Annotated in this window: 56 protein-coding genes, 3 tRNA genes and 2 riboswitches (2 of these 61 only partly in view); of the genes, 28 read left to right on the top strand and 31 right to left on the bottom strand. The window is 57.5% G+C overall.

What is annotated here, in order from left to right; all coding sequences use genetic code 11:
* Positions 1-414, top strand: the 3' portion of a protein-coding gene (locus GOX75_RS14610; RefSeq protein ID WP_171124265.1) for a hypothetical protein. Its footprint begins 123 nt before the window's first position; the window shows 414 of its 537 coding nt (coding positions 124-537); its start codon lies off the left edge, out of view; it ends in the stop codon at positions 412-414.
* 530 nt (positions 415-944) lie between these two features.
* On the opposite strand, the gene GOX75_RS20605 is transcribed toward GOX75_RS14610, so the two are convergent.
* From GOX75_RS20605 to GOX75_RS14590, 4 genes are all read right to left on the bottom strand, one after another.
* Complete coding sequence (locus GOX75_RS20605; RefSeq protein ID WP_170355731.1) at positions 945-1,139, bottom strand: helix-turn-helix domain-containing protein; 195 nt, start codon at positions 1,137-1,139, stop codon at positions 945-947.
* A 124-nt stretch (positions 1,140-1,263) separates the two neighbouring features.
* Positions 1,264-1,776: a hypothetical protein gene (locus GOX75_RS14600; RefSeq protein ID WP_171124263.1), complete on the bottom strand. Its 513-nt coding sequence runs from the start codon at positions 1,774-1,776 to the stop codon at positions 1,264-1,266.
* Positions 1,773-3,131, bottom strand: coding sequence for a tyrosine-type recombinase/integrase (locus GOX75_RS14595; RefSeq protein WP_171124261.1), 1,359 nt, complete (start codon positions 3,129-3,131; stop codon positions 1,773-1,775). Before GOX75_RS14595 ends, GOX75_RS14600 begins: the two co-directional genes overlap by 4 nt.
* Before the next feature lie 213 nt (positions 3,132-3,344).
* A tRNA-Lys gene (locus tag GOX75_RS14590) sits at positions 3,345-3,420 on the bottom strand.
* 211 nt (positions 3,421-3,631) lie between these two features.
* Here GOX75_RS14590 and dapF point away from each other — a divergent pair.
* Positions 3,632-4,474, top strand: coding sequence for a diaminopimelate epimerase (dapF, locus tag GOX75_RS14585; protein ID WP_171124010.1), 843 nt, complete (start codon positions 3,632-3,634; stop codon positions 4,472-4,474).
* A complete protein-coding gene (gene mtaB, locus GOX75_RS14580; protein WP_171124258.1) occupies positions 4,471-5,727 on the top strand; it encodes a tRNA (N(6)-L-threonylcarbamoyladenosine(37)-C(2))-methylthiotransferase MtaB in 1,257 nt (418 codons plus the stop codon). The genes dapF and mtaB overlap by 4 nt, the downstream gene beginning before the upstream one ends.
* A 141-nt stretch (positions 5,728-5,868) precedes the next feature.
* Here the strand turns inward: mtaB and GOX75_RS14575 are convergent, their stop codons facing one another.
* From GOX75_RS14575 to petA, 3 genes are read right to left on the bottom strand one after another with little or no spacing between them, the layout of a single operon-like run.
* A complete protein-coding gene (locus GOX75_RS14575; RefSeq protein WP_171124256.1) occupies positions 5,869-6,654 on the bottom strand; it encodes a cytochrome c1 in 786 nt (261 codons plus the stop codon).
* Positions 6,655-6,671: 17 nt separating this feature from the next.
* Positions 6,672-8,003 carry a cytochrome b gene (petB, locus tag GOX75_RS14570; RefSeq protein WP_170387948.1) on the bottom strand — a complete coding sequence of 444 codons (1,332 nt, stop codon included), beginning with the start codon at positions 8,001-8,003 and terminating at the stop codon, positions 6,672-6,674.
* 11 nt (positions 8,004-8,014) lie between these two features.
* On the bottom strand, positions 8,015-8,599 hold the full coding sequence (gene petA, locus GOX75_RS14565; RefSeq protein WP_171124003.1) for a ubiquinol-cytochrome c reductase iron-sulfur subunit: 585 nt from the start codon (positions 8,597-8,599) through the stop codon (positions 8,015-8,017).
* Positions 8,600-9,084: 485 nt separating this feature from the next.
* Between petA and GOX75_RS14560 the strand changes: the two genes are divergently transcribed.
* The gene (locus tag GOX75_RS14560) at positions 9,085-9,528 is read left to right on the top strand and encodes a cytochrome c family protein (protein WP_171124254.1); all 444 of its coding nucleotides are present in this window, start codon (positions 9,085-9,087) and stop codon (positions 9,526-9,528) included.
* A gap of 12 nt (positions 9,529-9,540) precedes the next feature.
* Here the strand turns inward: GOX75_RS14560 and GOX75_RS14555 are convergent, their stop codons facing one another.
* Entirely contained in the window at positions 9,541-10,152 is a 612-nt protein-coding gene (locus GOX75_RS14555; protein WP_171123999.1) for an FMN-binding negative transcriptional regulator, read from the bottom strand.
* Positions 10,153-10,207: 55 nt separating this feature from the next.
* A riboswitch (FMN riboswitch) is annotated at positions 10,208-10,358 on the top strand.
* A gap of 68 nt (positions 10,359-10,426) precedes the next feature.
* Here GOX75_RS14555 and GOX75_RS14550 point away from each other — a divergent pair.
* The 5 genes from GOX75_RS14550 to cobO all read left to right on the top strand — a co-directional run bounded on the left by GOX75_RS14550 (position 10,427) and on the right by cobO (position 14,394).
* Complete coding sequence (locus tag GOX75_RS14550) at positions 10,427-10,867, top strand: 6,7-dimethyl-8-ribityllumazine synthase (protein ID WP_171124252.1); 441 nt, start codon at positions 10,427-10,429, stop codon at positions 10,865-10,867.
* 142 nt (positions 10,868-11,009) lie between these two features.
* Complete coding sequence (aroC, locus tag GOX75_RS14545; RefSeq protein ID WP_171124250.1) at positions 11,010-12,110, top strand: chorismate synthase; 1,101 nt, start codon at positions 11,010-11,012, stop codon at positions 12,108-12,110.
* Positions 12,094-12,768, top strand: coding sequence for an HD domain-containing protein (locus GOX75_RS14540; RefSeq protein WP_171124248.1), 675 nt, complete (start codon positions 12,094-12,096; stop codon positions 12,766-12,768). The genes aroC and GOX75_RS14540 overlap by 17 nt, the downstream gene beginning before the upstream one ends.
* 32 nt (positions 12,769-12,800) lie before the next feature.
* Complete coding sequence (locus tag GOX75_RS14535) at positions 12,801-13,736, top strand: DMT family transporter (protein WP_171124246.1); 936 nt, start codon at positions 12,801-12,803, stop codon at positions 13,734-13,736.
* 58 nt (positions 13,737-13,794) lie between these two features.
* The gene (gene cobO / locus GOX75_RS14530; protein ID WP_171124245.1) at positions 13,795-14,394 is read left to right on the top strand and encodes a cob(I)yrinic acid a,c-diamide adenosyltransferase; all 600 of its coding nucleotides are present in this window, start codon (positions 13,795-13,797) and stop codon (positions 14,392-14,394) included.
* 237 nt (positions 14,395-14,631) lie between these two features.
* On the opposite strand, the gene GOX75_RS14525 is transcribed toward cobO, so the two are convergent.
* The gene (locus GOX75_RS14525) at positions 14,632-15,498 is read right to left on the bottom strand and encodes a branched-chain amino acid aminotransferase (RefSeq protein WP_171124243.1); all 867 of its coding nucleotides are present in this window, start codon (positions 15,496-15,498) and stop codon (positions 14,632-14,634) included.
* Between the two features lie 160 nt (positions 15,499-15,658).
* On the opposite strand from GOX75_RS14525, the gene GOX75_RS14520 reads away from it, so the two are divergent.
* The 6 genes from GOX75_RS14520 (at position 15,659) to dxs (ending at position 20,916) form a co-directional block, all read left to right on the top strand.
* Positions 15,659-16,171 carry a MarR family winged helix-turn-helix transcriptional regulator gene (locus GOX75_RS14520; protein WP_171123984.1) on the top strand — a complete coding sequence of 171 codons (513 nt, stop codon included), beginning with the start codon at positions 15,659-15,661 and terminating at the stop codon, positions 16,169-16,171.
* On the top strand, positions 16,168-16,869 hold the full coding sequence (locus GOX75_RS14515) for a response regulator (protein WP_171123982.1): 702 nt from the start codon (positions 16,168-16,170) through the stop codon (positions 16,867-16,869). The genes GOX75_RS14520 and GOX75_RS14515 overlap by 4 nt, the downstream gene beginning before the upstream one ends.
* 69 nt (positions 16,870-16,938) lie before the next feature.
* A complete protein-coding gene (locus tag GOX75_RS14510; RefSeq protein WP_171124241.1) occupies positions 16,939-17,865 on the top strand; it encodes a histone deacetylase family protein in 927 nt (308 codons plus the stop codon).
* On the top strand, positions 17,862-18,104 hold the full coding sequence (locus GOX75_RS14505) for an exodeoxyribonuclease VII small subunit (protein ID WP_171123978.1): 243 nt from the start codon (positions 17,862-17,864) through the stop codon (positions 18,102-18,104). The genes GOX75_RS14510 and GOX75_RS14505 overlap by 4 nt, the downstream gene beginning before the upstream one ends.
* A complete protein-coding gene (locus tag GOX75_RS14500; RefSeq protein ID WP_171124238.1) occupies positions 18,105-18,971 on the top strand; it encodes a polyprenyl synthetase family protein in 867 nt (288 codons plus the stop codon).
* Between the two features lie 16 nt (positions 18,972-18,987).
* Positions 18,988-20,916 (top strand): 1-deoxy-D-xylulose-5-phosphate synthase, encoded by a 1,929-nt coding sequence (dxs, locus tag GOX75_RS14495; protein WP_171124236.1) that lies wholly within the window; start codon positions 18,988-18,990, stop codon positions 20,914-20,916.
* Positions 20,917-21,017: 101 nt separating this feature from the next.
* Here the strand turns inward: dxs and GOX75_RS14490 are convergent, their stop codons facing one another.
* From GOX75_RS14490 to GOX75_RS14475, 5 genes are all read right to left on the bottom strand, one after another.
* The gene (locus GOX75_RS14490) at positions 21,018-21,914 is read right to left on the bottom strand and encodes a metal ABC transporter solute-binding protein, Zn/Mn family (RefSeq protein ID WP_171124234.1); all 897 of its coding nucleotides are present in this window, start codon (positions 21,912-21,914) and stop codon (positions 21,018-21,020) included.
* Positions 21,911-22,813, bottom strand: coding sequence for a metal ABC transporter permease (locus tag GOX75_RS14485; RefSeq protein ID WP_217350996.1), 903 nt, complete (start codon positions 22,811-22,813; stop codon positions 21,911-21,913). The genes GOX75_RS14490 and GOX75_RS14485 overlap by 4 nt, the downstream gene beginning before the upstream one ends.
* Positions 22,806-23,564: a metal ABC transporter ATP-binding protein gene (locus GOX75_RS14480; RefSeq protein WP_171124232.1), complete on the bottom strand. Its 759-nt coding sequence runs from the start codon at positions 23,562-23,564 to the stop codon at positions 22,806-22,808. Before GOX75_RS14480 ends, GOX75_RS14485 begins: the two co-directional genes overlap by 8 nt.
* Entirely contained in the window at positions 23,564-23,695 is a 132-nt protein-coding gene (locus GOX75_RS20525; RefSeq protein WP_256367674.1) for a hypothetical protein, read from the bottom strand. Before GOX75_RS20525 ends, GOX75_RS14480 begins: the two co-directional genes overlap by 1 nt.
* 207 nt (positions 23,696-23,902) lie before the next feature.
* Positions 23,903-24,115, bottom strand: a riboswitch (cobalamin riboswitch).
* A gap of 467 nt (positions 24,116-24,582) precedes the next feature.
* Positions 24,583-24,658, bottom strand: a tRNA-Thr gene (locus tag GOX75_RS14475).
* A 164-nt stretch (positions 24,659-24,822) separates the two neighbouring features.
* On the opposite strand from GOX75_RS14475, the gene GOX75_RS14470 reads away from it, so the two are divergent.
* Genes GOX75_RS14470 through arsB form a run of 4 tightly spaced genes read left to right on the top strand, consistent with a single transcriptional unit; the run spans position 24,823 to position 28,941 of the window.
* Positions 24,823-25,656 (top strand): helix-turn-helix domain-containing protein, encoded by an 834-nt coding sequence (locus tag GOX75_RS14470; RefSeq protein ID WP_171123968.1) that lies wholly within the window; start codon positions 24,823-24,825, stop codon positions 25,654-25,656.
* The gene (locus GOX75_RS14465) at positions 25,653-26,651 is read left to right on the top strand and encodes an ArsJ-associated glyceraldehyde-3-phosphate dehydrogenase (RefSeq protein ID WP_171124229.1); all 999 of its coding nucleotides are present in this window, start codon (positions 25,653-25,655) and stop codon (positions 26,649-26,651) included. Before GOX75_RS14470 ends, GOX75_RS14465 begins: the two co-directional genes overlap by 4 nt.
* Positions 26,648-27,913, top strand: a complete 1,266-nt coding sequence (gene arsJ / locus GOX75_RS14460; RefSeq protein WP_171124227.1) for an organoarsenical effux MFS transporter ArsJ — start codon at positions 26,648-26,650, stop codon at positions 27,911-27,913. The genes GOX75_RS14465 and arsJ overlap by 4 nt, the downstream gene beginning before the upstream one ends.
* A gap of 41 nt (positions 27,914-27,954) precedes the next feature.
* Positions 27,955-28,941 carry an ACR3 family arsenite efflux transporter gene (gene arsB / locus GOX75_RS14455; RefSeq protein ID WP_254428814.1) on the top strand — a complete coding sequence of 329 codons (987 nt, stop codon included), beginning with the start codon at positions 27,955-27,957 and terminating at the stop codon, positions 28,939-28,941.
* 6 nt (positions 28,942-28,947) lie between these two features.
* On the opposite strand, the gene glf is transcribed toward arsB, so the two are convergent.
* Genes glf through GOX75_RS14440 form a run of 3 tightly spaced genes read right to left on the bottom strand, consistent with a single transcriptional unit; the run spans position 28,948 to position 31,792 of the window.
* Complete coding sequence (glf, locus tag GOX75_RS14450) at positions 28,948-30,105, bottom strand: UDP-galactopyranose mutase (protein WP_217354439.1); 1,158 nt, start codon at positions 30,103-30,105, stop codon at positions 28,948-28,950.
* Positions 30,102-30,995 (bottom strand): hypothetical protein, encoded by an 894-nt coding sequence (locus GOX75_RS14445; RefSeq protein WP_171124223.1) that lies wholly within the window; start codon positions 30,993-30,995, stop codon positions 30,102-30,104. The genes glf and GOX75_RS14445 overlap by 4 nt, the downstream gene beginning before the upstream one ends.
* On the bottom strand, positions 30,992-31,792 hold the full coding sequence (locus GOX75_RS14440; protein WP_171124221.1) for a glycosyltransferase family 25 protein: 801 nt from the start codon (positions 31,790-31,792) through the stop codon (positions 30,992-30,994). Before GOX75_RS14440 ends, GOX75_RS14445 begins: the two co-directional genes overlap by 4 nt.
* A gap of 543 nt (positions 31,793-32,335) precedes the next feature.
* Between GOX75_RS14440 and GOX75_RS14435 the strand changes: the two genes are divergently transcribed.
* The gene (locus GOX75_RS14435) at positions 32,336-34,120 is read left to right on the top strand and encodes an ABC transporter ATP-binding protein (protein ID WP_171124219.1); all 1,785 of its coding nucleotides are present in this window, start codon (positions 32,336-32,338) and stop codon (positions 34,118-34,120) included.
* A gap of 149 nt (positions 34,121-34,269) precedes the next feature.
* Here GOX75_RS14435 and GOX75_RS14430 read toward each other — a convergent pair whose 3' ends face one another.
* The 3 genes from GOX75_RS14430 to GOX75_RS14420 form a co-directional block, all read right to left on the bottom strand.
* The gene (locus GOX75_RS14430; protein WP_171124217.1) at positions 34,270-35,304 is read right to left on the bottom strand and encodes an NADP-dependent oxidoreductase; all 1,035 of its coding nucleotides are present in this window, start codon (positions 35,302-35,304) and stop codon (positions 34,270-34,272) included.
* 29 nt (positions 35,305-35,333) lie between these two features.
* A complete protein-coding gene (locus GOX75_RS14425) occupies positions 35,334-35,744 on the bottom strand; it encodes a DoxX family protein (RefSeq protein WP_171124215.1) in 411 nt (136 codons plus the stop codon).
* Between the two features lie 98 nt (positions 35,745-35,842).
* Positions 35,843-36,523: a type 1 glutamine amidotransferase domain-containing protein gene (locus tag GOX75_RS14420; protein WP_171124288.1), complete on the bottom strand. Its 681-nt coding sequence runs from the start codon at positions 36,521-36,523 to the stop codon at positions 35,843-35,845.
* Positions 36,524-36,810: 287 nt separating this feature from the next.
* On the opposite strand from GOX75_RS14420, the gene GOX75_RS14415 reads away from it, so the two are divergent.
* Positions 36,811-37,395 carry a TetR/AcrR family transcriptional regulator gene (locus GOX75_RS14415; RefSeq protein ID WP_171124213.1) on the top strand — a complete coding sequence of 195 codons (585 nt, stop codon included), beginning with the start codon at positions 36,811-36,813 and terminating at the stop codon, positions 37,393-37,395.
* Positions 37,396-37,516: 121 nt separating this feature from the next.
* Here the strand turns inward: GOX75_RS14415 and GOX75_RS14410 are convergent.
* Positions 37,517-37,593, bottom strand: a tRNA-Arg gene (locus GOX75_RS14410).
* Positions 37,594-37,707: 114 nt separating this feature from the next.
* Between GOX75_RS14410 and GOX75_RS14405 the strand changes: the two genes are divergently transcribed.
* Positions 37,708-38,733: a LacI family DNA-binding transcriptional regulator gene (locus GOX75_RS14405; protein WP_171124211.1), complete on the top strand. Its 1,026-nt coding sequence runs from the start codon at positions 37,708-37,710 to the stop codon at positions 38,731-38,733.
* Positions 38,734-38,737: 4 nt separating this feature from the next.
* Complete coding sequence (locus GOX75_RS14400; RefSeq protein WP_171124209.1) at positions 38,738-39,949, top strand: winged helix-turn-helix domain-containing protein; 1,212 nt, start codon at positions 38,738-38,740, stop codon at positions 39,947-39,949.
* 3 nt (positions 39,950-39,952) lie between these two features.
* Here the strand turns inward: GOX75_RS14400 and GOX75_RS14395 are convergent, their stop codons facing one another.
* Together GOX75_RS14395 and hpaR are read right to left on the bottom strand one after the other, a co-directional pair.
* On the bottom strand, positions 39,953-40,642 hold the full coding sequence (locus GOX75_RS14395; RefSeq protein WP_171124206.1) for a fumarylacetoacetate hydrolase family protein: 690 nt from the start codon (positions 40,640-40,642) through the stop codon (positions 39,953-39,955).
* Positions 40,643-40,755: 113 nt separating this feature from the next.
* Positions 40,756-41,184, bottom strand: coding sequence for a homoprotocatechuate degradation operon regulator HpaR (gene hpaR, locus GOX75_RS14390; protein ID WP_171123943.1), 429 nt, complete (start codon positions 41,182-41,184; stop codon positions 40,756-40,758).
* A gap of 237 nt (positions 41,185-41,421) precedes the next feature.
* Between hpaR and GOX75_RS14385 the strand changes: the two genes are divergently transcribed.
* Positions 41,422-42,192: an HpcH/HpaI aldolase/citrate lyase family protein gene (locus GOX75_RS14385; protein WP_171124203.1), complete on the top strand. Its 771-nt coding sequence runs from the start codon at positions 41,422-41,424 to the stop codon at positions 42,190-42,192.
* A 4-nt stretch (positions 42,193-42,196) separates the two neighbouring features.
* Here the strand turns inward: GOX75_RS14385 and GOX75_RS14380 are convergent, their stop codons facing one another.
* A complete protein-coding gene (locus GOX75_RS14380; RefSeq protein ID WP_171124202.1) occupies positions 42,197-43,339 on the bottom strand; it encodes a DUF3095 domain-containing protein in 1,143 nt (380 codons plus the stop codon).
* A 142-nt stretch (positions 43,340-43,481) separates the two neighbouring features.
* On the opposite strand from GOX75_RS14380, the gene GOX75_RS14375 reads away from it, so the two are divergent.
* The 4 genes from GOX75_RS14375 to GOX75_RS14360 all read left to right on the top strand — a co-directional run bounded on the left by GOX75_RS14375 (position 43,482) and on the right by GOX75_RS14360 (position 47,875).
* Complete coding sequence (locus tag GOX75_RS14375) at positions 43,482-44,654, top strand: MFS transporter (protein WP_171124200.1); 1,173 nt, start codon at positions 43,482-43,484, stop codon at positions 44,652-44,654.
* Positions 44,655-44,677: 23 nt separating this feature from the next.
* Positions 44,678-45,712: a glycosyltransferase family 4 protein gene (locus GOX75_RS14370; protein WP_171124198.1), complete on the top strand. Its 1,035-nt coding sequence runs from the start codon at positions 44,678-44,680 to the stop codon at positions 45,710-45,712.
* Between the two features lie 111 nt (positions 45,713-45,823).
* Positions 45,824-46,846 (top strand): aspartate-semialdehyde dehydrogenase, encoded by a 1,023-nt coding sequence (locus GOX75_RS14365; protein WP_171124196.1) that lies wholly within the window; start codon positions 45,824-45,826, stop codon positions 46,844-46,846.
* Positions 46,847-46,996: 150 nt separating this feature from the next.
* Positions 46,997-47,875 (top strand): endonuclease NucS domain-containing protein, encoded by an 879-nt coding sequence (locus GOX75_RS14360; RefSeq protein ID WP_171124194.1) that lies wholly within the window; start codon positions 46,997-46,999, stop codon positions 47,873-47,875.
* Between the two features lie 69 nt (positions 47,876-47,944).
* Here GOX75_RS14360 and GOX75_RS14355 read toward each other — a convergent pair whose 3' ends face one another.
* The 7 genes from GOX75_RS14355 to GOX75_RS14325 form a co-directional block, all read right to left on the bottom strand.
* Entirely contained in the window at positions 47,945-48,991 is a 1,047-nt protein-coding gene (locus tag GOX75_RS14355) for an ABC transporter ATP-binding protein (RefSeq protein ID WP_171124192.1), read from the bottom strand.
* A complete protein-coding gene (locus GOX75_RS14350) occupies positions 48,991-50,238 on the bottom strand; it encodes a hypothetical protein (protein ID WP_371808182.1) in 1,248 nt (415 codons plus the stop codon). The genes GOX75_RS14355 and GOX75_RS14350 overlap by 1 nt, the downstream gene beginning before the upstream one ends.
* Before the next feature lie 5 nt (positions 50,239-50,243).
* Complete coding sequence (locus GOX75_RS14345) at positions 50,244-51,452, bottom strand: carbohydrate ABC transporter permease (protein WP_171124188.1); 1,209 nt, start codon at positions 51,450-51,452, stop codon at positions 50,244-50,246.
* The gene (locus GOX75_RS14340) at positions 51,452-52,684 is read right to left on the bottom strand and encodes a sugar ABC transporter permease (protein WP_171123922.1); all 1,233 of its coding nucleotides are present in this window, start codon (positions 52,682-52,684) and stop codon (positions 51,452-51,454) included. Before GOX75_RS14340 ends, GOX75_RS14345 begins: the two co-directional genes overlap by 1 nt.
* Before the next feature lie 66 nt (positions 52,685-52,750).
* Positions 52,751-54,106: an ABC transporter substrate-binding protein gene (locus GOX75_RS14335; protein ID WP_171124186.1), complete on the bottom strand. Its 1,356-nt coding sequence runs from the start codon at positions 54,104-54,106 to the stop codon at positions 52,751-52,753.
* A complete protein-coding gene (locus tag GOX75_RS14330) occupies positions 54,103-55,257 on the bottom strand; it encodes a LacI family DNA-binding transcriptional regulator (protein ID WP_171123918.1) in 1,155 nt (384 codons plus the stop codon). The genes GOX75_RS14335 and GOX75_RS14330 overlap by 4 nt, the downstream gene beginning before the upstream one ends.
* 306 nt (positions 55,258-55,563) lie before the next feature.
* Positions 55,564-55,980, bottom strand: partial view of a carbonic anhydrase gene (locus GOX75_RS14325; RefSeq protein ID WP_171123916.1) — the 3' portion only. The gene runs 234 nt beyond the window's last position; only the last 417 of its 651 coding nucleotides appear in the window; its start codon lies beyond the right edge, outside the window; the stop codon is at positions 55,564-55,566.

Raw genomic sequence — 55,980 nt, 5'->3', positions numbered from 1 at the left:
GATGTTTCGCAACTTCCGCCCGGTTTGCAGGCGAAGGTTGATCTGGCGGCACGAGCCTGCGCTGAGTTCAACAACGGTCAGTTTGACATAGCCTGGGGCGCGGTTGAAAGGGTCGATCTCGACGGAAATCTACAACACGACTGGGTTCTGAATGAGTCTGGTTTCGCGTGTTCAAGCGCCGCATCTCTTTACTGCGGTACTGGCGGATGCATGTCGCACTTCTTGATTGAAGAGGAGGTTCACTCCTTGCTCAATCGAGGCTGGACGGTCGTTGACTTCGGGCGTAAACGCATTGTCCTTGCAGATGTCCACGGAACCAATTGTGACGGAATAAACCCGACGCCTTGCGCAATAGCCAGTGTTTGGGATGCGGAAGCTAAGACGTGGCGCTCGTCTGCTGGCGATTGGGAGTAGACTTGAATCGGTGTGAGCATTAGAGCTCGCGAACTTACCATTCCGCGCGATACACCGGACGCAGCTTTATCTTCAAACAAACTCCGCTGTTGGCAGAAATGGTATTCGCCACGGGGATCGCACTTCGCGGGCTCTTAGGGAGTAGCGAGCAATTTTCTTTACGTGGACGATCTTTGAAAAAAGCCCCAGATTACGCGGGCGCCTCGCGAGAAAATAAGTGACGGGCTGAAGGGGTGCCAGGGGGTGGGTCAAAACCGCTGCGTTTCATTTGACGCAAGGCCTGCAAGCGACAAACCGTTGCGGACACCGATCCGCGACATCAGCAGTCTCGATCGCCAGATCGCGGGGCTCAGTGTCGTAAGCCTCTGAAATTTTGAACCCATGCGCTTCCAATCGTGCGGCAAGCATGTTCGCGCCTGCACACGGCTCCGAGATTTGTTCCTTCGGATCCAAATACGGCACTAGCCTGTCGGTCACGGACTCGGGCGTATCAACTTTGTCAGCCTTAATCAGTGTGTGGCCACGTTTGCTCATGCTGCACCACGCGGTGGAACAACATGTCGCTCACGAAAGGCATCAAGGCTTTCACGCGTCACTCGGCGAGCTCGCGGGCCAACCTTGTAAGAAACCAGCTCACCGCGGCGGATAAGATCCCAAATTGTGCGATCCGAGACTGCGATCTCGGCCGCGGCGTCAGCGATTCTAAGGTCAGGCTCGCGTTCCATAGTTACTCCCCCAATGCGCACTTGCGCGTAGATGGGAGCGAAGATCACTGTACGTGCAGATACCTGCAATGTAGCGGTGCGTTCTGGTTACCACTTTCCCATTTGTGGCAACGGATGGTAACCGCTATCCGAAGCGCTGGTCTCTTTCACGTGCCTTTCTAGCTATTGTATCCGCCTTCCAAGCATAGCGATTCGCGGGGTCTTTTTCGGCCCATTCCGCAAGCAGTTTCTCACTTCGCGCTAGTGCCCACCTTCGTCTGACACCAGGAACAGCCATTTGTTCGTCAAAGATCCCCAGCGCCACCTCTTCTGTTAATCTGGACTTTGACTTTCTGACTTTTTGGGACCCATCGAGACCTTTCCTGCGTCCCTTCACAAGCGTGGACTCTTTCTTCAGCGACTTGTGCAATTGGATACTTTGCTCATTGCGTATTGAGAATTCATGCGTCAATCGCCGATGATCATCTTCAAGCAGAGTAGCTAGGCGGGGTGCCATTAACTGAACGATTGCCCTTAGTGCATCGTGGTTATCGAGATCGAGCGGAAGTGCCTGCGACCAGCCATCTTTTGCGAAGCGATACGAGCCATCATCGTTGCGCCGGAGGTAAATACCACCGATCTCGAATACCTGGCTCATGCTCGCACCCCTACAAGCGACTTGACGTTGTCAGCCTCCAAACCCGTAAGATGGTCGACCCAAGCTTGGGTGAACCTTCGTGCGGCCTCGTTGTGCTCCGCGGAAACATATATGTGGTCTGATCCGTCTGCCGGCGGTGTATGGTTAGATAAGCGGTCGCGAATGTCGCGGCCTCCACCATTCTCAGCAACCCACGTCAGCGCCGCTCTCCGCGTCGCGTGAGATGTGAACTCTTCTGATATGCCGATCACTTGCCGCTTCCGAGCAAGGGTCCGGATCACCAGATGTTTGTCAGTCGGCCGATTGGCGTCTTGAACTGATGGGAAGACCAGGTGTGAGGCGGTCTCGCCCTCGCGATCCCGAAGTCGCTCCACGGTCTGGCGCGCAAGCATCACGACATGAGCCTTTCCGTTCTTCGAGCGGGCAGCGGGCAGCGTCCACGTGCCAGCATCCAAATCGATCTCATCCCACTCCATGGACGTCACCTCCCCAATGCGTGCAAATGTCTCTAACTGAATGCGGAGGATCTCACCATGTTGCCCCAATTGATCGAGGCCGCGTACGTAGTTGCGGATTTCACGCGACCCGGGAGTGTGTTGGCGCGGCTTCCGCTTCGGGAGCGTTACTGCCCCTACCGGATTGGGATGATCTGGCGGAAGCCACGTACCGTCCAATGTCGAGATTTTTCGCGTACGCCCACTGGCCACATTGAACATCGTCGAAAGTACCGAACGGACTTTCTCAGCTTCACGTAAAGCACCCGCATTCACGATGTTGGACAAGACCGCCTTGGCTACCTCGTGGTCAAATTCCATTGCGGGCAGTTCATCATAATACGGCACAATGAATTTTCCCAGGAGGCGCTCGTCCTCCCTCGACGACGATTCGGCTTTAGTCACCCGCGCGTAGTCAGAGATGTATCGTTTAATCAAATTGCCCATGGTTAGGGCGCTGGGAGATGCAGATGTAGCTGGCATTGGCACATTGCCTTCGAGCCGTTGAGAGCGTAGTTCGCGCCATGTTTCACGAGCGTCCGCCGTCGACATCTTAGGGTAGCGCCCGAACTGGAGTTCCACTTGTTTCTTTTTGTCGGGGTGTTCGTATCGGTAGATCCAGACTTTACCCGTGCGTTTGCCGTGACGCATCACCAGGCCAGGTCGATCCTTATCAACCAACTTACCGCCGATGGCTAGTTGGCGGTACTCTAGATCAGAGACATCTGTCACGCGTTCACCTGCTGCCAATGCAGCCGCCTTCCTAAGGGCCTCGCGCAATTCGCCTCGGACGCCCGTGTCCAACGCCGCTTGGATGTGATTTGAAGCAAGCTCACGTGCTGATAGGCTATTTTCAGGCATTGCCGGAGTTCCTTCATAGTTTGGCGATGTCGGGCTCAGTCGTTCCAGCGGCTGGCCACACCACAAAACTAAAGGTTCTTCCAGGTTTTTTCCAGATTTGCCTGCATTATTGCTCCGAAACCTGCACAAACTCGCACTCTGCATGCCATAAAAGAAAGACCGTAGCGCCCCTAAATTTCAGGGGTTTTAGCCTTATTTTCTTTATGTTTAGAGTGGTGAGCCGTGCAGGATTCGAACCTGCGACCCACTGATTAAAAGTCAGTTGCTCTACCAACTGAGCTAACGGCCCACTCTTTTGTCTGGATCTTCTCGATCCGTGGCGCTCTCTAAGGCATTTTCCCAACTGGGTTCAAGGCCTTTTTTGCACCTCGTTTCGCCAACAATTTCTTGCGTTTCGGCGTCCCGATAGGCGGCCTACTTAGGCAGGTGGCGCTGGGGGGTCAACCCCTTTTTTGAGGAATTTGCACTGCAGGCTGGATTCCCGTCCTGCGCAACGCTATATGCCCGCCATGCAACAAGATCCAAACACCGGTTTGCCCTTCATGAAGATGCACGGGCTGGGCAATGACTTTGTCATTGTGGACGCCCGCGCGCAGTCCGCCGAAATTTCCCCTGCGCTGGCAAAGGGAATCGGTCACCGGCAGTTTGGTGTTGGATTTGACCAATTGGCCGTTATCGAAAACGGCGAATCGGATGCGCATCTGGTCTTCTACAATGCGGATGGGTCGACTTCGGCCGCCTGCGGGAATGCCACACGCTGCATTGCGCGGTTTCTGATGGAAGAAACCGGAAAATTAGCCCTGACCCTGACAACAGAGCGCGGGACGCTCTACGCGCAGGATGCAGGCGACGGCCTGACGTCGGTCAACATGGGGCATCCTCAAACCGATTGGCGCGACATACCTCTGGCCGAGGATGTAGACACCCTGGAACTGCCAATCGAAGGTGGACCGACGGCCACGGGCATGGGCAACCCGCACTGCACATTCTTTGTCGAAGATGCCGACGCCATTCCCCTGACCGAGTTCGGCGCGCGCTATGAACATCACCCGCTTTATCCCGAACGCACCAATGTGCAGGTGGCGCATGTAATCCGACCGGATCACATCCGTATGCGCGTATGGGAACGGGGTGTGGGCATCACTTTGGCCTCGGGCTCATCGTCCTGCGCAACTGCGGTGGCGGCTGCACGTCGCGGCCTGACGGAGCGCAATGTACAGATTGAACTGGATGGCGGTACGATCTGGATTGATTGGAAAGACGACGGTGTCTGGATGACCGGCCCGACCTGCCACGTCTTCTCGGGTACCCTGACACCTGAGTTCCTGAGGACGCTTGGATGAGCATCCCTAAATTCACCACCCTGGGCTGCCGCCTGAACGCCTATGAGACCGAGGCGATGAAGGAGTTGTCGCAGCAGGCGGGCCTGTCGAACGCGGTCGTGGTGAATACCTGCGCCGTCACGGCCGAGGCCGTCCGAAAGGCCCGGCAGGAAATCCGCAAGCTGCGCCGCGAAAACCCCGATGCGCGGCTGATCGTAACCGGTTGCGCCGCCCAGACCGAACCCGAAACCTTCGCCCAAATGGACGAGGTCGATGCCGTTATCGGCAATACCGAAAAGATGCAGCCCGACACTTGGAAAGGCATGGCCGCCGATTTTATCGGCCAGACCGAAGCGGTTCAGGTCGACGACATCATGTCCGTGACCGAAACCGCTGGCCACCTGATCGATGGCTTCGGCACCCGCTCGCGTGCCTATGTGCAGGTTCAGAACGGCTGCGATCACCGCTGCACCTTCTGCATCATTCCCTATGGCCGCGGAAACTCGCGCAGCGTCCCCGCGGGCGTGGTGGTGGATCAGATCAAGCGGCTGGTGGACCGAGGCTATAATGAGGTGGTGCTGACCGGCGTAGACCTGACCTCATGGGGCGCAGACCTGCCAGCACAGCCCAAGCTGGGCGATCTGGTGCTGCGCATCCTCAAGCTGGTACCGGACTTGCCGCGCCTGCGGATCAGCTCGATCGACTCGATCGAAGTGGATGAAAACCTGATGCAAGCCATCGCCACCGAGCCGCGCCTGATGCCCCACCTGCACCTGTCGCTGCAGCATGGCGACGACCTGATCCTGAAACGGATGAAGCGCCGCCACCTGCGTGACGATGCTATCCGCTTTACTGAAGAGGCCCGCAAGCTGCGCCCAAACATGACCTTTGGCGCGGATATCATCGCAGGTTTCCCCACCGAAACAGACGCCCACTTCGAAAACTCGCTGAAACTTGTCACCGACTGCGACCTGACGTGGCTGCACGTCTTCCCCTATTCCAAACGCGGAGGCACCCCGGCCGCCCGCATCCCGCAACAGATCAATGGCTATGTCATCAAAACGCGCGCCGCCCGACTGCGCGCCGCCGGGGAAGCTCAGGTCGCCAAGCATCTGACCGCCCAACTGGGCAAAACCCATCACATTCTGATGGAAAACCCCACCATGGGTAGAACCGAGCAATTCACCGAAGTCACCTTCACCACCCCTCAACCCGAAGGCCAGATCGTCACCGCCACGATCACGGATCACACCGGTAGCCAACTCAAAGCCTGATCCGCGCTTCATCTGGCCAAAAATATCCCGGGGATGAATTGGCCGCAGGCCAAGAAGGGGCTGGCCCCTTTATCCCGCCCTCAACGAAAAACCCCCGCTACCGGATGGCGCGGGGGTTCAAATTTCTAGCTGTCGAAAACCTCAGACGGTCTTCTTGCCTTTTACACCAGCCCACAAACGCTTGTTCACAAGGTACAGCAGGACCGACAGAACAGACAGGAACAGCACGCCGACAAAGCCGGAATACTTACGCTCCATCATCTTCGGCTCGGCAGTCCACATCAAGAAGGCCGCAATATCCTCGGACATGGCTTCGACGGTGGCCGGATGACCATCCGCGAATTCTACCTGATCTTCGGACAGCGGAGGCGCCATCGAGATCCAGCCGCCCGGGAAGGCTTTGTTCTCATAAAGAACGGTGCCCGCCTCTTCCTTTTCCTCACCGGTGTAACCATCCAGCAATGAGGCGATGTATTCCGCACCACCCATACCTTTGAACAGTTGGTTGATCCCCAGACCATAGGGGCCGTGGAAACCGGCACGGGCCTTCGCCATCAGGCTCAGGTCAGGCGCGCCAACACCGTTGTTCGCCGGGAAGTGGTCAGTTGGGATGGCCGGGCGGAAATCGTCCAGCTCAGGATCGAACACTTCGAAGTTACCCGCCGCATAGGCGATGACTTCTTCTTCCGAATATCCCAGCGCTTCGAGATCACGCAAAGGTACATATTGCAGGCCGTGGCAGGCCGCACAAACCTCGGTATAGATCTGAAGACCGCGCTGAAGCTGATGCTTGTCCCAGGTACCAAACGGCCCTTCGAACGAGAAGTGGAAATCCTCGATATGCTGCTCGCCGCCACCTGCCGCGAAGGACGCAGCAGGGGTAAGAGCCAAAGCAAACGCGGCACCGATTGCAAGTTTCTTGAACATGTTTCCGGTCCCTCTTCTTACTCGGCCGGCGTGGCGTCGGCGTCAGCCTTGCCATAATGCGCGTTGAAGTCTTCTTCGATGGTTTCCGGCTGGGCATCGGGTTTTTCGATAACACCCAGGATCGGCAGGATCACGAAGAAATAGGCGAACCAGTAGGCGGACGCGATCAGCGAGAAAGTCGCATAAGGCTCTTCTGCGGGCATCGCACCCAGCCACATCAGGGCAAAGAAGTCGATGATCAGCAGGTAGAACCACCACTTGAACATCGGACGGTATTTGCCCGAACGCACGGTCGAGGTGTCCAGCCACGGGGCCAGCGCCATCGCCAGGATCGCACCGAACATCGCCAGAACACCAAAGAACTTGGCGTCGATGATGCCACCAGTGATGAAGCTGGCGAATTGCACAACCCAGACCTCACCGGTGAAGGCACGCAGGATCGCGTAAAACGGCAGGAAATACCATTCAGGCACGATGTGTGCAGGCGTGACCAGCGGGTTGGCCTCGATGTAGTTGTCCGGGTGGCCCAGATAGTTCGGCATGAAGCCGACAACCGCCCAGAACACGACCAGGATCACGGCAAGCGCAAACAGGTCCTTGATCACGAAATACGGCCAGAACGGCAGCGTGTCTTTCTCGGCCTCGGCTTTCGAACCACGGCGCACTTCAACACCCGTGGGGTTGTTGTTGCCGGTGGTGTGGAAGGCCCAGATATGCACGATCACCAGCGCCGCAATCACGAACGGCAGCAGATAGTGCAGCGAGAAAAAGCGATTCAGCGTGGCGTTATCCACCGCCGGTCCGCCCAGCAGCCAAGTCTGGATCGCGTCACCCACAAACGGGATCGCGCCAAACAGACCGGTAATCACGGTCGCACCCCAGAAGGACATCTGACCCCAGGGCAGAACATAGCCCATGAACGCGGTGCCCATCATCATCAGGTAGATCAGCATCCCGATGATCCACGTGATCTCACGCGGGGCTTTGTACGACCCGTAAAACAGGCCACGGAAGATGTGGATGTAAACCGCAACAAAGAACAGCGACGCGCCGTTCATGTGCAGGTAACGCAGCATATAACCGCCATTCACGTTGCGCATGATGTGCTCGATGCTGGCAAAGGCCAGATCAACATGCGGGGTGTAGTGCATCACCAGAACGATCCCGGTGACGATTTGCAGCGCCAGGCAAAACGCCAGGACGATGCCCCAGATCCACCACCAGTTCAGGTTCTTGGGGGTGGGGATCATGATGGTGTCGTAAATCAGGCCGACGATTGGCAGGCGGCTGTTCAGCCACTTCTCGCCGTTTGTCTTCGGCTCGTAATGATCGTGGGGAATTCCGGACATCTGGGTCTCCCTTAGCCGAGTTTGATGGTGCTGTTGTCCGTCCACTCAGCGGGCGGGACAGGCAGGTTTTCAGGCGCGGGGCCTTTGCGGATACGACCGGCAAGGTCGTAGTGCGAACCGTGGCAGGGGCAGAACCAACCGCCAAAGTCACCGGCATCGCCCAGCGGCACACAGCCAAGGTGTGTACAGACGCCCATCTGAACCAGCCACGCACCGGGTGCCTCGCCCTCGGGCGAGGGCATCACGCGGTTTGCGTCCGTCGCTGGCGCATCGGCCGGTTGGTTAAAGTTGCGTGCCAGCGGATCGGGCAGCGAATCAACGCCTTCGGCGTCCTGTTCCTTCGCCTCTTGGATCTCGGCACCGGTACGGTGACGGATAAAGACGGGTTTACCCAGCCACTTGACAGTCAGCTGTGTCCCCGGCTCAACGCCGCTTACGTCCACACGGATCGAGGACAGCGCCTGAACGTCTGCCGAGGGGTTCATTTGGTTGATCAGGGGCCATACGGCTGCACCCGTCGCAACGACACCTGCGCCGCCAGCGACGTAGTAGAGGAAATCTCTGCGGGTGCCTTCGTGGTCTTCTGCGTGGGACACGAGGTTTTCTCCGATTCCGGCGCCCGGAGGATACCGGGCAAACATGCATCAGCACCGCATCAAAGCGGCGTCTCATCGCGGCTATCTAGCCGGGAGAAATCGGTTCGTCCAGCGGTCATAGGCGCGCACTACGCCGCATCTGGGCATTCATGTCACAACGTAACCCTGAATTTTCAAGCCTCGGGGGGATTTTTGGCAGGATTCCCGCTGATCGTCGCGCGTTCGTCGAAATGTGATTCGGATCAGCAGGATGCGGTGACAACCGATGTGCACAAGGGTACCAAATCCGCTGCACCCCGCGTCGAATTGCAAAGTTTAGGCCAGAATTAGCCACAAAAATTCTACTTTTGCGTGATTTCGAGCGCCGTAAATATCAGATCAAAAATAGATATTCTCAAAATCCTTGAAACGCATCATTTCGATTGCACTTTTAACGCGAATGCATAAAGGCGCAGGGAAAAGCCACCGTTAACAGGACGCCTTTCATGCCAAACCTATCTGTACCCATTCTGACCTTTGCGCTGCTTGCGTCGACTCAGGCCTTAGCTGCCGGTGACCCGGCGCGGGGCGAGACACTCTATTTTCGCTGTTCGTCCTGTCACGCGATAATCAAGGACGGCGAAGTTCTGGTCAAAGGTGGCATCACGGGTCCGAATCTCTATGGCGTTGTGGGCCGGACAGCAGGAACCGAGAACGATTACCTGAACGGAAGCGAACGGCTGCCCGTTGGTCTTTTCACCGATGACATGATCCGATCCGGTCAGGAAGGCTTGATCTGGACCGAAGAGAACATCGCAGCCTACTCCAAAGACCCGATCGGTTTCATTCAGGATTTCCTGAACGACGAAAAAGCGCGCCCCAACATGAGCATCAAGCTGAAGGAAGGTGCTGAAGATATCGCGGCCTATCTCGCGACTTTCTCCAACTAACCCCTGGTCTGGTCACGCGTCGCGCATCAGCGTGGCCAGCCATCCCAACTCGACGCCGAGCCCGCCTTCAACCCGTTCAGCCGCCGCTTCGCGCGCCTCGTCGGGTTTGTTCTGGTTCAGCTTCCAGGTTCCCTGAATATCGTCGACATACATCCGGCAGGGCACGATCATCCTTAGCATGCGATCCAGCGCATCGGGCGACATCTTGTCAGCGGTCCATGCGGGCTTGGGTAAAAGCCGCTCTTCATAAAAGGCCGATTGTCGGTCCAAAAGACCCCGCAACTCGGCCTGAGGGCGCTTTTCAATCCGCCCAGTCAGATGCACGGCGACATAGTTCCATGTAGGAACCTGATCTGCCAGACCGTACCAATCCGGAGAAATATACCCATCCGGCCCGGATACCGCGATACGCCCAGCGCGCGGGGCGGTTAGGGTGCGCAGGATCGGATTCGACCGCACCAAATGCAGTTCGACCATTGAACCATCGGAACTCAGCAAAAACGGCACATGGCTGATCAGGGGTGCGTCATCAGTGGACAGCGCCAAAACCCCAAAGGCCCGGTCACGGGCAAAGTTGATGTGGCGGGTACGGTCTTCGGCGCGGAAAGCCGGATTTGGGTGCATGGCATCTCTCCTGACGGAACGACTTGCAGATTCGCTTGGTCCTTGGCAAGTTCTGCCTCGTTCTCAGGGCGGGGCGGAATTCCCCACCGGCGGTATGCGGGCCATGACCCGTAAGCCCGCGAGCGGCCCCGGAATCTTCGGGGTGACAAGCAGATCTGGTGAGAAACCAGAGCCGACGGTTACAGTCCGGATGGAAGAGAACGTGCAGCGCGCCAATTGGCGCGGCCGCTCGTGATCGCCTTGGGTGACGTGTCTGTTTACGAAGGAGATCACAATGACACACACCCGCTATGCTTTCGTCAAAGCCAACTGGCATTCCGATATTGTCGATCAAGCGCTGGAAGGATTCCAACAGCTTATCCCCGCTGATCAGATTGACGTCTTCGACGTGCCCGGCGCGTTCGAGATGCCGTTGCTGGCCCGCGACCTGGCCCAAACCGGCAAATATGCCGCCATCGCCTGCGCCGCTTTCGTGGTGGATGGCGGTATCTACCGGCACGACTTCGTGGCGCAAGCCGTGGTTGATGGCCTCATGCGCGCCGGACTGGATACGGGCGTTCCGGTTCTGTCAGTCTCGCTGACACCACACCAATATCAGGAAACCGACCACCATAATGCGATCTACCGCGCGCATTTCGTGGAAAAGGGCCGCGAGGCAGCGCAAGCCGCGCTCAAAATCAGTAAAACCCGCGCTGCACTTTTAGAACCGGCCTGACCCTTCTTCTGTTCAAAAATACTTCGGGGGAATCGCGGCTTGCCGCGATGGGGGCAGCGCCCCCTCCCCGCGCTCCAAACGCAAATCCGCTTGAGGCCCAAGGCTCTCCCCGCTAATCACAACCCTCAAAGGAGCACGCCCCATGTCGATGAACAGCTTTGGACACCTCTTCCGCGTCACCACCTGGGGTGAAAGCCATGGCCCCGCATTGGGGGCGACAGTGGACGGGTGCCCTCCCGGGGTCACCATTGACGAAACTATGATCCAGCACTGGCTGGACAAGCGGAAGCCGGGGCAGAACAAATTCACCACGCAAAGGCGCGAGCCGGATCAAGTGAAAATCCTGTCCGGCGTGTTCGAAGGCCAAACCACTGGAACGCCCGTACAGTTGATGATCGAGAATACCGATCAACGCTCCAAGGACTACGGCGACATCGTGGACAAGTTCCGTCCGGGTCACGCCGATATCACCTATTGGCAGAAATACGGCATCCGCGACTATCGCGGCGGTGGGCGCAGCTCCGCTCGCGAAACCGCATCGCGGGTCGCGGCCGGAGGGCTGGCGCGCGAGGCGATCAAACAGATCGCGCCCAACGTGCAGATCACCGGCTACATGACCCAGATCGGCCCGCACAAAATCGACCGTACCAATTTCGACTGGTCGCAGATTGAACAGAACCCGTTCTGGACCCCCGATGCCCAAGCTGCTGACGATTGGGCAGCCTATCTGGACGATCTGCGCAAGTCCGGCAACTCGGTCGGTGCAATTGTCGAGGTGGTGGCGCGCGGCGTTCCCGCTGGGATCGGCGCACCGGTTTATGCCAAGTTAGACACTGATCTGGCCGCCGCGATGATGTCGATCAACGCCGTCAAAGGGGTCGAGATCGGCGAGGGTATGGCTGCCGCTGAACTGACCGGCGAAGCCAACGCGGATGAGATCTTCATGGGTCAGAACGGTCCACAATACAGCTCGAACCACGCGGGCGGTATTCTGGGCGGCATTTCGACCGGGCAGGACATCGTGGTGCGGTTTGCGGTCAAACCCACTTCGTCGATCCTGACCACGCGCAAGACGATCACCAAGTCGGGCGAAGAGGCCGAAATCATCACCAAGGGCCGCCACGACCCCTGTGTCGGCATCCGTGCGGTGCCTGTGGGCGAGGCGATGATGGCCTGCGTGATCCTGGACCATTTACTTCTGCATCGCGGTCAGATTGGCGAGAACCGTGGACATATCGGCTGATCTGCGCCACCGGTTGCGCGGCATTGTCGTGCAACGCATGAAGACCGACCCGGCGCATGATCTGGCGCATCTGGACCGTGTCTGGGTGAACGCGCAGGCCATTTCGGACGAAACAACCAATATGCGCGTCCTGCTGGCGGCCAGCTATTTGCACGATCTGGTCAACCTGCCCAAGAACGACCCGGATCGCCACCTTGCGTCCCGTCGGTCCGCTGAAGAATCAGAGCCTATACTGGACAATTTCGGCTATACGCCCGAGGAAATCAAAGCCACGCGACACGCCATTGCAGCCCATAGTTTTTTCGCAAATATCCCCCCTGAAACCGCAGAAGCCTGTATTCTGCGCGACGCCGACAGGCTGGATGCGCTGGGGGCCATCGGTGTTGCGCGCAACTTCTCGGTTTCAGGCGCGTTGGGGCGGTCACTCTACGATCCGGCAGATCCATTTGCAGAATCCCGGTCACTGGATGATCTGCATTTCTCGGTCGACCACTGGAAGGTCAAGTTACTGAAACTTCCGGCAGATATGCTGACGAAACGCGGCAAGGCCCTTGCCCGGAAACGTGCCGAACGTATGACCCGCTTCCTGACCGAATTCGCCGAGGAAATCGGCCATCCGCTTCCGTTGGACTGGTCGCAACTAAATTCCACACGTTGATCTTTGCCCGCCAAAGGCGCAGGGTCGCGCCGATGGCTGGCCCCCTAACGTCAAACAAACCACTTCTGGCTGTGGCGCTGAAACTCAGCGCCCTGGTTCTGTTCACGTCGATGCAGGCCCTGGTCAAAGCCTTGTCTGACACCTTCCCACCCGGAGAAATGGTGTTTTTTCGCTCGCTCTTTGCCGTGCCGGTCATCATAGGCTGGCTGGCCTGGCGCGGAGAGCTTTCGCAAGGCCTTGTGGTCAAAAAGCCCATGGGCCACTTCTGGCGCGGTGTTTTGGGCACCAGCGCCATGGGGCTGACCTTTACCGGCCTCAGTCTGCTGCCTTTGCCCGAAGTTACAGCCATTGGCTACGCCACGCCGATCTTCACCCTGATTCTGGCTGCAATCATGCTGGGGGAACGCATTCGCATGATCCGTATCGGCGCCGTGGCTTTGGGACTGCTGGGGGTTCTGATCATGATCTGGCCGCGCCTGGGCGGCAACAACATGGACACGGCCGCCACAATCGGGGCGCTGTGCGTGTTGGCGTCGACCATGGCGCGGGCCTTTGTGCAAATACATATCCGACAATTAGTTCAAGTGGACCATCCTGCGGCAGTCGTCTTCTATTTCTCGCTGACGGCTACCCTTCTGTCTGCGTTAACCGCCTTTTGGGGGTGGACGATGCCAACGCTGGAACAGACTCTAATACTGGTCGTTATGGGCCTAACCGGCGGGGTCGCGCAGATTCTGGTGACCACGTCCTACAAGTTCGGACAGGCCTCAATGCTTGCGCCCTATGACTATACCACGATGCTATTTGCCGTATTGATCGGGTATATCTGGTTCGATGAACTGCCGACGCTGGTAATGCTGGGCGGGGCCGCACTTGTGATCGCCGGTAATGTGGTTGTCATCTTGCGCGAGCGCCAACTTGGGATTGGACGCGAAAAGGCGCGTCAGGCGACAGATCCCAAAGCCTGATCTTTACCTTTTTCGAACTTCACCTAATTTGGGGCCAACACCAAATAAGGGTCCCAAGATGAGCGACGCAGAAGATCACAAGGAAAAGATGCAAAAGGTGCAGGCAAAGCACCGCAAAAAGGTGTCCGAGGCCGTCGATCCCGGGCGCGGGTTGGTGCTGATCAACACAGGCAAAGGAAAAGGCAAGTCATCTGCCGCCTTCGGAGTTGTAATCCGCGCGCTCGGATGGGGTCAGAAAGTCGCCGTGGTGCAATTTATCAAGGGAAAGTGGAAAACCGGCGAGCGTCGCTTTTTTGAAGAGCGCGATTTGGTAACCTGGCACACAATGGGTGAGGGCTTTACCTGGGATACGCAAGATCGTGAACGCGACATCGCCGCTGCCAATGCCGCGTTTGACAATGCACGGGCGCTGATGGCCAGCGGTGACTATGACCTTGTGGTTCTGGACGAAATCAACATCGCCTTGCGGTATGAATATTTGTCAGTCGAGCAAGTGATTGATGGGCTGAACGCGCGATCAGACAAGACCAGCGTATTTCTGACTGGCCGGGACGCACCGCAAGCCCTGCGCGACTATGCCGATCTGGTGACGGAAATGACCGAAGAAAAACACCCGTTCCAAGCTGGGATAAAAGCCCAGCGCGGCGTAGATTTCTGAGGATTAGAACCGCATTGCAGCCCCCGACCACTGGCCGGGGGAATGCAAGGTTTCGATCAGATCGCTTTGGGCTTGGGGTTCAGCGTGACGAACCACAGTTCAGCATCAGAGCGAATTGATCGAACGCTCACTTGCAAAACCGCCCAACCAAAGGGGTGATCTGCACCAGACCTCTAACCGTGGGCAAAGAAAAACCCCCGCAGTAGCGAGGGTTTTGGTTCTTTCAGGTTTGTCAGATCACGCGCGTACAAGCGACTCGTAATCCTGTGCAATCTCGCGCGTGATGTCCCCGACTTCGAACGTGTAGTCGCCGATCTGACCAACCGGGGTAACCTCGGCGGCTGTGCCTGTCAGCCAGCATTGTTCAAAATCAGCCATCTCTTCGGGCATGATATGGCGTTCGTGAACCTTGATACTCTTGTCTTTCAGCATCTGGATCACGGTCTGACGAGTGATGCCGTTCAGGAAGCAATCGGCCAACGGTGTGTGAACCTCGCCATCTTTGACGAAAAACACGTTGGCACCGGTCGCTTCGGCGACATAGCCCCGGTAATCCATGAACAGTGCGTCCGAACAGCCCTTGGCCTCAGCCTTGTGCTTGGAGATGGTGCAGATCATGTACAGACCCGCAGCCTTGGCGTGAACTGGGATGGTTTCGGGGCTGGGGCGTTTCCATTCAGCGATATCCAGCTTGGCACCCTGCATCTTGGCATCGCCGTAATATGCCCCCCATGGCCACACAGCCACGGCCATACGTACTGGGTTCTTGGCCGATGCCACGCCCATGTCATCACCTGACCCGCGCCAGACCAGCGCCCGGATATAGGCGTCCTGCAACCCGCTGGCTTTCAACGCCTCTTCCTTTGCAGCTTCGATCTGATCGACCGTATAAGGCATCGGGATATCCAATGCCTCGGCCGAAGCGATCAGACGTTCCGAATGCTCACGGCTTTTGAAAATCTTGCCGTTATAGGCCCGCTCACCTTCAAAGACGGACGAGGCATAGTGCATTGCATGTGTCAGGATGTGGACCTTGGCATCGCGCCATGGCACCAGTTCACCATCCAACCAGATGACACCGTCACGATCGTCATACCCCGCCATGCGCAACCTCCTGAATCGGGCTTGGTTTTTCAATTATTGCGCTAATTAAGTCCGAAGCGGACATAATGTTGCGCAAAAACTGCGATTCGATACCTGTCCACTCTTGGAATGTCAATAACGCTGACATAAACTCGGCCTTGAGTAACCAATGAGGCATGATATGTCCGACACCCGTCCCGCCCAGGTATTTGGCGGTGAAAGCCTGTTGTTTCTGACGGATGAACAACTGCGGCAGGGTATCGAAGCCATGTTCTTCGCGTATCGCGGTTTCACGGCGGACCCGGACCGCATCCTTTCAGAGCTGGCCTATGGACGCGCGCATCACCGGGCCATCCACTTTATCAACCGAGCACCGGGGACGACCGTAAATAACCTGCTGGCGATTCTCGGTGTTACCAAACAGTCCTTGAACCGCGTCCTGCGCACCCTGATTGACGACGGTCTGGTGGAAAGTCGCGTTGGAACAGTGGACAAACGTGAAAGACACCTATTCTTAACCGATAAGGGAGAGGAGCTGGAGGCCAGATTGTCCGAAGCCCAACGCGTACGGATGCGCGCTGCCTATAAGGACGCCGGCCCCGAGGCCGTTTCAGGTTTTCGCAAAGTGCTTGAAGCGATGATGGATGCTGATATGCGTCATGCCTATAAGAAACTGCGGGATACCACCTCATGAGCGATATGGACGCCCATCTGCTGATTGTTGACGATGACGAGCGCATTCGTGATCTGCTCAAGAAGTTTTTGATGCGGAACGGTTTTCTTGTCACAGCCGCGCGGGACGCCGCCCATGCGAGGCGGGTCTTGTCAGGCCTGGATTTCGACATGATCGTTCTGGATGTCATGATGCCCGGAGAAGACGGCGTCAGCCTGACCAAGGCGCTGCGAGAGACACACGCAACCCCGATCCTGCTGTTGACGGCGCGCGGTGAAACCGAACACCGGATTGCGGGGCTTGAGGCCGGGGCCGACGACTATCTGGCCAAACCGTTCGAGCCGAAGGAGCTGTTGTTGCGCATCAACGCAATTTTGCGGCGGATGCCCGAAACACCTGCACAGGAAACGGCAAGCAAAATCCTGATCCTTGGGCCGATCCGGTACGACGTGGAGCGCGGCGAGATGTGGCAGGGCGAAGACCCAGTTCGTCTGACCGCAACCGAAAGTCAGTTGATGAAGATTTTCTCGGCGCAGCCCGGAGAACCTATAAGCCGCGCCAAGCTGGTCGAAGATCTGGGCCGCGACAAGGGGCAGGCACAGGAACGCGCAGTGGATGTTCAGATCACCCGGCTGCGACGCAAGATCGAACAGGACCCAAAGCAACCCCGCTATCTGCAGACAGTCCGTGGGGCGGGTTATATGTTGGCCCCGGATTGATTTTGCCGCTGCGCGGCGATTTTATGCCTTCGGCGAGGATATTTTTAGCCAGATGAAGATCGGATCCTGATGAAGACTGCTCTTTTAACCCACGCGGATTGCCTTGAACATATGACCCCGGACGGACATCCCGAACGGGTCGCGCGGCTTGAGCATGTTCTTCATGCGCTGGAATCGCTGGATTTGGACCGAAGGACGGCTCCGCTTGCCGCGGATGATGACCTGCTGCTCATTCACCCCGAAAGCCACATACGGAGTATCCGCAGCAGCCGCCCGACCGAAGGATACAGGCAGATTGATGGCGACACTTTCATGTCGCCGGGTTCGGTGGATGCCGCGTATCGCGCGGCTGGTGCTGTTGTTCGGGCGGTCGACCTTGTTCTGGGCGGTGACTCTCCGAATGCATTTTGCGCAATCCGTCCGCCGGGGCACCACGCCGAGTCCGAGGCGGCGATGGGGTTTTGTCTGTTCGGCAATGCGGCGCTGGCTGCCAAACATGCGCTGGATCACCACGGGTTAAAACGCGTGGCAGTGGTGGATTTCGATGTGCACCACGGAAATGGCACGCAGGACTTACTGTGGGATGAGGCGCGTGCTCTGGTCATAACCAGCCAGCAGATGCCGTTGTGGCCCGGTACGGGACGTTCTGATGAAACCGGAGCCTACGATACGGTTTTGAATATTCCGCTGCCGCCTCGGTCCGGCGGAGCAGAGATGCGCGCAGCCTACGAAGCCCAAGCCTTCCCGCGGCTACGGGCATTCAAGCCAGAACTGATCATCATCTCGGCGGGTTTCGATGCGCATCAGGATGATCCTTTGGCAGAGCTTAACTGGTTGACCAGCGATTTTGCGTGGATCACGGCCGAGCTGTGCAAGATCGCTGATGAGTGTTGTAACGGGCGTATCGTCTCGACTCTGGAAGGCGGGTATGATCTGAACGCACTGGCCGAGGCCACACGTGCCCATGTGGAAGAATTGATGAAGGCAGCCCGATGACCGATACCCCTGTAGATCAGATGACATTTGAGCAAGCGATGAAAGAGCTTGAGGCCGTTGTTGGTCAACTTGAACGAGGCGATGTGGCGTTGGATCAGTCCATTGCCCTGTATGAGCGCGGTGCCGCCTTGAAAAAGCGCTGCGAGGACGAATTGAAGCGGGCTGAAGAAAAGGTGGCCGCGATCACGCTGGATGCGGACGGTCAACCAACCGGGACGACTCCTGTCGAAGGCCTGTAAATGTTTCAGGACATTCTGGCACGGGATGCCGCGCGGATTCAGAAGCAGTTCGATCTGGTTCTGGGCGGGCTGGATGATCTGGATGTGACCCATGCGATGGCGTATGCCACCGAAGGCGGCAAGAGGCTGCGTGGATTTCTTGTTCTGGAAAGCGCGCGGCTGCACGGTGTGGACCCGGCGCAGGCCATTTGGCCCGCAACGGGGATAGAAACGCTGCACGCCTATTCGCTGGTTCACGATGATCTACCTTGCATGGATGACGATGATCTGCGCCGGGGGCGTCCGACGGTCCATGTGAAATGGGATGAGGGAACGGCGGTTTTGGCCGGGGATGCATTGCAGACGCTAGCATTTGAGCTGTGCGCCCGACCCGAGGTCGGATCGGCCGAGGCTCGCGCAGAATTGGTACTGACTTTGGCCAAGGCAAGCGGTGTGCAGGGCATGGTGCTGGGTCAGGCGCTTGACATTGCTGCGGAAACCGCGAAATCGCCATTATCGCTGGATCAGATTACCCGGCTTCAGGCTGGCAAGACCGGTGCGTTGATTGAATGGTCGGCCTGCGCCGGTGCGCGTTTGGCTGGCGCGGATCCCGAACCCCTGCGCCGATACGCGCGGGATCTTGGACTTGCTTTTCAGATCGCTGACGACATCTTGGATATTGAAGGAGACGCGGCAATCGCCGGAAAGCGTCTTCAAAAGGATACAGAGGCAGGCAAGGCAACTTTTGTGTCGCTGCTGGGTCTGGATACCGCCAAAAGCCGGGCGGCCGAGCTGGTGGATCGGGCCTGCGACGCACTTGAAGGCTATGGGTCAACCGCGGAAACCTTGAAGGACGCCGCCCGCTTCGTTATTGCCCGGGACAGCTAAGCCAGGAACGCGCCAAATGTCAGATCGCCCGAACACGCCCTTGCTGGACCTCGTGAGCCGCCCCGCGGACCTGAAGCAGTTCTCGGACGCGCAGCTACGTCAGGTTGCGGATGAACTGCGAGCGGAAACGATCTCGGCCGTTTCGGTCACGGGCGGGCATTTGGGTGCAGGGCTGGGTGTGGTGGAACTGACCACAGCGCTGCACGCCGTGTTCGATACACCGCGCGACAAGATCATCTGGGACGTTGGGCATCAGTGCTATCCGCATAAAATCCTAACCGAACGGCGCGACCGTATCCGGACTTTGCGCATGAAAGACGGGTTGAGCGGCTTCACCAAGCGCAGCGAAAGCCCATATGACCCATTTGGCGCGGCGCATAGCTCGACCTCGATCAGTGCGGCACTCGGGTTCTCGGTCGCGCGCGATCTGGGCGGTGTCACGCCCGAAGGATTGGGCGACGCGATCGCCGTGATCGGCGACGGTTCGATGTCGGCGGGCATGGCGTTCGAGGCGATGAACAACGCGGGCCACCTTAAGAAACGCCTGATCGTGATCCTCAACGACAACGAGATGAGCATCGCCCCCCCGGTCGGCGCGCTGTCAAATTACCTGTCTCGAATTTATGCCGAGGCTCCGTTTCACGATCTGAAAGCGGCGGCAAAAGGTGCAGTTTCTCTGCTGCCAGAGCCTTTCCGCGAGGGCGCGAAACGAGCCAAGGAAATGCTCAAGGGCATGGCAGTCGGCGGCACCTTGTTCGAGGAGTTGGGGTTTTCCTATATCGGCCCGCTTGATGGTCACGATATGGACCAGTTGCTGCCAGTTCTACGCACGGTCAAAGCGCGCGCGACTGGCCCGATCCTGATCCATGTGCTGACCAAAAAGGGCAAGGGATACGCTCCGGCAGAGCAAGCCCGCGACAAGGGCCATGCAACGGCCAAGTTTGATGTCGTGACCGGAAAACAGAAGAAAGCACCGTCAAACGCGCCGTCTTATACCTCGGTCTTTGGCAGCACGCTGGTGGATGAGGCCGCGCGGGACGACAAGATCGTTGCCGTCACTGCCGCGATGCCGGATGGAACCGGCCTGAACCTGTTTGCCGAACGCTACCCCTCGCGCTGCTTTGACGTGGCGATAGCCGAACAGCACGGCGTAACCTTTGCTGCCGCGCTGGCTGCAGGCGGGATGAAGCCCTTCTGCGCGATGTATTCGACTTTTTTGCAGCGCGGTTATGACCAGGTCGTGCATGACGTGGCCATTCAGCGCCTTCCGGTGCGGTTCGCGATTGACCGGGCGGGCCTTGTGGGGGCAGACGGGGCGACCCATGCGGGGTCATTCGACATTGCCTACCTCGCCAATCTTCCCGGTATGACGGTCATGGCCGCCGCGAACGAAGCCGAACTGGTGCACATGGTTGCCACGGCAGCGGCTCATGACGACGGGCCAATCGCCTTCCGCTATCCGCGTGGTGAAGGGGTCGGGGTTGACCTGCCTGAACGGGGCGAGGTTCTGGAAATCGGCAAAGGACGTATGATCCAAAAAGGGGCGCGGGTGGCACTGTTGTCATTCGGCACCCGATTGGCCGAAGTGCAAGAAGCGGCTGAGGCTTTGTCAGCGCGCGGGATCACACCGACAATTGCGGACGCCCGGTTTGCCAAGCCTTTGGACCGTGACCTTATCCTGGACCTTGCGGCCAATCACGAGGCACTGATCACCATCGAAGAGGGTGCGATTGGCGGTTTCGGCTCTCATGTGGCGCAGTTGCTGGCCGACGAAGGCGTCTTCGATCACGGCCTGAAATATCGGTCGATGGTCCTGCCTGATATCTTTATTGATCAGGCAAGCCCGGCGGATATGTATGCCGTGGCGGGAATGAACGCGGAACAGATCGAAGCCAAGGTGCTTTCGGTGCTGGGCGTCACCACAATCGGTGAAAAGCGCGCCTAATCGGGCCAATCGGCAGAGCAAAAAACCGGAGCTTTCGGGCCCCGGTTCAATTCGCCCGCAAGGCGTCAGTAAATCTGACCTCCTCGCGTAGAAACTTCTAATCAGCTTGCGGGTTCGCCCAGCGCGTTCATCAGCGTGCCCAGATTGTGCTGGAACATAGCAAGGTAGCTGGTCGCGGGGCCTCCCCGCTCGGACAGCGCATCGGAAAACAGGCGTCCACCGATGACAATGCCGGTCTCCTCCGAGATTTGCTGAACCAGAGCGGGGCTGGTGATGTTTTCCACGAACAGAGCGGCTGCACCTTCGGCCTTCAGTTGGTCGATCAGGATGGCCAGATCTCTTGCGGATGGTTCCGCCTCGGTGTCGATCCCGACAGGGGCCAGGAAGGTCAGGCCATAGGCATCAGCCAGATATCCGAACGCATCATGCGCGGTCACGACGGTGCGGCGGTCCGCAGGCAAATCTGCCAACTTGGATTTGGTCTCTGCGTCCAGCGCCTCAAGCTCTGCGATATAGGCGTCAGCATTGGCCGCGATCTGATCCGCGTGCTCAGGCATCGCAGCTTTCAACACATCCGCGACATTGGTCACATAGACCACCCCGTTCGACAATGAGTTCCACGCATGCGGGTCGATTTCGCCGTCGACCTTGACCGGAATAATCCCATCGGTGGCGACGTGTACCGTGGCATCAGTACCCGATTCTGAAATGAGCGTGTCGGACCATGTTTCAAAGCCCAGACCATTGACAAAGATGATATCTGCCTTGGCGACAGCTTTGGCGTCGGCGACCGAAGGCTGATAGACATGCGCGTCTGCATCGGGGCCAACGATCGTCGTCACGTTGGCCAGATCGCCAACGACCTCTTCAACCATGTCCCCGAGGATCGAGAAACTGGCGACAATCTGGACGTCGTCCTCACCTGCAATGGCCGGAAATGCGACCAACGCAAACGAAGCCGCGGCGATGCCGGCATAGAGCGATTTTATAAGAGTCATTGTGCTTTCTCTTCTTGTTGAATCTGAGCAACGGGAATGTCGTTGGACACGACTGGTTTGCGGGCTCTTTTGCCAAAACCAAGTGGGCCGAAGATGGCCGAGACTAGGAAAATTCCGCCCGCGACCAGAACAATGGCCGGTCCGGACGGGGTCTCTGGGAACAGGTAAGACAGGGTCAGCCCGATCCAGCAACTGGACAGCGCAAAAACGAAGCCCAGAACCAACTGAGCTGTAATCGTACTGGCCCAGTATCGTGCCGCTGTTGCGGGCAGGATCATCAGACCAACGGCCATCAGCGTGCCCAAAGTCTTGAATGCGGCCAGCAGGTTCAGCACCAGCAGCAGCATGAACCCCTGATCCACCAGCCAGGGCCGCCGCGTTTGAGTTTCAAAGAAAACCGGGTCGCAGGTGCTGACAATCAAAGGCCGCAGAAGGAAGGCAAAGGCCACCAGCGTTACGGTCGCCACACCGCCCACCAGCAGCATCGACGCGTCGTCGATCCCAAGGATCGAGCCAAACAGGAAGCTTTTCAACGGAACAGCCGACCCCGCCGCAGACAGAATGAATATCCCAACCGCCAGCGCGATCAGATAGAGCGACGCAAGGCTGGCGTCGCTGCGCAGGATCGTTCTGCGCGCCAACAACGCCGTCAGCATTGCGACACCGACGCCCGCGATCAGACCGCCCACCAGCAATGACATGACTGACAGGCCAGCGGTCACGAAACCAATTACAATGCCCGGTGTGATCGCATGCGCCATCGCCTCGCCCGCCAGCGACAGACGCCGCAGAACAAGAAACGCCCCGACCGGAGCAACCGAAGCCGACAAGACGGTCGTGACCACGAAAGCACGGCGCATAAAGGCGAAGCCCCACATTTCGCTGAGCAGTTCAAACATGCGCGGGCTCCTGCGGTTTTGGGCTGGACCGGAACATCCAGGACGCCTGACTTTCGGACAGATACCCCTGCGCCACCAAACGGTCCGGCGTCAGTACATCATCCACCGGGCCATGCGTGGCCTCTTGCCCGCCAAGCAACAGGGCGTGGCTGCAATGGTCCAGCACCGAAGACAGGTCGTGCACCACCAACACGACTGAGCGTCCCTCGTCACGCCAGCGGTGAATAATCGACAGCAAATGCGCCTCGGTGCTTTGGTCAACGGCTGCAAATGGCTCGTCCAGCAGGATCAGCGGTGCGTCCTGCATAATGACACGCGCGAACAGGGCGCGCTGCAACTGCCCACCTGACAGCATGTGAATTGGGCGGTCAGCGATATCAAGAACACCGGCCTCGTCCAGCGCAGCGGTCATTCGGTCACGTGCCGCGTTGTCCAGCCCCGACCGAAATCCAAACCCGCGCCAGGCACCCATTGCCGCCAAGTCCCGCACGCGAATTGGGAAACGCCGGTCAAATTCCGTCATTTGTGCCAAGTAACCGATTTCGCGCGGGCGGCCCTTGGGCCAGTTCAGGCTGCCCGACAGTGGGTCAATCAAGCCCAATAACATTTTCACAAACGTGCTTTTGCCCGAACCGTTGGCGCCTAACACAGCCAAAGTTGTTCCCGCGTCGATATCCATCGTCAGTCGGCGGAACAACGTCAGATCGCGGTACCCAAGCGTCACATCGCGGATTTGCAGAACAGCCATCATCAGATCACCATGTAAATCGCAAGCCACAACAGCGCAGACAACACCAAGGCACCCGCGACCAGAACCGGCACGCTGAGCTCGGTCAGGCAGCGTCCGCGTTGGCCCACGGCATAATTCGAACGGCGCGTCATGGGGTTGCCTCGCAGGGCATAAGGCAAGCGCAATCAGATAGCGTCAAGGCGGCGATGTCCCTGCACATTCTGCAGGGCCTGAACTGACAGTAATGCAATGACACGCGCATCGCCTCCTTCATTCAGACGGGGGACAGGCGAGTACAAGACAACGGGCGGCACAACCGCTTGAAACATTGTCATCTCCCTCTGGGACACCCCGCCCAGGTTCTTAAATATTCGGATGGCAGGTCTCCTGACTTACGGGTCTACGCTTTCCCGATCCTTCCCAGACAAATGCCCAGTGGACGATCTCGGGTCGCTCACCGCCTACAGTTGCGGGGGCAGTCACGGACTTGACCCATTTGACCGGGTCGCACCGTATTCCCTTTTATCCCTTCCCGCAGACAGCGGTCGGGAACCATCCCGGCGACAAAATAGGAACCAGGTCGATTCGGCAAGGGTTCACAACCGGCCTTGGCAGTTGTACGCCGCTGCGCGGGGCGCGACAAAAGGAAGCCCGACCCCAAGACCACATGCACTCTGAACAGAGGTTCAATGCGAGAATAAACGCCATGTTGCGGTTTTCCTTTGGCATTGCCTCTCAACTTCGACCCTTCCGGTCAGGGTTGAACACCTGATCTTGAAGCTGTTTCGACTAGTGAAGGGCAAGACAGCGATCCAACTTGTCGAATCGTTTTTCTGAAACAGACGTTGAGACCCACTAAATTTGAGTGTTCGATATGCACCACCGCGGTTTGCGCTGTTACGATGCTCCGCGATTACCCAATTGCCAATCCTGACCGCAGCCCAGACTGGATTTATCAAAGTCGAAAACGCCATCGGCACCAAGAAGAATGGCTGAAAGCCTTGATCCCAAATCCTAATTTGCATCGAAATTGAGAAGGTGGTGCCTCAAGAGGGACTCGAACCCCCGACCTTGTCCTTACGAAGGACCTGCTCTACCAGCTGAGCTATTGAGGCAAACGCAGGACCGTTTAAACGGTCCCAAAGTGGCGTGCAAGTCTTGATCTGCCGGATTTCCTCCACCGAACAGGTGCTGCGCTTTCCAGCTTCAATTGTGAATTATTTGTAACAGCGTGGATCACGCGTTGCCGACTCATTCATAATTCAATATTTCATGAAATATGATAGATCAGATAACCGACCAACTTGCCATTCTTGGCCACCCGCAGCGCATCTCCGTGTTTCGCATGTTGATGCGACGATTTCCTGACACCGTCCCGGCAGGTGAGTTGGCAACGGAACTGGGGATCAAGGCCAGCACCTTGTCGAACTACCTGAACGCACTTCAGCGGTCGGGTCTGGTGACGCAGGAACGGGTGGGAACCTCTCTGCTCTATTCAATTGAAATGAAGAATGTGCAGCACATGCTGGAATTCCTGCTGAACGACTGCTGCCGTGGACGACCTGATATCTGTATGCCTTCAACACAAGGAACCAGGAAAATGACGGATCGGAAATTCAACGTACTTTTTCTGTGTGTGGGAAATTCCGCCCGCTCGATCTTTGCTGAATCCCTTCTGCGGACGTTGGGCGGGGATCGGTTCAACGTCTATTCCGCGGGCACGCAACCTACGTCGAAACTCAACCCCTTTGCCGTTCAGGTGCTGAGCGATAAGGGGCACGATACATCAGGCCTGCGCTCGAAACATATGTCCGAGTTCGCCACAGACGATGCGCCCGAGATGGATTTCGTCTTTACGGTCTGCAATCAGGCCGCCAACGAAGAATGCCCCGCTTGGGAAGGTCAGCCCATCAGCGGCCACTGGGGTATGGTCGACCCGGTCAAGACAACCGGCACAGAGGCCGAGCAAAGCCTTGCCTTCCAAAACGCATATGGTGCGCTGAAACGGCGGATCGAAGCGTTCACCTCTTTGCCGGTCGAAAGCCTGGATAGGATCGCATTGCAAACTGCCGTCGACGATATCGGCAGAACCCACGTCGAGGACACGAAATGACCACTTACGCGGTAAACGGCCTCGGCCGGATGGGAAAACTGGCCCTGAAACCCCTGCTGGAGAAGGGTGCCAAGATCGCCTGGATCAACGACGGGGTCGGTAACCCCGAGATGCACGCGCATCTGCTGGAGTTCGACACGGTGCATGGCCGTTGGGATGCCGAATTTACCTACGACGCCGACAGCGTTACGATCAATGGCACCCGCCTGCCGTTCATTGGCACCAAAGACCTGTCCGACCTGCCGCTGGACGGTGTGGATGTGGTGATCGATTGCACCGGCGTCTTCAAGACCGAGGCCAAGCTTGCCCCGTATTTTGCGGCGGGGGTGAAGAAGGTTGTTGTCTCAGCCCCGGTCAAGGATGGGCCTACCGCCAATATCGTGATGGGCGTGAATGAGGGCACCTATAACCCTGCTATGCATCACATCGTGACGGCTGCTTCCTGCACCACGAACTGTCTGGCCCCGGTCGTTAAGGTCATCCACGAAAATCTGGGTATCCGCCATGGCTCGATGACCACGATCCACGATGTGACCAACACCCAAACCATCGTGGACCGCCCCGCCAAAGACCTGCGGCGTGCGCGGTCGGCGCTGAACTCGCTGATCCCGACCACCACCGGGTCTGCCACAGCGATCACGCTGATCTATCCCGAACTGAAGGGCCGATTAAACGGCCACGCGGTTCGGGTGCCGCTGCTAAATGCCTCGCTTACCGACTGCGTGTTCGAGGTTGAACGCGAAACTACCACTGAAGAAGTAAACACCTTCTTCAAAGCTGCCGCCGAGGGCGAACTAAGGGGCATTCTGGGCTATGAGACCCGGCCGCTGGTCTCAACCGACTACACCAATGACGAGCGGTCTTCGATTGTCGACGCGCCTTCGACCATGGTGGTGAACGGAACGCAGGTGAAAATCTATGCGTGGTATGACAACGAGATGGGCTATGCGCATCGTCTGGTTGATGTGGCGCTGATGGTCGGGGCCGCGCTGTGACCGACCGGCCCGAAGGACTGTCGGCCTATATTGCGGTCACTGCAGCTTATTGGGCTTTCATGCTGACCGACGGAGCACTGCGGATGCTGGTGCTATTGCACTTTCATACGATGGGGTTCTCGCCGGTGCAGCTGGCGTATTTGTTCGTCCTTTACGAAATCGCCGGGATAGTCACGAACCTGGCGGCCGGTTGGATCGCGGCGCGGTTCGGCCTGACCTCAACGCTGTATGCAGGGCTTGCGCTACAGGTCGGGGCGCTGCTGGTGTTGGCGCAACTAGACCCTAACTGGGCAATTCCGGTCAAAGTCGTCTTTGTGATGATCGTGCAAGGCGCCAGCGGAGTGGCCAAGGATCTAGCCAAGATGTCATCCAAATCCGCCGTGAAACTGCTGGCCCCAACAACGGGCGGAGGACTGTTTCGCTGGGTCGCCATTCTGACCGGTTCGAAAAATGCGGTCAAAGGTTTGGGCTTTCTGCTGGGGGCCGGTCTGCTGGCAACGGTCGGCTTCATGTGGGCGACGCTGGCGATGGCCATTGTGCTGGCACTCATTCTGGTTGCGGTCTTTGTGTTGATGCCACCCGGCCTGCCGCAAGGACGCAAGGGCGCCAAGTTTTCCGAGGTCTTTTCCAAATCCGCAAATGTAAACTGGCTGTCTGCAGCGCGTGTCTTTCTGTTCGGCGCGCGGGATGTGTGGTTCGTGGTTGGTATTCCGATTTATTTCTACGCGGTCCTGTCCGACGGGACCGAAGAAGGAAACCGCGCGGCCTTTTTCATGATCGGCACCTTCATGGCCGTCTGGGTTATCCTATACGGAGCAGTTCAGGCCAGCGCGCCCAAAATTCTGCACGCATCCGAGCGGACCGAGGGCGACCTGATCCGGGCAGCCCGCAATTGGGCTTCGGCCCTGTTCTGTGTCCCGGCTGCATTGACGGTGGCTGTCCTGATGTCGTCGGGGCCTGAGGCATGGCTGACCGTGACACTGGTTCTTGGCTTACTGGTGTTCGGGGCGATATTTGCGGTCAATTCCTCGCTGCATTCCTACCTGATCCTTGCCTTCACCAAGTCCGAACGGGTCACGATGGATGTCGGGTTTTATTACATGGCAAACGCGACGGGCCGTTTGCTGGGCACTGTCCTGTCCGGCCTGACCTATCAGATCGGCGGCCTTCCACTGGTGCTGGGAACTGCTGCTATTATGGTAGCCTTGGCGGCGCTGACCTCAAGCAAGCTCACCGATCAAACGAATGAGGCGTACTCTTGAGCATTTTCGAACGCTACCTGACTGTTTGGGTCGCCCTGGCCATGATCGCAGGCGTGCTGTTCGGACTGGCAGCCCCCGGTCTGGTGGCATTTATCGCATCGGCTGAGTTCGCCAGCGTCAATCTTGTGGTGGCCGTTCTGATCTGGGCCATGGTCTATCCGATGATGGTCAGCGTCGATTTCGGCGCTGTCGCAGGGGTCGCCCGTCAGCCCAAGGGCCTTATCGTCACGCTGGTGGTTAACTGGCTGGTCAAGCCGTTCACAATGGCTTTGCTGGCAGTCTTGTTCTTTGACTACGTGTTTGCGCCGTGGATCAAACCAGAAGACGCCGCGCAATACACCGCTGGTCTGATCCTGCTGGGCGCGGCCCCCTGTACGGCGATGGTGTTTGTCTGGTCTCAGCTTACCAAAGGGGATGCGACCTATACACTAGTGCAGGTCTCAGTGAACGACCTGATTATGGTCGTGGCCTTTGCCCCGATCGTCGCGTTCCTGTTGGGGGTCACCGACATCTCGGTCCCGTGGCAGACCTTGGTTCTGGCAACGGTTCTCTACGTGGTGTTGCCCCTGATTGTCGGTCTGCTCACACGGCGCAAACTGGGCTCGCAAGAGGCCATTGACGCGTTCTCAGCTTGGGTAAAACCGTGGTCCGTGCTGGGTCTGATCACCACGGTGGTCATCCTGTTCGGCCTGCAGGGGCAAACCATTCTGGCCAAGCCGCTGGTGATTGTGCTGATCGCCGTGCCCATTCTGATCCAAAGCTACGGCATATTTGCGCTAGCCTATGGTGCGGCCTATGCGTTGAAGGTGCCCCATCGCATCGCTGCCCCCTGCGCCATGATCGGCACATCCAACTTCTTTGAACTGGCCGTCGCCGTCGCCATCAGCCTGTTCGGGCTGAACTCGGGGGCGGCCTTGGCAACCGTTGTGGGTGTTCTGGTTGAGGTACCGGTAATGCTGTCACTCGTGGCTTTTGCGAACCGCACGCGCAACCGGTTTCCGGATCCGGCGGTCCCGCACAAGGCATGACCCCGCCTAGAGCACCGAAACAAAAAACGGTTTGAGGTCGTCACCTCGTTCCAGCGACGCAAGAACAGCCGCAGCCGTATCCAAAGACTCGCGGATCGTGACGTCCATATCCAGATAGCGATAAGTTCCCAACCGGCCAACAAAGGTCACGTTCGCGGTCTTGTTAGCTAGCTCGACATATTCGCCAAGCAGCGCTTTTTCCTTCACCTGCCGGATCGGGTAATAAGGAATGTCGCCCGGCTGGGCCGCGCGCGAATACTCGCGATAACAGACCGACCCGTCATGTGTTTCCCAAGGGGCAAAGTGCTTGTGTTCGGTGATCCGCGTATAAGGGACGTCTTCTTCGCCGTAATTCATGACGGCACAGCCTTGATAATCCCCGTCATAGGTAAAGCGTTCAAAATCCAGCGTGCGATACCCGAGACGCCCAAGCTCATAATCGAAGTAGCCGTCCAGCGGCCCCGAATAGAAGACGTGGCCAAACCCCTCGGCCATGTTGCGGTCGAAGGTCGTGTTCAGTTTGACCGTGATCGAGGGGTGATCAAGGATATCCGCGATCATGTCGGTATAGCCGTTTTCTGGCATCCCCTGAAACTGATGGAAAAAGTAATTGTCGTCGTAGTTGAACCGCACCGGCAGGCGTTTAAGGATCGACGCAGGCAATTCGGACGGGTGACACCCCCACTGTTTGATCGTGTATCCTTTGAAGAACGCCTCATAGAGGTCGCGCCCGACGAACCGCATGGCCTGTTCCTCAAAGCTCTGCGGATCAGTGATTGAACTGTCGGCCTGTTCTTCGGTGATAAAGATATGGGCTTCGTCCGGGCGCATCGTCTTGCCAAAGAACTGGTTGATTGTGTGTAGGTTGACCGGCAGCGAAAAGACCTGCCCCCGAGAAGTTGTCTTTACCCGGTTCTTGTAGGGCAGGAAATTTGCATACCGATTGACATAGGCCCAGACCTCTTCGTCGTCGGTGTGAAAGATATGGGGGCCATAGACATGGACCATGACGCCGGTATCCGCGTCGCGCTGGGTATGGCAGTTGCCGCCGATATGGTCGCGGCTGTCGACAACTGTGATTTCGTGCCCTGCTTCGGCCAGTGCCCGACCTATCACGGCACCGGACAGTCCAGCGCCAACCATCAGGAAACGACTTGCTTTCATTTCAAAGCCTTCGTCTTCAAGTTTATCGTCGTCATATCAAGCGGCTTGATCAACTGCCGCCGTGCGATCTTGAGGACACCAGACCGCGCCTCGCCCGGATTGCGAAAACTCGACAGTTTTGACAACCACGCCCGGCACATGAGCCATCCCAGTTGAAGCCGACCTGAAACAGGCTGTCCGCCTTTCAGTATCCCGGCAAAAATAACAGGTACCGTACGGCGGGACAGATCGAACATTTCTTTTAGTACGGCCTCTTCTTCTTCCGAACTGAGATTGCCAGTCTCGGCCATGGCAGCTTTCAGGTTCTTGCCGACTGGACGGGTATGATGCATCGCGATTTCATCTAGAATCGCGGTTCGGAAGGCCCCGGCTTCGGCCCAGCGGCACCAGATGTAATCCAGTCCGTAGCCGCTCATGGTGTTTTCGAACAGCGGCAACGCCTTTTTCAGAATGTCCCGATGCATACATGGGGCCATGATCTCAATGTAATTGGTGTAACGCAGAACAAAGCCGGGGCACTGGCTAAACACAAAATGGGAAAAATAGCTGTCCGGGCTGAGAGATGGCTGTGCAATACGCAGTCCATAGCCACCCATGGCATCGAACAGCGCGTTCACCATTGACGCGCTTATGTCCAGATCATCGTCCGGCAGCCAGTAATAGTCGTATTGGTCCAGATTACGGTTCGAAAGCGTCTTGTACAGCCCGTCCCATTTACCGCCTTTGACCAAAACCGCTTCGACGCCGGGTTCGGGCGTAAATTCCGCATATGCTTCGTCCGAAAAGTAGCTGATCAATAGATCGTAGTTTCGGTCCTCATAGGGGATGTCCAGCCACCGGTGGTGAAGTGAGTTGCTGCCCGCACGGACAACCACAAGGCTATTCTTCATACGTGGGACCGGACCTGCTGTTCGGGGCGAAGCAAAGGACCCAGCCCGTCAATCATGTCTGGGTTCAGCGGGTGGCTCAACCGGCCATGCGTAAACTTGGCCTGATAGACAAGGTTGCGGACAAATCTTTCGACCGCCGAACCCGGCTTGGTCTTGCGACGGGCAGTTTCGATATTGCTGTCATGCGAATCTCGCTCGGCAATCATCTGCTTGCCCAAGGTCAGTATGGGGACCTTATGTTCCCAATAGAATTTCAGGTCGATATCGACAGGTCGCGCGATCGGAGCATCAACCTGCAGCAATCTGGCAGCCGCGCGCCGCCCAAGGATATAACCTGTAGTTCTGGGCGGCAGGATGTCAGACAGAACTAAGTTCTGATCGGCAAATTCCTTGATGATCTGCGCGTTCTTGCCCGGAACACCGTCCAGTTTGATCATGACGTCCTCAAAGCACTCGGGACATTCGGCAAGTGCGTTCAAAAAGGATCGTGGGTCACGGATGAAAGTGGCATCGTCTTCCAGAACAAGGCCCACACAATCTCTGGATTCAGCGATGTGCTGCCAGATCTGGCGGTGCCCAAGCGTGCAGGCCACTTCATTTCGACTAAGGGGGCGCTTGAACTTAGCGCGGTTCATTTCTTCATCATAAATGAGTTTCAGGTCTGACCGGCCCAGCTGTTCGCCCGCGATCGCATCCGAAAACTCATGACTCAATCCAAAGCGGGCCAGTTCTGCTTCGCAGAAACGTCGCCGCTCTACATCTTTTGGCAGGCTAAGGATAACGGCAGTGATCGACACGACTTTAATACCATCTTAATTTTCCGCGTTCCTAATACTAACATTTAAGCAGTAGAAAAGCGAAAGAACGAGCGTTTTTTTCGAAAGCTACGCTAAAAACCCACAGCGGCAAAAAACCGCGCAACTACAAGTACCTATCCAAAAGGCCAGAAAATCAAATTTACGCCCGCAAGCCTTGCGACCTGGCATGGATACAGGCAAGCGACGAAAAACAAAGAGAAAAAGTGCTGTTCGCGGCAAAAAAACACGCACGAGGCTTCAGAAATTATTGTTGCTTTTCAAATACTTAAAAATCGCAACGAATCACTCGAAACACCCCATCTTTCAAACGCCCTTGCCCGGCTTTATCGGATGCTGACAACAAAAACGTCTTCTCTTTTCATCAATGACTCTTGCCGACAGCTTTCCTGACACCTATCTGGCTGGGGCTATCGCCAAACAGTCAGAACAAACCGTTGGGTCAATTCATTTCATCTGCCCTTTAGAGAAGAACGGTTATAGGTTATCTGAGCGAGCGCACAGTTTCACGATCTGGAGAACGCAATGATTAAGCGCGCCTGGGACAAATGGCGGTCAGGCTATATGGGCCGCCTCATCAGCGAGAGCTTCTTTGCGCAAGGTGGACTATACGCCGTCGCGATTGTTGCGATGATTGCCGTGGCGGTGACGACCGCCGGATCCGCCTACATGATGGAATACATCGTCGATGCGATGACCAGCCCCGAGATGCGCGGCTGGGCTCATTTGATCGCGCTGGGCGTCATTGGCCTGTTTTTGGTGAAAGCCATCGCTTCTTACATTCAGGCGGTCTATCTGGCCCGCGCCGGGAACCGGATCGTGGCCGTTCAGCAGGAAAAGGTCTATCGCAAACTGCTCAGGCATGGCGTTTCTTTTTTTTCCGAAAATGAATCTTCCAACCTGTTGATGCGAACGACCAACGGGGCGCAGGCGGCGCGAAAGCTGATCGACGTCCTTGTCACCGGCTTTGTCCGCGACACCCTGACACTGGTCGGGCTTGTTATCGTAATGGTGTATCAGCAGCCGGTTTTGTCGGTGATGTTCTTTATCGTCGGCCCCATAGCGTTGATGGGCGTTCGCTACCTGTTGAAAAGCGTCCGGTCGATCATGCAGGCCGAGTTCAAGTCCCTGGCCGAGATCATCCGCGTTCTACAGGAGACATCCGCCGGAATCAAAGTGATCAAGGTGTTTTCGCTTGAGGACAAGATGATCAACCGGATGGATACTGCCATCCACAAGGTTGAGCAGCGTTCCAACGACATTGCGCGGCTTCAATCCATCGCCAGCCCGTTGATGGAGTTTCTTGCTGGTTTGGCCGTCGCGGGCGTCCTGATCGTCAGCACAATCGGACTTGCCGGAACCGAGCAGCCAACCGCCGGTCAGCTCATGTCGTTTATCACCGCTCTGCTTATGGCCTATGAGCCCGCAAAACGGCTGTCCAAAATGCGCGTCCAGATCGAAACTGCAATGGTCGGTGTCGGCTTGTTGTTTAGCCTGTTGGATCAGGAAGACACGATGCAGGAAAGCCCGGATGCCAAAGACCTTCTTGACGGTCCGGGTGAGATCGCATTGCGCAACGTGACCTTTGGGTATCAGGGGTCGATGCCGGTGATCGAAGACTTGAGCCTGACGTTCGAGGCACGCAAGACCACAGCGCTGGTGGGTCAGTCCGGCGGCGGCAAGTCAACGCTGTTTGGCCTGATCATGCGCTTCTATGACCCTGACGAAGGCAGTGTGGAAATCGACGGGCAGGACTTGCGAAATGTCAGCTTCTCATCGTTGCGACGCAAGATTTCCTACGTTGGTCAGGACACCTTCCTGTTTTCCACCTCGATCATGGAGAACCTTCGCTGCTCGGCGCCGGATGCAACAGATGAAGAGGTCATCGCGGCAGCGAAAGCCGCCCATGCGCATGACTTTATCAGCGAGTTGCCCAAAGGCTACGATACTCCTGTTGGCGAAAACGGCACCTTCCTGTCAGGTGGCCAGAAGCAAAGGGTCGCGATCGCTCGTGCGATCCTGCGCAAAGCCGAGATTCTGTTGCTGGACGAGGCGACAAGCGCGCTGGATGCAAAATCCGAGTCGTTGGTCAAAGAAGCACTGGATGCCTTGACCAAGGACGTCACGGTGATCGTGATCGCACACCGCCTGTCGACGATTCTGGAGGCCGACAAGATCATGGTTGTTCAGGACGGCGCTGTCGTCGAACAAGGCAACCTTGATGAGCTACTGCACAAAAACGGCAGTTTCCGCAGCTTGTTTGATGAGCAATTCAAGAAACGGGAACCAGAAGCCGAAGTGGCGGAATAAACCCGTTTGGCGCTGTGGATGCGATGGACCGTCCGCTAAGGTAAGCCACGCGATCGGCTTGGCCGCATCCCAATCAAACCCCTGTCAAAGGTCGAGTTCTACCGGGGCCACCTGTTGGCCCCGGAATTTCGCGATGCCGCCGGACAAGGTCACGCGGCGACGTTGATCACCATCTTTCCGAAATTACCCCCCTGCAGCAATTGGTTCAGAGCTTGTGGCGCGTTTTCGAGACCGTCGACCATGTGTTCCTTGTACTTGATCGACCCGTCTTCGATCCAACCCGTCATGTCGCGGGTGAATTCCTGATAAACCGACGGTGGGAAACTATCGAAAATGATGAAGCCCTGCATTTTGACCTTTAGCCGCAGCAGGGTTCCCATGATCGCGGGGCCCATATCCGGGCCTTCGGGCAGGCCGGTCAGGTTGTACCAGGCAACGATGCCGCACACCGGAATGCGCGCAAACGGGTTCAGCAGGGGCAACACGGCGTACAGGACTTTGCCGGCCACGTTCTCAAAATACACGTCGATGCCGTCTGGACACGCCGCGGCGAGCTGGGCTGCAAAATCATCAGCGTTATGATCAATGCAGGCGTCAAAACCAAGGTTTTCGACCACATGAGCGCATTTTTCAGCCCCGCCAGCAACGCCGACAACCCGACACCCCTTAAGCTTGGCGATCTGCCCAACCGTTGCACCCACTGGCCCCGCAGCAGCGGCAACAACAACGGTTTCACCCGGTTTCGGCTCACCGATTTTCAGAAGACCTGCGTAGGCCGTGTATCCGGGCATACCCAGAATGCCCAAGGCCCAGGACGGGTTCTGCGGCGTCTTGCCCAGATTGATGACCTGGGTTCCGTCAGAAATCGCGTAATCCTGCCAACCGCTGCCGGACAGAACGTAATCCCCCGCTTCATACCCCGCCAGGTTGGATACAACCACCTGACCCACAACCTGCGCTGTCATGACGCCACCAATGGCAACCGGTTCCGCGTAAGATTTGGCATCGTTCATCCGACCGCGCATGTAGGGGTCAAGCGACAGATAAACCGTGCGGATTAGCATTTCGTTTTCGCCGGGCGTTGGCACGTCCGTGGTTTCCATCCGCAGCGTGTTTTCGTCCGGCAAACCTACGGGACGTTCGTTCAGAACGATCCGGCGATTGGTATCTGCTGATTGTGACATTTTATCTCCCTTTGATCTCGGTTATTAGGTCAGGCGGCATATGCGTTGTCTGATTTTGACAGCAAAGTCAGATCAAGCGGCCTTTTTGGGCTGGCTCCGGCAAGGATGAGTGTTCCAGCCAAAATCCCAAGGTTTTTGACAAAATTCTGAACCTCATGCTGGCCTTGGACACCTTCAAAATTCCAAAAGTCATGCAGGCAAAAGTTCACTAAAAGGATATAGGCAACAAGGCCAAAACTGGCCGCGCGAACAAAACGATTGAACAGTAGCAAAAGCGCACCTGCAATGTTGGCAACTCCGGCCACCACCAGCAACGGCACTGGCGCGGGGACGTTATGCTGCTGCATCAGCGCAACATGCATATCAAATGCAGCGAACTTCATCAGTCCGGGGATGAGGAAATAGACGGCTAGAAGGCATCGACCAAGTGTTATGCTCATGATATTGCGACTTCCTAAATTACGTAATTGCAAATTTTGCTAAGGTTTCCAGCCTGAATCGAAAAGACGGGGCCGCTGTTCACCGCCCCGCTTTTTGATCACGAATTCACGGCTGCGATTAGTTTTTCCGCAGCGCCTTCAGATGAGGCCGGGTTCTGACCAGTGATCAGCAAGCCGTCCTGCAAGACATAGGGCGCCCAATCTTCACCACAGGAATATTCGCCCCCATTGCTTTTGAGCATATCCTCAACCAGGAATGGGGCGATTTTGGTCAATTCAACTGCTTCCTCTTCCGTGTTGGTGAAACCCGTAACGTTTTTACCGGCAACCAGCGGATTGCCGATGCTGTCTTTCACGTGTTTCAGAACGCCGGGCGCATGGCATACCAGCGAAACCGGTTTTCCAGCCGCATGGAATGCTTCGATTAAGGCAATCGACTGTGCGTCTTCGGCCAAATCCCACAACGGACCGTGCCCACCCGGATAGAAGACCGCATCAAATGTGTCATGGGCGACATCAGCCAGTTTAACGGTGTCTGCAAGTTGCGCCGTGGCATCGGCATCAGCTTCGAACCGCCGAGTCGCATCTGTCTGGAAACCTTCTTCGGCGCTTTTAGGATCAAGCGGAGGCTGACCACCCAGCGGAGATGCCAAGGTGATTTCCGCGCCTGCATCTTTGAAGACGTAGTAAGGCGCAGCCAGCTCTTCGAGCCAAAAACCGGTTTTTAGCCCGGTTTCACCGAGTTTGTCATGCGAGGTCAGTACCATCAGGATTTTCATGTTCTGCTTTCCAAGTTGGGTCAATTCAGTTGGATCGTGCATTCCACCTGCACCGCGACCGGGGGCACGCCCCCGCGTTCATCGCGGCAAAGAGGGTCTTGGGCGACTCACCTACGCCAAAATAGACCGGTCGTCTAGTAATTTATTTTTTAAATCCTTGGCCAAAAATTTTATACTTTTGCCAAATTTCTCAATTCTTGGTCGACCTATTGTACGTTCGCGGCTGGAGTATTAGACTATCCGTCTATCATGGAAGCAGACCTGAACCGGGTAAGAAGGCGGGGCAGATGAATACGCGATCTAACATTGTAACCGCTGGCCAATCCCTGATCGGTCAAAAAGGTTTCAGCGCCGTTGGCCTTGCAGAAATCCTAAAAGCTGCAGGTGTACCGAAAGGCTCGTTCTATCATTTCTTCGAATCGAAGGATGCATTTGGCGTGGTATTGCTGAACGAGTACTTTGAATCCTACCATGCAAATCTGGACCATCTCTTTGCGAAACAAGGGCTTACAGCGGCTGAGATGTTGATGCTGTATTTCTCGAACTGGCGCGAAAATCAGGGCCTTGAGGATTGCGAAAGCCGGTGTCTGGCTGTGAAGCTTGGCGCGGAGGTATCGGATTTTTCCGAACCGATGCGGCGCGCATTAAAAGATGGAACAGACGGCATCATCTCTCGCCTCGCAACTGTCGTCCGAGCGGGCGTGTCAGATGGGTCCCTTCGCGTGTCTCAGACCCCTACTGCTGTGGCAGCCAGTCTGTATTACTTGTGGTTGGGGGCCAGCATCATGGTCAAGATATCCAAGTCGCATGATCCATTTGACATTGTGCTGACAAACACACGGCAAACTCTGGGTATAGGCGCATCTAACTAGGGGATCTGCGCACAGTTCTGGGTCTGAGGGCGGCTTACCTTTCTGCGGACGATCCTGACCTAAGGGTGCACGCCAAGAGCGGTTAAGCACAACGCTGCAAGCCCACAAGCCATTGCAAAACTGGCGACCCCGGCAGGATTCGAACCTGCAACCTGCCCCTTAGGAGGGGGCTGCTCTATCCAGTTGAGCCACGGGGCCGCGCAAGGCTCTCTCTACCTGTGTTTTTTCTGGTTGTCATGGCCTTTGCACAACAGTTGTAAATTGCGCTCTGTTCACGCTACCATTCCACAAAACAACTACGCAGGTACCCCAGTGACGACAGATACAAAACGCCCGCTTACCCTTCGTGATGTCTCTGAGGCGTCCGGCGTATCCGAGATGACGGTCAGTCGGGTATTGCGAAACCGGGGGGACGTGTCTGACGCCACCCGAACCCGGGTCTTGGCCGCTGCAAAAGAACTGGGCTATGTGCCGAACAAAATCGCAGGCGCATTGGCATCAAGCCGGGTCAATCTGGTGGCTGTCATTATTCCATCGCTGTCCAACATGGTTTTCCCGGAAGTTCTGACAGGGATCAATCAGGTGTTGGAAGATACCGAGTTGCAACCCGTGGTCGGCGTCACCGATTACCTGCCGGAAAAAGAAGAAAAAGTTCTGTACGAGATGCTTTCGTGGCGGCCCTCAGGCGTGATCATCGCCGGGCTGGAGCACACGGACGCGGCCCGCGCCATGCTGGATTCTGCGGGCATTCCAGTGGTCGAAGTCATGGACACCGACGGTAAACCGGTGGACGCGATGGTCGGGATTTCGCACCGTCGGGCCGGGCGCGAGATGGCGCAGGCGATCCTTAAGGCTGGCTATGAACATATCGGGTTCATGGGCACCAAAATGCCGCTGGATCACCGGGCGCGTAAGCGGTTCGAAGGGTTCACCGAAGTGCTGGGCAAGCACGGCATCGAAATCGAGGATCGAGAGTTCTACTCTGGTGGCTCGGCACTGGCCAAGGGGCGCGAGATGACGCAAGCCATGCTGGAACGCTCACCTGAATTGGATTTCCTGTATTATTCCAACGATATGATTGGCGCAGGTGGCCTGCTTTACCTACTGGATCAAGGCATTGATGTGCCTGGCCAGATCGGCTTGGCTGGGTTCAATAATGTCGAGCTTTTGCAAGGTCTGCCGCGCAAGCTGGCCACGATGGATGCCTGCCGGTTGGAGATCGGGCGCAAAGCGGCCGAGATCATCGCCACGCAACTTGCCGATCCGAACGCCGAGGTCGACACCCGCGTGACCTTGACCCCCAAGATCAGCTATGGCGACACGTTGAAACGACGCTGACCTTATGGCGCTTCGTCAACTGGACAACCGAACAGCGCGGGCCGTGTTCATGGATCGACACGCCCTTCTTGAGCCGCCGACGGGCAGCGCCAAGGGGACCGCCCTTCTGGACCTGATTCAGCGGTTGGGGTTTGTGCAACTGGACAGCATCAACACTGTGGCTCGCGCCCATGACATGATCCTGTTTTCACGCAGGCCCAGCTATCGCGCGAAGAATCTGAAACACCTGTACGAACGCGACAGGGCATTGTTTGAACACTGGACCCATGACGCCGCGGTTATCCCCATGGAGTATTACCGGCATTGGCATCTCAGGTTTCAACGAGACGCGGATATGTTGAAGTCCCGGTGGAAGAACTGGCGCCGGGACGGGTTCGAACAGCGGTTTGAAACCGTCTTGCAGCATATCCGTGACCATGGGCCAGTGTCATCGTCAGACGTCGGCAAGGACGAAAAGAAAGGATCGGGCGGCTGGTGGGACTGGCACCCATCCAAAACCGCGCTGGAGTTCCTGTGGCGGTCCGGGGCGTTGACTGTGATTGGGCGACAGGGGTTTCAGAAACGCTATGACCTGACAGAACGTGTGATCGACGACCATCTTTGCCCTGGAAAGCTGCAGGTTGACCCGGAAGAAACCGTTGATTGGTTGTGCAATGCGGCGATGGACCGGTTGGGGTTTGCAACCTCGGGCGAACTGGCCGCATTCTGGGACACGGTAAGCACCACAGAAACCCGGGAATGGTCTAAACAGGCTCTAACAAAAGGAGAGTTGGAGGAAATCGAAGTCACCTGTGCCGATGGAAGGACGCGCAGGATGCTCTCACGGCCCGGCTCCGAAGACGTAAATCACTTGAACAAACCGCCGGGCCGTATCCGAGTGCTTAGTCCGTTCGACCCCATGCTTCGCGATCGTAACCGGGCGGAAAAGCTGTTTGGGTTTCACTACAGGATCGAGGTGTTCGTACCTGCCCCAAAGCGGACCTACGGCTACTATGTGTTTCCACTGTTGGAAGGTGACCGAATGATCGGTCGCATCGACATGAAGGCCCACCGCGACGACGACGCATTGCGAGTCAGCGCTGTGTGGCCGGAACGGTCCGTCCGTTGGTCTGCGGCACGGACGGGTCGTTTGGAATCCGAGCTCGACCGGGTGCGCAGATTCACCGATCTTGGCCGCGTAGAGTTTGCGGAAAACTGGCTAAAAGACGCTATTTAGGGTCTATTCTGCCGCAGAGAGGGTCAAGCTTATGGGTTGCAAGCCGTCAATCGTACCCGCCAGCCTGTCACCGGGTTGCACCGGCCCAACGCCCGCCGGGGTGCCCGTCATGATCAGATCACCGGGGCGCAGATGGTAATAGCCTGAAAGATGGCTGATGATTTCGTCGATCTTCCAGATCAGCTCGTGCAGCGTTGCGTCCTGACGCACATCGCCATTCACGCTTAGAACGATACGCTTGTCGTCATCCGGCGACCAATCCGCAGCGGGGGTCAGGGGGCCAAAGACTGCTCCGTTCTCAAGGTCCTTGCCCAGATCCCAGGGCCGCTGCTTGTTCCGCTCTTTTATCTGCAGGTCCCGGCGGGTCATGTCCAATGCGCAGCCATAGGCATACACGGCGTCTGCGGCCTCAACTCGGGACGCGCGAAAGACGGGTTTGCCGATCGCTACGGCCAGCTCCATCTCGTGATGAAAGTTGTCTGTCCCCGGCGGGAAGGGCACTGTGGCACCGGACAAAACCGCATTGGCTGCGGATTTCGTGAAATAGAACGGTGCTTCGCGATCAACCTCGTGGCCCATCTCGGCCGCATGCGCCGCATAGTTCCGTCCAACACAGAAAACGCGGCCCAACGGGTAAGGGGTCGAAAGCCCCTCGACCGGGATTTCAAGCGGTTTTGGTAGCGAAAACGGCATAGCGACCCCTTTATCTGGCAACAACAGCGCATCTTAGAGGACAAACCACTGGGGGCAAGCAGGTGAACCGCCTGTTGGAAATGACGTCCTAAGTTCAGATCCCCGTGAATGGGCTAAAGGTCATGCAGCTCGTTCAACAGGTCCAGCAATGCCTCGTGCCGCTTTTGGCCCAGTTGGTCTTTGATTTCTTCGGCAAGACGTATCATCACTTCGATATTGTCCTGAATAATCCGCTCACCCTGCGCCGTGACCTCGACAATCTGACGGCGCTTGTCGCCGGGATTAACCCTGCGCCGGATCAAACCCTTGGCTTCCAGTTTTTGCAATATCCGCGTAAGGCTGGGCAGCAGAAGACAGGCGCGCTCGGCGATACGTGTCGGCTCCTGCGGGCCTTCCTCTTGCAGGACACGCAGGACACGCCATTGCTGTTCAGTCACGCCTGCATCTGACAGCATTTTGCGAATAGGTCCCATGACACGCTCCCGCGCCCGCAGCAATGCTATGGGCAATGAGCGTGACGTAAGTGGAAAGTCATTGGGCATAAGGAATCTTGGACGAAATCTCATCAGACTGCAACTCAGCCGAAGTTTATTAAATACGCCTTATTTAGAGACTGTTTAAGATTTTTGATGAGCGCTAACGCGATGGGCTCAGCGCGAACCGTTATGGGCGGTGATCTGCCATGCGCTTTTGGGCTGGTCAAACTCGGAACCACTGGGAATGATGCTCTCAAGGTTCGATCGCCGCACTCGCCACATCACTGATGAAAAGGTTCCAACATGCCCGCCCCTACAAACACCTTTAAGCTGGCTTTGCAAAATGGCGACAGATTGATCGGCTGTTGGAGCAGCTTTGCCGAGGCCGTCACGGCCGAAATCATGGGTACGGCCGGGTTCGACTGGCTGGTGATTGACGGAGAACATGCGCCAAACGACATCCGGTCTGTGCGCGATCAACTCATGGCGTTGTCGTCCAGTCCCACCCATCCCGTTGTCAGGGTACCCGTGGGCGACACCGCATTGATCAAGATGGTTCTGGACGCCGGGGCGCAGACCATTCTTGTTCCCATGGTTGAATCCGCGCAACAGGCGCAGGAACTGGTGCGCGCCTGCCGCTATCCACCACAGGGCGTGCGGGGGGTCGGGGCCATGGCGTCACGCGCGACGATGTATGGAACGACCACCGATTACATCCAGACTGCGGACACCCAGATTTGCCTGCTGGTTCAGGTTGAAAATCGCGCTGGAATCGAGGCTCTGGACGAGATTCTGAAGGTTGAGGGCGTCAGCGGCGTGTTTATCGGACCTGCGGACCTGTCCACGGATATGGGCCATCAGGGTGACAGTACCGCACCCGAAGTCCGTGCCGTAATTGCCGATGCCATGACGCGGATCAGGGCTGCGGGCAAGGCTCCGGGCATTCTGGGCACGACGGACGAGGCCAGTCAGACCTATCTGGATATGGGCGCGCAGTTTCTGGCGGTTGGCATTGATGTCATGTTGCTGACCCGGGCTGCACGCGCACTGGCTGCGCAATGGAAAGGGAAATAATGCCTCAGCCCTGCATGGCGGCTGCCGCTTGCGCGTAGCCTCCGGATGCGCCGTCAATAAAATGAACGTGGTCGTCGCGCGTGGCCGAGGGGACAAAACAGGTCATCATCGCCTCATCTTGCGCATGCAGGCCATAGCGGATCTTTCCTTGTCCACGGGCCTGTTCAAGCATTATCCGGATTTGCGACAGTGTCGCCTCGTCGCAATCCAGTGTCATCTTCAATCCGTCGTCGAACTTCCGGTAATCCGCGTTACGGCTGACCATTTGTTGATAGTGTTCGGGCTGGAAGTCACCCATGGGTCGCCCGACCTTGAACAAGAGGTAAATCAGCAGATTTTGTGCCAGCAACCCAAGTTTTTGCAAGGTGAGATTGCGACCCCGTCGCGACACATGCGCGTCGATATCCAACCCCGGCGGAGGCCAATTCATTGGCGGGCCGTTCACAGGCACAGGATGTCCCGCCCGCTCTAACCCTTCTGAGGCGACCAGAACAGATTGCGCCAAATCCGCAAAATCGCTCTCGGTCGCTTGCGCAGTCGGCTCGATCACCAAAGACACGATCTGACCATGGGCCGCCCTGATGTTTGACCAGCGACAGGACAGGCCCGTTAGATCCGGTTGCGCGCCCGGTTCCGCGACAGGCACAGCAAACGCACCCGCTTTCATCTGCGCCTCGGCCCAGGCCAACCCACCCCCCGAGAACATGGCATAGTCCACGCCATCGGACGGCGCGTAGCGGGCGACACGCAAATCCCGATCCGACGCCCGGATTTCGGCAACGGGCATCAACGCGGCGCGCAAAGATATTCCGAATTCGTCCTCGGCCCAGCGCCGCAAGGCAGCCAACGTAGATCGGGCGTCGTCAGCCGCACTAGCGGGGACGGCAAACCCTGCGCCGTCGCCGCCAAACACATAGGGGAAGTCGCTGCCCTTCATGGCGTTGATCATGGCTGAAATAACCGCGGCGCCGACCATATTCACGGTCTTGTAGCGGCCTTTGGCAATTTCGCCCGTTGAATCGACAATATCCGCCACCCCGACGACCCAATTGTCAGGAAGGGCTGAAAACTGCACGGGGTCGGCAAGCCGGGCAAAGTCGCGCAGCAAAGGAAGACTGTCGTAAAACGCGGCCTGAGCGTCTTTCATAATCGCCTCGATCAGAAATCACCTCTTAGGGTAGTGCGATTGCGGTTGCTGTCCCGTGAAATCGTCACGACACACGTGCTTGTGTGCGGCGATTGTACGTGCCAATCAGGGGCGGTCAGCCGTTGGGGAAGAGGGGCGATACATGAAGGCAGGATTGGTGGTGTTGTGTCTGGGCTATGTGCTCAGCCAGTTTTTTCGTGCTTTCCTTGCCGTTCTCAGTGTCGATCTTGGCCGCGACATAGGGGCCACGCCCGAGGACCTAGCCTTTGCCTCGGGCCTTTGGTTTTTGATCTTTGCCGCCATGCAGCTTCCAGTGGGTTGGGCGCTGGATCGGGTCGGCCCGCGCCTGACGGCCGCCGCACTTTTACTGATCGGAGGTGCCGGTGGGGCTGCATTGTTCGCAATCGCTTCTACGCCCCTCCACGTTGCCATCGCGATGGGGCTGATCGGGGTTGGCTGTTCACCGGTCCTGATGGCGTCTTATTACATCTTCGCGCGTGAGTTTCCCCCGGCGCGCTTTGCGACGCTAGCCGCGCTGATGCTGGGTGTCGGGTCAGTGGGTAATTTGGTGGCCTCATATCCCACCGCACTTGCCGTCGAATTGATGGGCTGGCGCGCAACCATGTGGGTGCTGGCGTTGTTCTCAGGCGCGATTGCGCTGGGTATTCTGACCACCGTGCATGACCCCAAACGGGTTGAAACAGACCACAAGGGTTCGGTTCTAGACCTAGTGAAACAGCCCGCTTTGTGGGCGATCCTGCCGCTGATGCTGGTGGCCTACGCGCCTTCGGCGGCTACGCGCGGGCTTTGGGCCGGACCTTACCTGAGCGATATCTTCGCCCTCAGTACCACGCAAATCGGCACGGCGACGCTGATCATGGGGGCCGCCATGATTGCCGGGACCTTTACCTATGGGCCGCTCGACCGGATTTTAGGCACGCGGAAATGGGTGATCTTTGGCGGCAATGCGCTGGGGGTGATCGCTTTGTCACTGCTGTGCCTGTGGATCGACAACAGCGTCTGGGTGTCCATCGTATTGATTTCGGTCATTGGCTTTGTGGGGGCCAGCTTTCCAGTCATCATGGCGCATGGCCGCGCCTTTGTACCGCCACATCTTGTGGGCCGAGGCGTAACCCTGCTGAACCTGTTCGGGATCGGTGGCGTCGGCTTCGCGCAGTTCGTCACCGGCCGCATCCATGCGGCCACAGTGGACATCAGTCCAAGCGCACCCTACACAGCGATATTCGGCTTTTTCGCGGTCACGCTTGCCATTGGCTGCGTGATCTATCTATTCAGCCGGGACAGCGTCGATTGACGCTGAAACCGTCAGGAGCAACCATGTCCGACCCGCGCGTTATCGCCCCCAATCTGAAACGCAGGCTTTCAGGCGTAACGGCGACAATTGCGCGGTTGGTGCCGTTGCAAGTGCAGTGGATCGACATAGCCGCCACCGGCCCCGGCCTGCCTGACGACATTCCGCATATCCCGCTGAGCCGCCTGCCCTTTTTGTCGCGTAAATCCCTGCGTGTCTGGCATGCGCGCCGCAACACCGAGATGCTGTTGGGTCTGTTCCTGCGCAACATCCTGCGCCTGCGGTTGAAGCTGCTATTCACCAGCGCCTCGCAGCGCAGCCATTCGGGCTATACCAAATGGCTAATCGGCAAGATGGACGCCGTGGTGGCCACCTCGCGCAAGACCGCCGGGTATCTGGACCGGGACGCGCAGGTCATCATGCATGGCATCAACCTGCAGGATTTCACCCCGCCCGAGGATAAGGCGGCGGTTCGTACCCGCTTGGGTCTGCCGGATGGTCTGTTGCTGGGCTGCTATGGCCGCATCCGCCAACAGAAAGGCACCGACGCTTTTGTCGATGCGATGATCGAGCTGTGTGGCCAGTTCGATGACGTCCACGGCATCGTCATGGGCCGCGCAACGGAACAACACACCACCTTCCTGGCAGAACTGAAGGACAAGGTCGCGGCGACGGGCCTGTCCGACCGCATCCTGTTCAGGCCCGAAGTCACGGTCGACCAGATCGCCGAATGGTATCAGGTGCTGGACCTGTTCATCGCGCCCCAGCGGTGGGAAGGATTCGGCTTGACCCCGCTGGAGGCGATGGCCTGTGGCGTACCCGTCGTGGCCACCGATGTCGGAGCGTTCTCGGAAATCGTCACCGACCCTACGCTGGGCCGTATCATCCCGCAGGGCGACATCACCGCCATGGTTGAAGCCAGCGCCCAAATGCTGGAGAACCGCGATTCCCTCGCCAAATCCGGCCGCGCCGCCCGTGCCCATGTCGAACAGAATTTCGACATCAACGGCGAAGCAAAGACCCTTGTTGCCCTCTACGAACGGCTTCTGACCGAAAACTGAGGCGATGCGCCGCGTCAAATCAGTGTCATTGGGTGAAATATGCCCCGAAAACTCTTTTTTCTTTGCTGCAACGCGGCTATGAACGCGCGTCCTTAACTTTGGAGACATGAAATGGGCTATCGCGTCGTTGTCGCCGGCGCCACGGGTAACGTGGGCCGCGAAATGCTGAACATCCTGGCGGAACGCCAGTTCCCCGTCGATGAACTTGCTGTTCTGGCAAGCCGTCGTTCGCTGGGAACCGAAGTAAGCTTTGGCGACAAGACACTGACCACCCAGGACATCGACACCTTCGACTTCACCGGCTGGGACATGGCGCTGTTCGCCATCGGCTCGGACGCGACCAAAGTCTACGCGCCCAAGGCGGCCGCTGCGGGTTGCGTGGTGATCGACAACAGCTCGCTCTATCGCTACGACCCGGACATTCCGCTGATCGTGCCGGAATGTAACCCTCAGGCTATCCACGACTATAAAAACAAGAACATCATCGCCAACCCCAACTGCTCGACCGCGCAGATGGTTGTCGCGCTGAAGCCGCTGCATGACCGCGCCAGGATCAAGCGCGTTGTTGTCTCGACCTATCAGTCGGTTTCGGGCGCGGGTAAAGACGGCATGGATGAGCTTTGGGATCAGACCAAAGCCATCTACAATCCCACCACCGAGGTTGAGCCGAAGAAGTTCCAGAAACAGATCGCCTTCAACGTCATCCCGCAGATCGACGTCTTCATGGAAGACGGCTCGACCAAGGAAGAGTGGAAGATGGTTGTCGAGACCAAAAAGATCGTCGATCCGTCGATCAAGGTCACAGCAACCTGCGTCCGCGTTCCGGTATTCGTCGGCCACTCTGAGGCTGTGAACATCGAGTTCGAGGAATTCCTGGACGAGGATGAGGCCCGCGACATCCTACGCGAGGCACCGGGCATCATGGTGATCGACAAGCGCGAAGACGGCGGCTACGTCTCACCCATCGAATGCGCGGGTGATTTCGCCACGTTCATCAGCCGCATCCGTCAGGATTCGACCATCGAGAACGGCATCAACCTGTGGTGCGTGTCCGACAACCTGCGCAAAGGCGCGGCCCTGAACGCTGTGCAGATCGCCGAACTGCTGGGCCGTGAGGTTCTGAAAAAGGGCTGAGGTTCGGTAAACCTGATCAAGGCCTTTAAGACACACCCCGCCATGAAATTGGCGGGGTTCTTTTTTGAAAGAGAATTTATCTTTCCATCCTGGCGAGTTAAGCCGTTACCCTGCTTCTGAACTCATTTTGGCATGCAGGTGATCGCAGTAATGGTACCCCCAAGATCCTTCTCAAATGGTATTGAGATTGAAGACGTGGAAGGTGGCCTTCTCGTGCATCAATACGACGAGGCCTACATCGCGCGAAACTGGGATCTTACCCCACCCGTAGAGCATCTGATCGAAACGGCACTGACCAGTGGCTTGACCTGTATGATCCGAAACGATCATCCGCGCCGCAACGCGCGTTGGCCCAACCCGCGGGGCGTTGTCTATCTCGCCTTTTCACCATCCAGAGACAATCAGTGGTCTCTCGCTATTGATACATTTCCAGTCGCACGCGGCGACTATGGCCACGCCGTGTTCAACGGAAAGTACCATGAACAGTTTGTAGCGAGCGGCCTTTCCTTCGAGTTCGAGAAGCGCAACAAGACGGCAGGTCATCTGGTTGTTTACCGTGACAGGGTTATCCAGACACTCGAGCATCTGGCGGAATTTGATCACTCTGTCCTTTCTCTGAACCGAAAACCTCATACCGGCGAAGGATTTACTACTGAGTATGTCATCCAGCGCGAATTACTGTTGAACTGGTCCCAAACGCCGTGGAGCGCACGCTACGACGTTTATCAGGATGAATATCCGCTGGACGGCGGCCTGAATTCGCGGCGGATCGATATTCTCGCCCGAGACCGTTTGAATGGCGATTGGCTGATCATCGAACTGAAACGTGCCGAAGCCAAGCCGGCAGCAATACATCAGGTCTCGGACTATTTGCTTGCGCTGGGCAGGTTGGACAGCTTCGCAAATGGACAACTGAGGGGCGTCCTTGTTGCCGAACGCATTTCAGAGGATGTTCGATCCATAGGCAGGTCCGAAAACATAGACATGTACGAGGTCAGTTGGCCGCTGAAACTGAAGCAAGTGGGCTAGACACAGCCCGAAAGGATCGAAGGGCGAAAGACAGTGGCTGCGCCCATTCGACAGGCGCAGCCACCGCGATTACAACGCCTGCCCCTCCCCATCAAAAAACTGCAATTTCTCGGGCGCGAAATGCAGACCGATCTGCGCCCCGGCCTTGATTTCGGTATCTCCCCCAAGGCGAACGGTGACTTTTTCTTCGGTGCCGCAATCGACGATGATGAACATGTCGGCGCCAAGGTATTCGACAACCTCGACCACGCCGTCGCTGTGGCCTGTGCCCGGTTCGACCACGCTGATATGTTCGGGGCGGATGCCCAGCCGTTTCGCCTCGCCCGTCCGGTCAAATGGACCGCTGCCGCCGTTTTCCAAACGGAACTGATCCCCGGCCACGGTACAGGGCAGGACGTTCATCTTTGGGCTGCCGATGAACTGCGCCACAAACAGGTTGGCCGGGCGTTCATACAGCTCACGCGGCGTGCCGACCTGTGCGATCTTGCCGAACTCCAGCACCACGATACGGTCGGCCAGCGTCATCGCCTCGACCTGATCGTGCGTCACGTAGATCATGGTCCGGTTCAGACTTTGATGCAGCTTGGCAATCTCATAGCGCATTTCGACCCGAAGGGCGGCATCGAGATTGGACAGGGGTTCGTCAAACAGGAACGCGGTCGGGTCGCGCACGATGGACCGACCGATGGCCACGCGCTGACGCTGCCCACCGGACAGATCCTTGGGGCGGCGTTCAAGATAAGGCTCTAACTTGAGTACCTCGGCCGCTATTCCAACGCGCTCGGCGATATCAGCCTTGGATACACCCGCCACTTTCAGCGAGAACCCCATATTCTCGGCCACGGTCAGATGGGGGTACAGAGCATAGGACTGAAACACCATCGTCAGCCCCCGTTTCGAGGGCGGGTGGTCGGTCACATCCGCCCCGTTGATCAATAGCCCCCCGCGCGAGATATCCTCGAGCCCGCCAATCATGCGCAACAGAGTGGACTTGCCGCATCCCGAGGGGCCGACAAAGACGACAAACTCACCTTCTTGAATCTGCAGGTCGATCCCTTTGATCACCTGCACCTCGCCGAACCATTTCTCGACGCTTTTGAGTTCGATGCTGCCCATCAGTTCCTCCCTGCCCAGTGCAGCCAAACGGCAGCGGTCCATGTGAATGAATTGCCACCTGCGGGACCTCCGGTGAGCGGATCAAAATACTCGGCAAAGCCATGTCCGGCGATCAGGCGCGCGGTTTTCAGGCGCAGGGCTTCGGCTTCGACCCCGTGGCCCATTTCAGCCAGTCCAAAACCGGTCAGCATGTTCATGAATGCCCATGTCGGGCCGCGCCAGTATCGGCGTTCGTCGAATTTAGGCATGTGCGGGTCATAGCTGGGAATCGGATGCGGTACCGTGGTCAGAACCGTCTTGACCCGTTCCAGCATCCGGGCCGATTCAATTCCTGCGTACCAGCACAAATAGCTTGCGTTAGAGACACTTTCTGCCCATTCACCAGTATGCGCATCCCGCGCGTCAAACGCGCCCAGCGCCTCATTCCAAAGGGATCGCGCACCAGCCTCAAGCCGATCAATATCGGCGCTGAGACCGTCAGCCTCAAGCCCGAGATCATTGCTCACGGCCAGCAGATCGCGGGCAGCGCGCAGGGTGGTGAAGCTCATGGTCGGATCGGCCACGCGAAACGGATTCACCTCTAGCAGCTTCGCCTGATCCCATCCCGCCTCACGGCCGATATTCACCAGTTTGATGTAGCGGTCGTAGTCGTATTTCGTCGGACGGTCGGCGCTGTTGACATGGCTGGTATCACGGCGCTGATATTCACCCACGTCCGAGGCATCAATCGCCGCCATCGTATTGTCCCAGTCGGGGGCATTGTCGCGCCCGGCCTCCCACGGGTGGGTGGTGCAGACCGCGCCGTGGTCGTCCAGCCGCCACGTCATGATCCAACGTTGCCAGGCCAGCATTTTGGGGAACAGCGCCCGCATCCGTTCTTTGCCTGCCACCGGATCCATATCCACTACCCGCCGCGCCATTGTTGCCGCCAATGGAGGTTGAATGATCCCCGAAGACGGGATAGGCCCCGTTCCGCCCCACACGTCCGGTCCTGGAAAATAGCCCGGATCGGGCTTGTGAAACAGGATATGCGGGACCATGCCGTCCGCCCATTGACCCGAGAACAGCGTCTCAAGCTCAACCCATGCGCGGTTGATGTCGAACTCGGCAAAACCCAGCGCAGCAACCGCGCTGTCCCAGTTCCATTGGTAGGGATACAGTCCGCTGGTGGGGATCGTGTAGCCGCCCCTGTCATTGGCAATCAGGATATTGCGAGCCGATTCACTCGGCGTAGTATAGTAGTTCATGTCAGTCATCCTTTGACCGAGCCTGCCGTCAGGCCCTTGGTCATGAAACGTTCAAGCCCCAGAAACAGGGCCATGATCGGAACGGTGGCAATCACCGCGCCGGCCATCAGGTGTTGGCGGGGAATCTCCGAGGAGTTCAGCATCGTAACGCCTCGGGTCAGGGTGAATTTCGACGGGTCGTCGAGCAGCATGAAGGCCAGCAGGAACTCGTTCCACGCAATCATGAAGACATAAAGCGACACCGACGCCAGCGCAGGCAGGCTAAGCGGCAGGGTGATCTTCCAAATCACCGCCAGCCGCGACAGACCATCCATCAGACCGGCCTCTTCCACTTCGGTCGGCAGACCCCGGAAGTAACCTTGCAGCATATAGAGCGCGACCGGGATCGTGGTAACCGGGTAGATCATGACAATGCCCAGGATCGAGTTGCGCAGACCCGTCAGCGAAAACGCGATGTAAATCGGCAGCGCCAGAACGATCATCGGCACCATGTAAATCAGCAGGATCGAGCGTGAAAACGCCTTTTGCCCTTTGAACCGAAATCGCGCGACGGCATAGGCTCCGGGAACGCTGAACAACAGGGTGATGAACACTGTCAGGACCGACACATAGAACGAGGTCCACAGGTAAGTGCCGAAATTGAAGTCTCGGAAAAGCTCCGAATAGCTGCGAAACAGCGCCCAGCCTTGCGACAGGTCAACCGAGAAATCCAACGGGTTCTGCAATAGGGCCTGTTGCGATTTCAGGCTGGTCATCACCATGACATAGAAGGGGATGACGACAATGGCGGTGAAGAAAATATAGCCGAAGCCGGTGCAGAACCGGATCACGGCGTCTTCAAATTCGTGGCGGGTGAGCTCACCTAAGGGCGTGTCCCGCAGGATCGCCGCCAGAGACAGGTGCGTAACAATGGCCATGGCAAGAACCGTGACCAATACGGCCTGCAAAGACGTATCCGAGCCGATCAGGACCGGGCCAAATCCGGTCAGGGCAGACAAGCCCAACAGGGCCGAGATCCCCAACCGCGCCGGTGCGCGCTGTGCCGGAAACCGGACATAGACCAGCCCGGCCAAAGCCCCCCAGATCAGGCAGAGCAAGACCTGCGGGCGAAACGCTGCCCCGGTCGAAAACGACATGGTGATGGCGACAGTGGTGGCAATCACAACCAGCCAGAGCGCGCCCAGAACCGGGCCGGTGATATATCCTTTGCGCATCACAGACCCTCCTCTCGGCTGATGAAGCGGAAGAAGACAAAGCTGAAGGCGATCAGGCACATCAGGATCACAACGGCCACCGCTGCACCTGCCCCGATATTGGAAATCGCGAATGCCTGTTCATAGACATTCACGGTTAGGGTGCGCGTGCCCGCATTGCCGCCGGTCAGCAGGAAAATGTCGTCGAACTTGTTGAACGTCCAGATAAAGCGCAGCAGGAACAGCACCGACAGAATGCCCAGCAGTTGCGGGATGCTCAGCAGCCAGAACTTCTGGAAGGGCGACGCCCCGTCCATATCCGCCGCCTCATACATGCTGGAGTCGATGGACTGCATCCGAGCCAAAATGAAAAGGAAGGACAGCGGGAAATAGCGCCAAATCTCAAACACAGTGACCATGATCAACGCCAAAGGCCGCTCGCCGAAGAAATTAATTGGCTCGCTACTCAATCCCATTTGCACCAGCAACGCATTGGCCGAGCCTGAGAACGGGTCAAACAATGTAACCCACGTAAAGGCCACCGCGATCACCGGGGCGACGTAGGGAAACAGGTATAATCCCCGGATGATACCCTGCCCTTTGAAACTTTTGTTCAGCAACAGAGCCGCAAACAGGCCCATTACCAAGGCTCCGATGGTACCGAAAACCGTGTAGAACAGCGTGACCCAAAGAACGCCCCAGAACTCATCCCCGTCGAATACGCGAGCATAGTTTTCCAAGCTGAACTCGAAATTGGTCAAAACGCTTGGCCCGCTGCCGGTGACGCCGGGTTCGGACCCTTCGATCGCGTCTTCAAAGGCGTCAGGGTCTCCGTCCACGGTGACCGGAATTCGAATGCGTTCGCGCTGACCTCCTTCCAGAGTACCGAAATCACAGAACAAATCCGGCCCGTTCAGCACGCAAGGGGCCGAAACTTCGCCCACCGTTACACCATCGGGCAGTACATCTGTCACGGTCACGCCTTCTATGGCGATTTCCTGGCTTGAATTGCGCACGCGGTATTCGATCCGCAGATCCTCGCCTGATCCGCGCAGGCTTTCACGCACAACGGGCGCAGGCGGGCGCAGGTCAGACAGGGTGAACGGCTTAAAACTGATCCAAAAGATCGCCAGCAAGGGCAGGATCACCACAAGCGATACGCTGATCACGGTCGGGGAAAGCAACGCCCAGGCCAGACGCGCCTCGCGTTTGGCAAGCGCCCCGGTTCCGGTCGGTGGGGTGGCCGAAGACATAGGTGGACCTCAGAGGGTTAGGTGCAGCGGCGCGCACGCCGCTGCAGATACCGGTCAAGCAGGGGTCTACTGAACCTTGGCAAGTTCTTCGTTCATCGCGGCCACGGCAGCGGCGGCGTCGATTTCATCGTCGATATATTGACGCACGACCCGGTTGATGACCTGAGAGTTGATCATCTTGGACGCCAGCGAAAGCTGCCCTTCGGCCACGCCCCAACGCTGCGCAACGTCCAAACCGCCGACGATCTCGTCGATCATCGCCTGATCGTATAGCTCACCCAACGGGGCCTTGCGATCAACGCCCACGGGCAATTCCGCCCACGCTTCGGCAAAGGCCATCGGGTTGTCGGCGTTACCGCGACGCACCGGGAACTTGCCTTCGGGCGCGATGGACAGCGTCTGGGTATAGCCATCATCCATGGCGAATTTCACAAACTCCATCGCCGCGTCAGTATCGGCGTCATTGGTGATCCCGAAATACCGCACATCCCCCCATGCTGCGCCGTCCGGGTTGGATGGGCCAGAGAAGTTGGTCACAATCCCCGTTTTCGACGCCAAATCGCGCGAGGTCGGGTCATCGGTGATGGTGGGCGGCGCGCTGTCGCGTAGACCTGCCAGTTCATCCAGAATGAACGGCGACCAGATGATCATCGCGGCTTTGCCATCAAAATACAGCTCGCGCGATTGCTTCCAGAACAACTCACCCGGAGGCGAGGCTTTGGAAATCGCCTTGTAAAAGTCCAGAACTTCGGTGGTTTTGGCCTCATCCAGCGGCTGGAACCCATCCGGGCCAACGGGCGAAACGCCGTTGGCGAGGAAGACATGCTCCAACACCTGGCTCATGAAGTTTTCGTCAACCTTCGTGGCCGAGACAAATCCATACATTTCCGGCGGGTTGTGCAACTTGTCCAACGCAGCCAGAACATTGGCATAGGAACTTGGGGCTTCCAGACCAGCCTCGTCGAACAGGTCCTTGCGGTAAACGACCATCTGGGTCCAGCCATCAACCGGGACCGAGGCCGTTTCACCATTGAACGCCGCCATTGCCAGCGCCCCGGGGGCGAATGTGTTCGCGCCCAACTCATCGATCACCTCTGTTGCGGCCTCGGTATCCAGAATACCCGCCTCGGCCCAGGGCAGAGCGTATTGCAGTGTGTGATAAACAACGTCCGGCAGATCACCGGCAGCAAAGGCCGCGGTTGCACGCGTACCCAGATCGCTTTCGGTGACAGGGATCACTTCGACTGTCGTTCCCGTTTCAGCTTTGAACTGGTCGGCCATCTCCTGCTGCTTGGCCAGACGTTCGGGCTGTTCCTCGGTGGTCCAGAAGCGGATCGTATCCGCCTGCGCCGACAGCGCGCCAAGCATCACTGCCAGCGACGTGCCCAGCATCAGGCGGGACATCTTGGGTGTAAGTTTCATGATCGGTCTCCCCGGTTATGATTATTGTCAGTCTGTATTATGCGCGCCAGTTCCTGTGGCGTTCGTGTTGGCGGTCCGTCCGATCCACCCTCAACCAGGGTGGCTTCGGTCAGTTCGCGTAAACCTGCGGGGTCGTCGCCCCGGATTTGCCGGATCAGCATCGTCGCCAAACGCTGTCCGGCCATGTGTGAATCTACCGCAAAGCTGGTCAGAGCCGGGCGCGCGTACCGGGATTCGGGAATGCCGTCATAGCCAATGATGGACACGTCACGACCGATCTCAAGCCCCAGATCCTGCGCGACCGGGTAAAAGCCCAAGGCCGCCAGATCGGTGGCAAAGACAATTGCTGTCGTGGGCTGTTCGACCTGCATCAAGGCCATGGCCTGCGCAGCGCCTTCATCCCGTGTTCTGGCCCCGTCCCGGATCAGGTCGGGGTCCAAGGGCAATCCAGCCTCGTGCAGACCTTCGGCATACCCATCGCGGCGCAGGTGGCTGTAGTTGAACTTGAGGTCACTGCCGACATAACCAATGCGCGTATGTCCAAACCCGGCCAACCGCAAAACCGCCTTGCGCATCGCCGTTTCACCGGCGATATCGAACCAAGAGGTTTCCTCCCACGTGTTCGGCTGCCCATACCCGGTACGGCCATACAGGATGTGGGGAACCCCAAGGCTGCGCAAAAGGCCGATCCGGGCGTCCTTGACTGCGGTCCGGGGCAGAATGAAACCATCCGCCTTGCGTTCTTCGAACAATCTGCTGAGGACTTTCAACGTGTCCCGTTCCGAGGTCGCGGTCGAAATCGTCATCGTCCAGTCAAGGTGACTTGCAGCCTCGCACGCACCAGCCAGAAAATCCTGCAGGAACGGGTTGTGACGATCAGGTTCGTCGCTGTTCAACACCATCGCAATCGCACGAACCTGCCCGGTACGGATGGCCTGCGCATGGCTCAGAGGTCGATAGCCCAACTTGCGCGCCGCCGTTTCCACCCTTGCGCGGGTCACAGCCGAAATATCAGAATACCCGTTGAGCGCCCGCGACACAGTGCTTTTAGACAAGCCCAGATGCGCGGCCAATTCATCAAGCTTGACGCGCCCAGAAACCGAGGGGCGATCTGCGGTGTCCCGCGGCCGATGTGAAAGATTCGCTGTCATTGATTGCAATTTTTTGTTCCGAAACCGGTTTCGGCAACGAAAAAGTTAAAAAAAGTGCAGAATGGCTATTTTTTTGGCTTCTTCTTATTGGGAAATCGCCCCGCTGGGCCGTCGCAAACGGACGAACGCCTTTAATTTAACCAATCAGGATTGCGTTTGAAGTAATGTCCCAGGTGGTCGGACCACACAATTTACGTATCGACCGACCTGAATCGGTTCAGGCTGGGTGCGGGACGTTGGACAAAAAAGGGCGCGGAATCGGCAACCTGATCCCACGCCCGTCAAATTGAAAGAACCTTCGGCGGTTTAAACGACGACGAACTTCTTCGCCTGCGGATCATAACACTGCAGTCCGCCTTCACCGATATCGGTCCACAATCCATGCAGGCTGAGCGAGCCATCCTCGACCGCCGACGACACAAACGGGAAGGTCATCAGATTTTCCAACGAGGCCACAACCGCCTGCCGTTCAAATTGACGCGCTTGCTCTGCCCCGTCTTCGACATCAGAAACAAGTTCGTATTTCGGCTTCAGGATATCCATCCAGCGGCCAACAAAGCTTTCTTTCGCTTCCAACTGCGGGGCCTGTCCCTTGCACATGTCAATGCAACCCTGAACCCCGCCGCATTGCGAATGGCCCAGCACGATCAGATGCGCCACTTTCAGCGCAGTTACGGCATATTCGATTGCCGCGCTTGTGCCGTGGTGGTCACCGTCAGGGGC

Source organism: Ruegeria sp. HKCCD7251 (assembly GCF_013031165.1).
Classification (GTDB): domain Bacteria; phylum Pseudomonadota; class Alphaproteobacteria; order Rhodobacterales; family Rhodobacteraceae; genus Ruegeria.
Note: the sequence above shows the minus strand (reverse complement) of the source record. Positions and strands in the feature narration are given on the sequence as shown.

Bases quoted from the DNA above. Each gene is read 5' to 3' on its own strand.
- GOX75_RS14575 (WP_171124256.1), bottom strand. From the start codon at position 6,654: ATGTTCAAGAAACTTGCAATCGGTGCCGCGTTTGCTTTGGCTCTTACC.
- GOX75_RS14505 (WP_171123978.1), top strand. From the start codon at position 17,862: ATGACCGATACCCCTGTAGATCAGATGACATTTGAGCAAGCGATGAAA.
- GOX75_RS14600 (WP_171124263.1), bottom strand. From the start codon at position 1,776: ATGAGCCAGGTATTCGAGATCGGTGGTATTTACCTCCGGCGCAACGAT.
- GOX75_RS14595 (WP_171124261.1), bottom strand. From the start codon at position 3,131: ATGCCTGAAAATAGCCTATCAGCACGTGAGCTTGCTTCAAATCACATC.
- GOX75_RS14510 (WP_171124241.1), top strand. From the start codon at position 16,939: ATGAAGACTGCTCTTTTAACCCACGCGGATTGCCTTGAACATATGACC.
- GOX75_RS14550 (WP_171124252.1), top strand. From the start codon at position 10,427: ATGACACACACCCGCTATGCTTTCGTCAAAGCCAACTGGCATTCCGAT.
- GOX75_RS14375 (WP_171124200.1), top strand. From the start codon at position 43,482: ATGAAGGCAGGATTGGTGGTGTTGTGTCTGGGCTATGTGCTCAGCCAG.
- GOX75_RS14465 (WP_171124229.1), top strand. From the start codon at position 25,653: ATGACCACTTACGCGGTAAACGGCCTCGGCCGGATGGGAAAACTGGCC.
- GOX75_RS14330 (WP_171123918.1), bottom strand. From the start codon at position 55,257: ATGACAGCGAATCTTTCACATCGGCCGCGGGACACCGCAGATCGCCCC.
- GOX75_RS14355 (WP_171124192.1), bottom strand. From the start codon at position 48,991: ATGGGCAGCATCGAACTCAAAAGCGTCGAGAAATGGTTCGGCGAGGTG.
- GOX75_RS14385 (WP_171124203.1), top strand. From the start codon at position 41,422: ATGCCCGCCCCTACAAACACCTTTAAGCTGGCTTTGCAAAATGGCGAC.
- glf (WP_217354439.1), bottom strand. From the start codon at position 30,105: ATGAAAGCAAGTCGTTTCCTGATGGTTGGCGCTGGACTGTCCGGTGCC.
- GOX75_RS14340 (WP_171123922.1), bottom strand. From the start codon at position 52,684: ATGTCTTCGGCCACCCCACCGACCGGAACCGGGGCGCTTGCCAAACGC.
- petB (WP_170387948.1), bottom strand. From the start codon at position 8,003: ATGTCCGGAATTCCCCACGATCATTACGAGCCGAAGACAAACGGCGAG.
- mtaB (WP_171124258.1), top strand. From the start codon at position 4,471: ATGAGCATCCCTAAATTCACCACCCTGGGCTGCCGCCTGAACGCCTAT.
- GOX75_RS14480 (WP_171124232.1), bottom strand. From the start codon at position 23,564: ATGATGGCTGTTCTGCAAATCCGCGATGTGACGCTTGGGTACCGCGAT.
- GOX75_RS14415 (WP_171124213.1), top strand. From the start codon at position 36,811: ATGAATACGCGATCTAACATTGTAACCGCTGGCCAATCCCTGATCGGT.
- GOX75_RS14485 (WP_217350996.1), bottom strand. From the start codon at position 22,813: ATGTTTGAACTGCTCAGCGAAATGTGGGGCTTCGCCTTTATGCGCCGT.
- GOX75_RS14525 (WP_171124243.1), bottom strand. From the start codon at position 15,498: ATGGCGGGGTATGACGATCGTGACGGTGTCATCTGGTTGGATGGTGAA.
- cobO (WP_171124245.1), top strand. From the start codon at position 13,795: ATGAGCGACGCAGAAGATCACAAGGAAAAGATGCAAAAGGTGCAGGCA.
- GOX75_RS14515 (WP_171123982.1), top strand. From the start codon at position 16,168: ATGAGCGATATGGACGCCCATCTGCTGATTGTTGACGATGACGAGCGC.
- GOX75_RS14345 (WP_171124188.1), bottom strand. From the start codon at position 51,452: ATGCGCAAAGGATATATCACCGGCCCGGTTCTGGGCGCGCTCTGGCTG.
- GOX75_RS14420 (WP_171124288.1), bottom strand. From the start codon at position 36,523: ATGAAAATCCTGATGGTACTGACCTCGCATGACAAACTCGGTGAAACC.
- GOX75_RS20525 (WP_256367674.1), bottom strand. From the start codon at position 23,695: ATGACGCGCCGTTCGAATTATGCCGTGGGCCAACGCGGACGCTGCCTG.
- hpaR (WP_171123943.1), bottom strand. From the start codon at position 41,184: ATGCCCAATGACTTTCCACTTACGTCACGCTCATTGCCCATAGCATTG.
- dapF (WP_171124010.1), top strand. From the start codon at position 3,632: ATGCCCGCCATGCAACAAGATCCAAACACCGGTTTGCCCTTCATGAAG.
- GOX75_RS14520 (WP_171123984.1), top strand. From the start codon at position 15,659: ATGTCCGACACCCGTCCCGCCCAGGTATTTGGCGGTGAAAGCCTGTTG.
- GOX75_RS14500 (WP_171124238.1), top strand. From the start codon at position 18,105: ATGTTTCAGGACATTCTGGCACGGGATGCCGCGCGGATTCAGAAGCAG.
- GOX75_RS14470 (WP_171123968.1), top strand. From the start codon at position 24,823: ATGATAGATCAGATAACCGACCAACTTGCCATTCTTGGCCACCCGCAG.
- GOX75_RS14370 (WP_171124198.1), top strand. From the start codon at position 44,678: ATGTCCGACCCGCGCGTTATCGCCCCCAATCTGAAACGCAGGCTTTCA.
- GOX75_RS14350 (WP_371808182.1), bottom strand. From the start codon at position 50,238: ATGAACTACTATACTACGCCGAGTGAATCGGCTCGCAATATCCTGATT.
- GOX75_RS14400 (WP_171124209.1), top strand. From the start codon at position 38,738: ATGGCGCTTCGTCAACTGGACAACCGAACAGCGCGGGCCGTGTTCATG.
- GOX75_RS14360 (WP_171124194.1), top strand. From the start codon at position 46,997: ATGGTACCCCCAAGATCCTTCTCAAATGGTATTGAGATTGAAGACGTG.
- GOX75_RS14335 (WP_171124186.1), bottom strand. From the start codon at position 54,106: ATGAAACTTACACCCAAGATGTCCCGCCTGATGCTGGGCACGTCGCTG.
- GOX75_RS14395 (WP_171124206.1), bottom strand. From the start codon at position 40,642: ATGCCGTTTTCGCTACCAAAACCGCTTGAAATCCCGGTCGAGGGGCTT.
- arsB (WP_254428814.1), top strand. From the start codon at position 27,955: ATGATCGCAGGCGTGCTGTTCGGACTGGCAGCCCCCGGTCTGGTGGCA.
- aroC (WP_171124250.1), top strand. From the start codon at position 11,010: ATGTCGATGAACAGCTTTGGACACCTCTTCCGCGTCACCACCTGGGGT.
- GOX75_RS14555 (WP_171123999.1), bottom strand. From the start codon at position 10,152: ATGCACCCAAATCCGGCTTTCCGCGCCGAAGACCGTACCCGCCACATC.
- GOX75_RS14490 (WP_171124234.1), bottom strand. From the start codon at position 21,914: ATGACTCTTATAAAATCGCTCTATGCCGGCATCGCCGCGGCTTCGTTT.
- GOX75_RS14560 (WP_171124254.1), top strand. From the start codon at position 9,085: ATGCCAAACCTATCTGTACCCATTCTGACCTTTGCGCTGCTTGCGTCG.
- GOX75_RS14365 (WP_171124196.1), top strand. From the start codon at position 45,824: ATGGGCTATCGCGTCGTTGTCGCCGGCGCCACGGGTAACGTGGGCCGC.
- GOX75_RS20605 (WP_170355731.1), bottom strand. From the start codon at position 1,139: ATGGAACGCGAGCCTGACCTTAGAATCGCTGACGCCGCGGCCGAGATC.
- GOX75_RS14425 (WP_171124215.1), bottom strand. From the start codon at position 35,744: ATGAGCATAACACTTGGTCGATGCCTTCTAGCCGTCTATTTCCTCATC.
- GOX75_RS14535 (WP_171124246.1), top strand. From the start codon at position 12,801: ATGGCTGGCCCCCTAACGTCAAACAAACCACTTCTGGCTGTGGCGCTG.
- GOX75_RS14380 (WP_171124202.1), bottom strand. From the start codon at position 43,339: ATGAAAGACGCTCAGGCCGCGTTTTACGACAGTCTTCCTTTGCTGCGC.
- GOX75_RS14445 (WP_171124223.1), bottom strand. From the start codon at position 30,995: ATGAAGAATAGCCTTGTGGTTGTCCGTGCGGGCAGCAACTCACTTCAC.
- GOX75_RS14435 (WP_171124219.1), top strand. From the start codon at position 32,336: ATGATTAAGCGCGCCTGGGACAAATGGCGGTCAGGCTATATGGGCCGC.
- GOX75_RS14430 (WP_171124217.1), bottom strand. From the start codon at position 35,304: ATGTCACAATCAGCAGATACCAATCGCCGGATCGTTCTGAACGAACGT.
- dxs (WP_171124236.1), top strand. From the start codon at position 18,988: ATGTCAGATCGCCCGAACACGCCCTTGCTGGACCTCGTGAGCCGCCCC.